At 65.4% G+C, this 57,335-nt stretch carries 48 protein-coding genes and 1 riboswitch (2 of these 49 running past the window's edge); of the genes, 24 read left to right on the top strand and 24 right to left on the bottom strand.

Annotated elements, in window-relative coordinates; genetic code table 11:
- Both ACWKV7_RS06445 and ACWKV7_RS06440 read left to right on the top strand, forming a co-directional pair.
- Positions 1-160 carry the 3' portion of a hypothetical protein gene (locus tag ACWKV7_RS06445; protein ID WP_483856829.1) on the top strand. It extends 932 nt beyond the left edge of the window, so 160 of the gene's 1,092 nt are visible here — the last part of the coding sequence; its start codon lies beyond the left edge, outside the window; the stop codon is at positions 158-160.
- An 8-nt stretch (positions 161-168) separates the two neighbouring features.
- Positions 169-1,062 (top strand): glycosyltransferase family 2 protein, encoded by an 894-nt coding sequence (locus ACWKV7_RS06440; RefSeq protein WP_483856828.1) that lies wholly within the window; start codon positions 169-171, stop codon positions 1,060-1,062.
- On the opposite strand, the gene ACWKV7_RS06435 is transcribed toward ACWKV7_RS06440, so the two are convergent.
- The gene (locus ACWKV7_RS06435; RefSeq protein WP_483856827.1) at positions 1,030-2,262 is read right to left on the bottom strand and encodes an O-antigen ligase family protein; all 1,233 of its coding nucleotides are present in this window, start codon (positions 2,260-2,262) and stop codon (positions 1,030-1,032) included. The genes ACWKV7_RS06440 and ACWKV7_RS06435 overlap by 33 nt on opposite strands.
- An 11-nt stretch (positions 2,263-2,273) precedes the next feature.
- Positions 2,274-2,909, bottom strand: coding sequence for a BUD32 family EKC/KEOPS complex subunit (locus tag ACWKV7_RS06430; protein WP_483856826.1), 636 nt, complete (start codon positions 2,907-2,909; stop codon positions 2,274-2,276).
- A 123-nt stretch (positions 2,910-3,032) separates the two neighbouring features.
- On the opposite strand from ACWKV7_RS06430, the gene msbA reads away from it, so the two are divergent.
- The 6 genes from msbA (at position 3,033) to ACWKV7_RS06400 (ending at position 11,259) form a co-directional block, all read left to right on the top strand.
- Positions 3,033-4,850, top strand: a complete 1,818-nt coding sequence (gene msbA / locus ACWKV7_RS06425) for a lipid A export permease/ATP-binding protein MsbA (protein ID WP_483856825.1) — start codon at positions 3,033-3,035, stop codon at positions 4,848-4,850.
- Positions 4,850-5,746, top strand: coding sequence for a GNAT family N-acetyltransferase (locus tag ACWKV7_RS06420; protein ID WP_483856824.1), 897 nt, complete (start codon positions 4,850-4,852; stop codon positions 5,744-5,746). The genes msbA and ACWKV7_RS06420 overlap by 1 nt, the downstream gene beginning before the upstream one ends.
- 5 nt (positions 5,747-5,751) lie before the next feature.
- On the top strand, positions 5,752-7,146 hold the full coding sequence (locus ACWKV7_RS06415; RefSeq protein ID WP_483856823.1) for a PIG-L deacetylase family protein: 1,395 nt from the start codon (positions 5,752-5,754) through the stop codon (positions 7,144-7,146).
- Positions 7,147-7,223: 77 nt separating this feature from the next.
- Entirely contained in the window at positions 7,224-8,645 is a 1,422-nt protein-coding gene (gene hldE / locus ACWKV7_RS06410; protein ID WP_483856822.1) for a bifunctional D-glycero-beta-D-manno-heptose-7-phosphate kinase/D-glycero-beta-D-manno-heptose 1-phosphate adenylyltransferase HldE, read from the top strand.
- Positions 8,646-8,756: 111 nt separating this feature from the next.
- Complete coding sequence (locus tag ACWKV7_RS06405) at positions 8,757-10,040, top strand: acyl-CoA dehydrogenase family protein (protein WP_483856821.1); 1,284 nt, start codon at positions 8,757-8,759, stop codon at positions 10,038-10,040.
- A gap of 10 nt (positions 10,041-10,050) precedes the next feature.
- The gene (locus ACWKV7_RS06400; protein WP_483856820.1) at positions 10,051-11,259 is read left to right on the top strand and encodes an acyl-CoA dehydrogenase family protein; all 1,209 of its coding nucleotides are present in this window, start codon (positions 10,051-10,053) and stop codon (positions 11,257-11,259) included.
- A gap of 46 nt (positions 11,260-11,305) precedes the next feature.
- Here the strand turns inward: ACWKV7_RS06400 and ACWKV7_RS06395 are convergent, their stop codons facing one another.
- From ACWKV7_RS06395 to ACWKV7_RS06380, 4 genes are read right to left on the bottom strand one after another with little or no spacing between them, the layout of a single operon-like run.
- Entirely contained in the window at positions 11,306-12,190 is an 885-nt protein-coding gene (locus ACWKV7_RS06395) for a metal ABC transporter ATPase (protein ID WP_483856819.1), read from the bottom strand.
- A 15-nt stretch (positions 12,191-12,205) separates the two neighbouring features.
- Positions 12,206-13,021, bottom strand: a complete 816-nt coding sequence (locus tag ACWKV7_RS06390; protein ID WP_483856818.1) for an aldo/keto reductase — start codon at positions 13,019-13,021, stop codon at positions 12,206-12,208.
- Positions 13,018-14,190: an NAD(P)/FAD-dependent oxidoreductase gene (locus ACWKV7_RS06385; RefSeq protein ID WP_483856817.1), complete on the bottom strand. Its 1,173-nt coding sequence runs from the start codon at positions 14,188-14,190 to the stop codon at positions 13,018-13,020. Before ACWKV7_RS06385 ends, ACWKV7_RS06390 begins: the two co-directional genes overlap by 4 nt.
- Before the next feature lie 55 nt (positions 14,191-14,245).
- On the bottom strand, positions 14,246-14,578 hold the full coding sequence (locus ACWKV7_RS06380) for a DMT family transporter (RefSeq protein WP_483856816.1): 333 nt from the start codon (positions 14,576-14,578) through the stop codon (positions 14,246-14,248).
- Between the two features lie 93 nt (positions 14,579-14,671).
- Here ACWKV7_RS06380 and ACWKV7_RS06375 point away from each other — a divergent pair, with 93 nt between their 5' ends.
- Positions 14,672-15,556 (top strand): LysR family transcriptional regulator, encoded by an 885-nt coding sequence (locus ACWKV7_RS06375; RefSeq protein WP_483856815.1) that lies wholly within the window; start codon positions 14,672-14,674, stop codon positions 15,554-15,556.
- Positions 15,557-15,613: 57 nt separating this feature from the next.
- The gene (waaA, locus tag ACWKV7_RS06370; protein WP_483856814.1) at positions 15,614-16,882 is read left to right on the top strand and encodes a lipid IV(A) 3-deoxy-D-manno-octulosonic acid transferase; all 1,269 of its coding nucleotides are present in this window, start codon (positions 15,614-15,616) and stop codon (positions 16,880-16,882) included.
- 58 nt (positions 16,883-16,940) lie between these two features.
- Here waaA and ACWKV7_RS06365 read toward each other — a convergent pair whose 3' ends face one another.
- Entirely contained in the window at positions 16,941-18,413 is a 1,473-nt protein-coding gene (locus ACWKV7_RS06365) for a TolC family outer membrane protein (protein ID WP_483856813.1), read from the bottom strand.
- A 228-nt stretch (positions 18,414-18,641) separates the two neighbouring features.
- A riboswitch (TPP riboswitch) is annotated at positions 18,642-18,746 on the top strand.
- A gap of 92 nt (positions 18,747-18,838) precedes the next feature.
- Between ACWKV7_RS06365 and thiC the strand changes: the two genes are divergently transcribed.
- Positions 18,839-20,725, top strand: a complete 1,887-nt coding sequence (gene thiC, locus ACWKV7_RS06360) for a phosphomethylpyrimidine synthase ThiC (RefSeq protein ID WP_483856812.1) — start codon at positions 18,839-18,841, stop codon at positions 20,723-20,725.
- A 67-nt stretch (positions 20,726-20,792) separates the two neighbouring features.
- Here thiC and ACWKV7_RS06355 read toward each other — a convergent pair whose 3' ends face one another.
- The 7 genes from ACWKV7_RS06355 to ACWKV7_RS06325 form a co-directional block, all read right to left on the bottom strand.
- A complete protein-coding gene (locus ACWKV7_RS06355) occupies positions 20,793-21,995 on the bottom strand; it encodes a DUF1302 family protein (protein ID WP_483856811.1) in 1,203 nt (400 codons plus the stop codon).
- On the bottom strand, positions 21,995-22,777 hold the full coding sequence (locus ACWKV7_RS06350; RefSeq protein ID WP_483856810.1) for an outer membrane lipoprotein-sorting protein: 783 nt from the start codon (positions 22,775-22,777) through the stop codon (positions 21,995-21,997). Before ACWKV7_RS06350 ends, ACWKV7_RS06355 begins: the two co-directional genes overlap by 1 nt.
- A 10-nt stretch (positions 22,778-22,787) precedes the next feature.
- Positions 22,788-23,678: a hypothetical protein gene (locus ACWKV7_RS06345; RefSeq protein ID WP_483856809.1), complete on the bottom strand. Its 891-nt coding sequence runs from the start codon at positions 23,676-23,678 to the stop codon at positions 22,788-22,790.
- Positions 23,671-26,205 (bottom strand): efflux RND transporter permease subunit, encoded by a 2,535-nt coding sequence (locus ACWKV7_RS06340; protein WP_483856808.1) that lies wholly within the window; start codon positions 26,203-26,205, stop codon positions 23,671-23,673. Before ACWKV7_RS06340 ends, ACWKV7_RS06345 begins: the two co-directional genes overlap by 8 nt.
- A complete protein-coding gene (locus ACWKV7_RS06335) occupies positions 26,202-27,425 on the bottom strand; it encodes an acyl-CoA dehydrogenase family protein (protein WP_483856807.1) in 1,224 nt (407 codons plus the stop codon). The genes ACWKV7_RS06340 and ACWKV7_RS06335 overlap by 4 nt, the downstream gene beginning before the upstream one ends.
- Positions 27,426-27,427: 2 nt before the next feature.
- Positions 27,428-29,170: a HesA/MoeB/ThiF family protein gene (locus tag ACWKV7_RS06330; protein ID WP_483856806.1), complete on the bottom strand. Its 1,743-nt coding sequence runs from the start codon at positions 29,168-29,170 to the stop codon at positions 27,428-27,430.
- A 221-nt stretch (positions 29,171-29,391) separates the two neighbouring features.
- Complete coding sequence (locus ACWKV7_RS06325) at positions 29,392-30,270, bottom strand: PAS domain S-box protein (protein ID WP_483856805.1); 879 nt, start codon at positions 30,268-30,270, stop codon at positions 29,392-29,394.
- A 481-nt stretch (positions 30,271-30,751) separates the two neighbouring features.
- Between ACWKV7_RS06325 and ACWKV7_RS06320 the strand changes: the two genes are divergently transcribed.
- The 9 genes from ACWKV7_RS06320 (at position 30,752) to ACWKV7_RS06280 (ending at position 39,999) form a co-directional block, all read left to right on the top strand.
- Entirely contained in the window at positions 30,752-31,351 is a 600-nt protein-coding gene (locus tag ACWKV7_RS06320) for an NUDIX domain-containing protein (protein ID WP_483856804.1), read from the top strand.
- A complete protein-coding gene (locus ACWKV7_RS06315) occupies positions 31,348-31,794 on the top strand; it encodes a DUF1249 domain-containing protein (protein ID WP_487249199.1) in 447 nt (148 codons plus the stop codon). Before ACWKV7_RS06320 ends, ACWKV7_RS06315 begins: the two co-directional genes overlap by 4 nt.
- A 171-nt stretch (positions 31,795-31,965) precedes the next feature.
- Positions 31,966-32,781 carry a 3',5'-cyclic-AMP phosphodiesterase gene (gene cpdA, locus ACWKV7_RS06310; protein ID WP_483856802.1) on the top strand — a complete coding sequence of 272 codons (816 nt, stop codon included), beginning with the start codon at positions 31,966-31,968 and terminating at the stop codon, positions 32,779-32,781.
- A gap of 74 nt (positions 32,782-32,855) precedes the next feature.
- The gene (locus tag ACWKV7_RS06305; protein WP_483856801.1) at positions 32,856-33,467 is read left to right on the top strand and encodes a YqiA/YcfP family alpha/beta fold hydrolase; all 612 of its coding nucleotides are present in this window, start codon (positions 32,856-32,858) and stop codon (positions 33,465-33,467) included.
- Between the two features lie 19 nt (positions 33,468-33,486).
- Positions 33,487-35,376, top strand: coding sequence for a DNA topoisomerase IV subunit B (parE, locus tag ACWKV7_RS06300; protein WP_483856800.1), 1,890 nt, complete (start codon positions 33,487-33,489; stop codon positions 35,374-35,376).
- Complete coding sequence (locus ACWKV7_RS06295) at positions 35,373-36,353, top strand: esterase-like activity of phytase family protein (protein ID WP_483856949.1); 981 nt, start codon at positions 35,373-35,375, stop codon at positions 36,351-36,353. Before parE ends, ACWKV7_RS06295 begins: the two co-directional genes overlap by 4 nt.
- Positions 36,350-36,874 (top strand): retropepsin-like aspartic protease family protein, encoded by a 525-nt coding sequence (locus ACWKV7_RS06290; RefSeq protein WP_483856799.1) that lies wholly within the window; start codon positions 36,350-36,352, stop codon positions 36,872-36,874. Before ACWKV7_RS06295 ends, ACWKV7_RS06290 begins: the two co-directional genes overlap by 4 nt.
- Positions 36,875-36,878: 4 nt before the next feature.
- Positions 36,879-39,137 (top strand): DNA topoisomerase IV subunit A, encoded by a 2,259-nt coding sequence (gene parC / locus ACWKV7_RS06285; protein WP_483856798.1) that lies wholly within the window; start codon positions 36,879-36,881, stop codon positions 39,135-39,137.
- A gap of 154 nt (positions 39,138-39,291) precedes the next feature.
- Positions 39,292-39,999 carry a PqiC family protein gene (locus tag ACWKV7_RS06280; protein ID WP_483856797.1) on the top strand — a complete coding sequence of 236 codons (708 nt, stop codon included), beginning with the start codon at positions 39,292-39,294 and terminating at the stop codon, positions 39,997-39,999.
- Positions 40,000-40,015: 16 nt separating this feature from the next.
- Here ACWKV7_RS06280 and ACWKV7_RS06275 read toward each other — a convergent pair whose 3' ends face one another.
- Together ACWKV7_RS06275 and ACWKV7_RS06270 are read right to left on the bottom strand one after the other, a co-directional pair.
- Positions 40,016-40,570, bottom strand: coding sequence for a metal-dependent hydrolase (locus ACWKV7_RS06275; protein WP_483856796.1), 555 nt, complete (start codon positions 40,568-40,570; stop codon positions 40,016-40,018).
- A 22-nt stretch (positions 40,571-40,592) separates the two neighbouring features.
- Positions 40,593-42,113 carry a histidine kinase gene (locus ACWKV7_RS06270; protein WP_483856795.1) on the bottom strand — a complete coding sequence of 507 codons (1,521 nt, stop codon included), beginning with the start codon at positions 42,111-42,113 and terminating at the stop codon, positions 40,593-40,595.
- Between the two features lie 162 nt (positions 42,114-42,275).
- Here ACWKV7_RS06270 and serB point away from each other — a divergent pair, with 162 nt between their 5' ends.
- Positions 42,276-43,490 carry a phosphoserine phosphatase SerB gene (gene serB, locus ACWKV7_RS06265; protein ID WP_483856794.1) on the top strand — a complete coding sequence of 405 codons (1,215 nt, stop codon included), beginning with the start codon at positions 42,276-42,278 and terminating at the stop codon, positions 43,488-43,490.
- 25 nt (positions 43,491-43,515) lie between these two features.
- Here serB and ACWKV7_RS06260 read toward each other — a convergent pair whose 3' ends face one another.
- The 7 genes from ACWKV7_RS06260 to ACWKV7_RS06230 form a co-directional block, all read right to left on the bottom strand.
- A complete protein-coding gene (locus ACWKV7_RS06260) occupies positions 43,516-45,186 on the bottom strand; it encodes a tetratricopeptide repeat protein (RefSeq protein WP_483856793.1) in 1,671 nt (556 codons plus the stop codon).
- Positions 45,187-45,228: 42 nt separating this feature from the next.
- Positions 45,229-47,295, bottom strand: a complete 2,067-nt coding sequence (locus tag ACWKV7_RS06255; RefSeq protein ID WP_483856792.1) for a GGDEF/EAL domain-containing response regulator — start codon at positions 47,293-47,295, stop codon at positions 45,229-45,231.
- A gap of 126 nt (positions 47,296-47,421) precedes the next feature.
- Positions 47,422-49,212 (bottom strand): molecular chaperone, encoded by a 1,791-nt coding sequence (locus ACWKV7_RS06250; RefSeq protein WP_483856791.1) that lies wholly within the window; start codon positions 49,210-49,212, stop codon positions 47,422-47,424.
- Positions 49,213-49,347: 135 nt separating this feature from the next.
- Complete coding sequence (locus tag ACWKV7_RS06245) at positions 49,348-50,370, bottom strand: HPP family protein (RefSeq protein ID WP_483856790.1); 1,023 nt, start codon at positions 50,368-50,370, stop codon at positions 49,348-49,350.
- A 56-nt stretch (positions 50,371-50,426) separates the two neighbouring features.
- Positions 50,427-51,287, bottom strand: coding sequence for an archaetidylserine decarboxylase (asd, locus tag ACWKV7_RS06240; protein WP_487249198.1), 861 nt, complete (start codon positions 51,285-51,287; stop codon positions 50,427-50,429).
- 15 nt (positions 51,288-51,302) lie between these two features.
- Positions 51,303-52,118 carry a thiosulfate sulfurtransferase gene (gene rhdA / locus ACWKV7_RS06235; protein ID WP_483856788.1) on the bottom strand — a complete coding sequence of 272 codons (816 nt, stop codon included), beginning with the start codon at positions 52,116-52,118 and terminating at the stop codon, positions 51,303-51,305.
- An 80-nt stretch (positions 52,119-52,198) separates the two neighbouring features.
- On the bottom strand, positions 52,199-53,716 hold the full coding sequence (locus tag ACWKV7_RS06230) for an HDOD domain-containing protein (RefSeq protein WP_483856787.1): 1,518 nt from the start codon (positions 53,714-53,716) through the stop codon (positions 52,199-52,201).
- Positions 53,717-53,834: 118 nt separating this feature from the next.
- On the opposite strand from ACWKV7_RS06230, the gene motA reads away from it, so the two are divergent.
- Both motA and motB read left to right on the top strand, forming a co-directional pair.
- Positions 53,835-54,686 (top strand): flagellar motor stator protein MotA, encoded by an 852-nt coding sequence (motA, locus tag ACWKV7_RS06225; RefSeq protein WP_483856786.1) that lies wholly within the window; start codon positions 53,835-53,837, stop codon positions 54,684-54,686.
- Positions 54,687-54,695: 9 nt separating this feature from the next.
- The gene (gene motB, locus ACWKV7_RS06220; RefSeq protein ID WP_483856785.1) at positions 54,696-55,736 is read left to right on the top strand and encodes a flagellar motor protein MotB; all 1,041 of its coding nucleotides are present in this window, start codon (positions 54,696-54,698) and stop codon (positions 55,734-55,736) included.
- Between the two features lie 7 nt (positions 55,737-55,743).
- Here the strand turns inward: motB and rsgA are convergent, their stop codons facing one another.
- Complete coding sequence (rsgA, locus tag ACWKV7_RS06215) at positions 55,744-56,775, bottom strand: small ribosomal subunit biogenesis GTPase RsgA (protein WP_483856784.1); 1,032 nt, start codon at positions 56,773-56,775, stop codon at positions 55,744-55,746.
- A 106-nt stretch (positions 56,776-56,881) separates the two neighbouring features.
- Between rsgA and ACWKV7_RS06210 the strand changes: the two genes are divergently transcribed.
- Positions 56,882-57,335: the 5' portion of a class I SAM-dependent methyltransferase gene (locus ACWKV7_RS06210; protein WP_483856783.1), read on the top strand. The gene runs 338 nt beyond the window's last position; only the first 454 of its 792 coding nucleotides appear in the window; it begins with the start codon at positions 56,882-56,884; the stop codon falls past the right edge of the window.

Below are 57,335 nucleotides of genomic sequence, written 5' to 3'. Positions count from 1 at the left end.
TTGGTGGGAGAAGGCGGTACACAATGCTAGGAGCCGGCAGCCTGAAATGGATGCTTCGAAGGTTAATGAATGGTTGGCGAGTAGCCAGGTGGTATCAGTGTTGGGTCGTGGACGCAGAGATGAAGTCGTTCAACATCTGCGAGCTCAGGGGCTGTTGTGAGAGGTCAGATGAAGCCTATAGATGAACTTGGAAGCGCTTCACCTTTGGTTAGCGTAATAATCGCATCCTATAACCATGCGCCCTATATTGAGCAGAGCATCCGTAGCGTTCTCGCTCAAACCTATGATGCTATCGAGTTGTTGGTTGTAGATGACGGTTCAACAGATGGTAGCGTAGAAGTTATCAGCGAGCTTGCCGCTCAATATGGCTTTGACTTTCTTGCGCAAGCCAATCAGGGGCTGAGTCGCACGCTGAATGAGACTATTTCGAGGGCGCGCGGCAGCCTGATTGTACCCTTCGGTTCGGACGACATCATGCTTCCGGAACGTATCGAGTGCCAGGTCGCTTATATGCGGGACAAGCCCCATGTGGGGATATGTGCAGCCAATATTGAAATTATCGACTCCCACGGGCAGTTGGTGCCGGATAAGGAGCAAAAGCACCGCCATTTGCCGTTCCGTAGCTTGGATTTCGACGATCTATTTCTTGATCGAAAGCCCGGGCCTATGGCTGCGACGCTGATGTTTCGTCGGGAAGCATTGGATCGGGTTGGTGGATTCAGACCAGATATCCGTTTGGAGGATGTCTATATCGAGCTAAAGATTGCCCACGCTGGTTATCGTATCGATATTCTCGAGAGAGTTTTAGCGCTCTATCGCAAACACGAAAGCAATACCTATAAGCAGTTGCGCTTCATGACGGACAACGTGCTGAAGACCTATGATTGCTTCCGGGACCATCCGCAGTTCGAGCGGGTTAGGCGGCGCTTCCTGATTTCTATGTTTCTCAAAGCATCCAACCGGGACAAGTCCTTAGCCAGGGAGTTGCTTCGTATGATTCCCTGGCGCTATCGGCTGAACAGCAAAGTCTTACGTGGCATCAGTCGCCTGGCTTTTGCCTGAATCGGGATGAAGGTCGTGTTGGCTGTGAGACTTTTGTCTTTTCGCTTGCGCGATGGCTGCAAAGTGCAGAGCTAATGGTATCCACACTAGAAACCAGTGCTCCTTCGGGCGCGGCATGAAAGAGCTACCTTCGGTCATTCCGGCGATGAAACCATAGACGACCAGCGTGCCTGTCAGCAGGATCGCTGGTGATTGGCGCAGACGCCATGCGGTGAAGAGGCTGTAGCCGTATAAGGTCAGCCAAAGCACTAAACCTATTATTCCTGTCTGGTAAGCCACTCCGAGGCTGAGATTGTGCGGGTCCGCAAGCATTTGATCAGCGCTTTCTAGATAAATCCTCATATGGGCTCCATAGCCATGGCCCAGCCAGGGTTGCTCGCTGATTTGCCTTATAGAGTCCAGCCAGAGTTCGGGGCGGTACGACAGGCCTCGGTTCAGCAGGCTCTGCGGGAAGAGTGCCAGCAACACAGCTCCGGCAATCACCATGCCGGCAAGGATCAGCAGGGCGCGCTTGTTCGATCCCGCCAGCACAATCCACAAAGCACAGGCTGCCAGTGCCATCAGTGGTGTGCGTGAACCGGTGAGAATGATCAGGATCCCTACAATGGCAAGCGCAAGTAACGATATGGTCACATGTGGCTTGCCTCTTAGTAGCGCCGCTATCCAGTAGGCAGCGAAGAAGCCATAGACGTGGCTGGTTAATAGGGGATTATAAAGAGCGCCGTATCCTTCGAAGCGTTGCTCAAGGTGGTTGGAGTTGTTGATCAACCACCAGCCTATGCTAATCGCTGCGCTTATTGCCGCGATCAGGGCAGCGATCAATGTGGCGTTTTCCAGTTTATTTGGAGCCCGCTCGGCCATGAGCGAGCCGGCGATAAGAAGCATCAGCACATAGAGTGGTTGCTTGATCTGGGAGAGATCGCTTTCCTTGGGAGCCCAGGTGAGGCTGAAGCAAACGTAGATCGCCAGCATCATGAACAGGGCAAAACCGGGACTGAGACAAGACGCCAGAGTGCGGCGAGGAGCCATCAGCACAACGAGCAGCGTGGGGATCGCCACCATCAGGTAATACAGTTTGTGGTAGAGAGAGCGATCCCCTATCCAGAACATGCCTGTCAATAAGGCTACCCAGCCAATGGGCAGGGCTTGGGTGATCAACCAAGTAGTTACAGCTTCTACTCTGTTCGAAAATGAGAACATGAAAACTCTATTCAAAAGTTGGCAATCGTCTTGTGATCAATCACAAGCGAGGCGGTTTGGTTGTAGGCGTCTAGGAAGCGCGCTTCCGCTCCGTTCCGGAATAGCCAGGTTCGATCCTCTTCGTAGCGAAGAAGATGCTTGAAATTCCTCAGGCGGCGGAATTTAGAGAGCGGTCGACCCAGGCAGCGCATGTCCGAGAGGTCGATCAGCCCCAGCCGATCCGGCTCGCAGAGGACGATGTTGCCAAGGTGCAGGGAGCGGAAGTACACGCCCTGTTCATGCAGCTCCGCTATGAAACGCCCAAGCGACTCGGCCAAATCGATGGCTGGGATCTCGGGGCTCAGTTGCCTTAAGGTTTTTCCGGGGAGCGGTAAATAGCGCAGCGCATCGCAGTGTTGTTCGCGCAGTTCGTAGAGTGCGGATGGTACAGGGCATGCAATATTCAGCTTCGCTAAGGTTGCTGCATTGTCTATGAAGCGCTGAGCGTAGGGGTACAGTGTAGAAGAGCTGAAGAACTCCTTACGCCTGAACAGCTTGAGGAAGGAGTTGTCTGGCAGCTTAAGGACTTTCGGCCCTCGGCGATCCCGCTCAATAACTTCTGCGCCGTCACTTAGACTCTTCAGTGACGGCAGCTTGATTCTCTGCATGTTCCGCTCGGAAAAATTCATCGGCGCGCATTATAGCGGGCTTGTTGCTGGCAGGCAGCGACTTTCCGGCATGCTGGGCAGCGCTGTGGTAGCATACGCGGCCTTTTTCCAGGGATTTCCGGTATGAACTCACCCTCGCAAGGCTCAGGCCAGCCCTCCAGTCTAGCGATCTATCTGCGCTTGCTTCGCTATGTAAGGCCCTATGTCGGCCTATTCTGCCTGAGTGTCATCGGCTTTCTGATTTTCTCTTCCACCCAGCCGATGCTCGGCTACATTCTCAAATATTTTGTCGATGGCCTGGCCAACCCGGAAGCCAGCCTGTTCCCGCAAGTGCCCTATCTGCGGAATCTGCAATTGCTGCAAGCAGTGCCCCTGCTGATAGTGCTCATTGCTCTATGGCAGGGGATCGGTTCCTTCTTGGGCAATTACTTCCTGGCGAAGGTTTCTCTGGGGCTGGTGCATGACCTGCGGGTTGCCCTGTTCAACAATCTGCTGGTCTTGCCGAACCGGTATTTCGACAGCAATAGCTCCGGCCACCTCATCTCACGCATTACCTACAATGTGACCATGGTTACCGGTGCCGCCACGGACGCCATCAAGGTGGTGGTGCGGGAAGGTATGACAGTAATCTTTCTGTTCGGCACGCTGCTATGGATGAACTGGAAGCTGACGCTAGTGATGGTAGCTATCCTGCCCGTCATCGGGCTGATGGTGGTCAGCACTAGTCGGAAATTCCGCAAACAGAGCAAGAAAATCCAGGTGGCGATGGGCGATGTCACCCATATCGCTTCCGAAACCATCCAGGGTTACCGGGTGGTCCGCAGTTTCGGTGGTGAGGCCTACGAGCAGGAACGTTTTCTGCGCTCCAGCGAGGACAATACCGCCAAGCAACTGCGCATGACCCGTACCGGGGCGGTCTATACGCCGATGCTGCAACTGGTGATCTACTCCGCCATGTCGGTACTGATGTTTCTGGTGCTGTTCATGCGTGGGGATTCGAGTGCTGGCGACCTGGTCGCCTACATTACGCTGGCTGGCCTCTTGCCGAAGCCCATTCGCCAGTTGTCCGAAGTCAGTTCGACTATCCAGCGCGGTGTCGCCGGGGCCGAGAGCATCTTCGAACAACTGGACAGCGAGCCCGAGATGGACACCGGCACCGTCGAGCGCGAGCGGGTGAGCGGGCGGTTGGAGGTGCGCAATCTCAGTTTCCGCTATCCGGGCACTGACAAGATGGTGCTGGACGATATCTGCTTCACCGCCGAGCCTGGCCAGATGGTGGCGTTGGTAGGGCGTTCTGGCAGCGGAAAGTCGACGCTGGCCAATCTGATCCCGCGCTTCTATCACCATGAGCACGGGCAGATATTGCTGGACGACGTGGAGGTCGAGAGCTTTACGCTGCGCAATCTGCGCAAGCACATCGCCCTGGTGACCCAGCACGTCACGCTGTTCAACGATACCGTGGCCAACAACATTGCCTATGGCGATCTCGCCGGTGCGCCGCAAGAAGATATTCTGCGCGCCGCCGAGGCGGCCTATGCGGACGAGTTCATCAGGACCATGCCGCAGGGCTACGACACGCTGGTGGGCGAGAACGGCGTGCTGCTTTCCGGTGGCCAGCGCCAGCGCCTGGCGATTGCCCGCGCCCTGCTGAAGAACGCGCCGCTGCTGATTCTCGACGAGGCCACCTCGGCGCTGGACACCGAGTCCGAGCGGCATATCCAGGCAGCCCTGGATGAAGTGATGAAGGGCCGCACCACCCTGGTGATCGCCCACCGCCTGACCACCATCGAAAAGGCCGATCTGATCCTGGTGATGGATCAGGGGCGCATCGTCGAGCGTGGCACCCATAGCGAGCTGCTGGCGCAGAATGGCTACTACGCGCGTCTGCACGCCAAACAGTTCGAGGAAGGCGACGAGCTGCCGGTGGGGCAAGACGCCTGATGCTGAACTATCTGCGCGCCTGGCGCGAACGCGGCTGGACGCCCATTGACGCTGGCGATTACGCCGCCGCCTGGCAGCGCTTCGGCGGCAGCGTGGCGACCCATCCGCAGGTGGTCGCGCGGCTGGCCGACCTGGCCGGTATCCCGGTGCGCTATCTCGGCTGGCTGGAGGGCGGCGAGCTGAAGGCGGCGATGCCGACCTGGGGTCGCCACCTGGCACTGTCCAAGGATGTGCTCAAGCGCCACGGCAAGCGCGGCCTGTTCGACCTCGGCAACGCCGAAACCATCCTGCCGGTGGCGGCCGATGCCCGCGTGCCGGTGCGCCAGCGCATGCGCTATGTCTCCGAGCTGAATGCCGAGCGCATCGCCACCCTGCGCGAACAGCCGGAGGGATTGGCACTGGCTCGCCAGCCGGAAGACTATTCGAAGAAGTTTCGCTACAACCAGCGTCGCGAGCTGCGCCTGCTGGAAGAGGCGGGCGGGCTGCTCAAGCCGGTGCTGGCGTTCAGCGCCGCCGAGCAGGCGGCCATGTATGCCGATCTGTTCCAGCGCCGCTGGGGCTTCGAGGCCACCGGCAAGGCGCATCTGGCGACGGTGTTCGAGCTGCTGCGCGAGTTCATGACCGGATCGGTGGTGTTCCTCGACGAGACGCCGGTGGCGATCCAGATCCTCTACCGGGTCGAGGCGCCGCAATGGGTCTCTCTGGAATACATCAACGGCGGCGTCGATCCGCAGAACCGCGAGTTCAGCCCCGGTAGCGTGCTCAGCTTCGTCAATACCCAGCAAGCCTGGGAAGAGGCGCGGGCCATCGGCAAGCCGCTGCGTTATTCCTTCGGTCGTGCCGATCGCGAATACAAGGACCGCTGGTGCCACCGGGTGCCGGTCTATCAGGTGTAGGCCGAATGAGCGCGCGCAAGCAGCAATTATTGAAGCGGCATCGGCGGCACAAGCGTATCGCGCTGTTGGTGGCATTGCTGGGCTTGGCCCTGCTGGGCATTCTCGTCGCCTGGTGGTGGGTGCCGTTGCTTCTGCTGCTGGGCTGGATCGCCCACGAGGCGTGGTTCGCCGATCATCTGTTCTATTCGCCGCGGGATGACTACCGCTACGTCTTTCCCGAAGACACGACCGAACGCCCGGCTGCGCTGGTCGATGGCTATCTACAGGTCGAAGGCGATGTTCCGATGTCGGACACCCTGGTCCTGCAGGTGGCACTGCGAGCCACCTGGCTCGGCCGCTGGTTCGACCCCCATGTGCTGATCGGCGACGACCGCCAGGATTTCGAACGGGCTGCCAATGGCCGGCGCTACCTCAACCTGACCGGGCAGGGCGATGCACTGGCCGCCGGCCGGCTGAGTATTCGCGGCCGCCGCTGCCGATTGGCGACGCAAGCCCGCCTGTTCGCCTTTGCCAACCCGGACTACGCCGGGCAGCGCCTGATGGTGCTGGCGCCCCATGCCGACGATGCCGAGCTGGCGGCGTTCGGGCTGTATAGCCGGGCGGGTGAGGCGAGCATCGTCACCGTCACCCAGGGCGAGATCGAGGCCGAGCGCTTCCAGCGCCTCGGTCTGGATCGCGCCGCCGCCGCCCGCCTGAAGGGCCGCCTGCGTGGCTGGGACAGCCTGGCCGTACCGCTGTGGGGTGGCGTGTCGGGGGATCGCTGTGTACAGCTCGGTTACTACTGCCTGCAATTGCCGGCGATGGCCGCCGCGCCGGAGCAGGGGTTCGGCTCGCGGGAGTCCGGGGAAAGCGATGTCCGTCCGCTGCGCCGACACAATCCGCTGCGCCTGCCGGCCGACGCCGATGGCGTGCCAAGCTGGCACAATCTGGTAGCCGACCTCACGGCCCTGCTGGAGCACTTCCGCCCCGAGGTGCTGGTCACCCCGCACCCTGAGCTGGACCCCCACGCCGACCACGTGGCCGCCACGCAGGCGCTGCTCGAGGCCATCGCCGCCAGCGCCTGGAAGCCGCGCACGCTGCTGCTCTATGCCAACCACCTGCACGACAACGACCGCTGGCCGATGGGCCCGGCGGACACCGGCATCGCGCTGCCGCCGGCCATCGAGGCGCTGCCGGCTGACGGTCTGTGGAGCCTGTCGCTGAATGCCGAGAACCGCCTGGACAAGGCGATGGCGCTGGCCATGCAGCATGACTTGCAGGGTCCGCTGCCGACAAAGAAACGCCTGCGCCGCTGGATTCAGCACCTCCTCGCCGGCCGCCGCTGGCCCGCAACCGGTGAGGACGAATTCTTCCGCAAGGCGGTGCGTCGCCATGAGCTGTTCTGGGTGCGCCACTTGTAGGCCACGCGCGCCGCGGCCCTGAGCCGTGCTGCCCCCATGTTATGATCGCCGGCGTTTTCGCCGCCCCTGGAGTCCCGATGAAACTGTCCATGCCCCGTTACGACCAAGCCCCCGTCCTGGTGGTAGGCGATGTCATGCTCGACCGCTACTGGCATGGCGGTACCTCGCGGATTTCCCCGGAGGCGCCGGTGCCGGTGGTCAAGGTCGAGCAGATCGAGGATCGTCCCGGCGGCGCCGCCAACGTCGCGCTGAACATCGCCGCGCTGGGCGCGCCGGCCACCCTGGTCGGCGTGACCGGTGAGGACGAGGCCGCCGACAGCCTCAGCGACAGCCTGGAAACCGTCGGCGTCAGGACTCGTTTCCAGCGCATCGACAACCAGCCGACCATCGTCAAGCTGCGGGTCATGAGCCGCCACCAGCAACTGTTGCGCATGGATTTCGAAGAGCCCTTCAATACCGACGCCGCCGCCATCGCCGCTGCGGTTGACGAGCTGCTCGACGGGGTCAAGGTGCTGGTGCTGTCGGACTACGGCAAGGGTGCGCTGAAGAACCACCAGGCGTTGATCCAGGCGGCCCGCCAGCGCGGTGTGGCGGTGCTGGCCGACCCCAAGGGCAAGGACTTCGCGATCTATCGCGGCGCCAGCCTGATCACGCCCAACCTGCACGAATTCGAAACCATCGTTGGCGGCTGTGCCGACGAGCATGAGCTGGTGAGCAAGGGCGCCGAGCTGATGCGCGAGCTGGAGCTGGGCGCGTTGCTGGTGACCCGCGGCGAGCACGGCATGACGCTGCTGCGCCCCGACCATGCGCCTTTGCATCTGCCGGCCCGCGCCCGCGAGGTGTACGACGTCACCGGCGCCGGCGACACGGTGATCTCCACCCTGGCCGCCAGCCTGGCGGCCGGTGCCGAGCTGCCGCAGGCGGTGGCGCTGGCCAACCTGGCGGCCGGCATCGTGGTCGGCAAGCTCGGCACCGCGGCCATCAGCGCCCCCGAATTGCGTCGCGCGGTGCAGCGCGAGCAGGGCTCCGAGCGCGGCGTGCTGAGCGCCGAGCAACTGCTCACCACCATCGAGGACGCCCGCGCCCACGGCGAGAAGATCGTCTTCACCAATGGCTGCTTCGATATCCTGCATGCCGGCCATGTCACCTACCTGGAGCAGGCTCGCGCCCAGGGCGACCGACTGATCGTCGCGGTCAACGACGATGCCTCCGTCAGCCGCCTGAAGGGGCCGGGCCGGCCGATCAATTCGGTGGACCGGCGCATGGCCGTGCTCGCCGGCCTCGGTGCGGTGGACTGGGTGGTGAGCTTCCACGAGGACACCCCCGAGCGACTGCTGGCCGAGGTGAAGCCGGACGTGCTGGTCAAGGGCGGCGACTATGGCGTCGAACAGGTGGTCGGCGCCGATATCGTCAAGGCCTACGGCGGTGCGGTGAAGGTGCTCGGCCTGGTGGAGAACAGCTCCACCACTGCCATCGTCGAGAAGATCCGCAACAAGTAGCGCTCGCCGCCAGTGGCTCGCCTGCCATAGGCGCGCGGCTGTGCGGTCATAGGCGCTGCCGCCATTCGCGCGCATCATCCGGTCATCCCTTCTCTGCCAAGCGAGATGCCGATGACCAGCCTCCTGCAGGGCCAAGCCCTGGCCATGCTCAACCGCATGGCCCAGGCCGATTGGCCCGACCGCCTGAAACTGCGCAAGCCCTTCGAGCGCCTCATCTACAGCGGCAGCCGGGCCGGCTTTCGCCTGGTCGCCGAGCGCGCTGCGAAGCAGAATCGCGAGCCACGGACGGGTTCGACAAACGCTTTGTTCGACCTGTCGCTGAGCGACGAGCAGCAGATGCTGGTGGAGATGCTGCAAGGCTTCGCCGGCGACGTCCTGCGCCCGGCCGCCCACGAGGCCGATGCCCAGGCGCGGATACCCGCCGAGGTGCTGGCCCAGGCCGAGGCGCTGTGCCTGGCCCACTACGGGGTCGGGGAAGCGCAGGGGGGCATGGCTGGCGAGCGCACCACAGTGAGCAATGCACTGATCGCCGAGGCCCTGGCCCACGGCGACCTGTCCCTGGCGGCGGGCCTGCTGGTGCCGTTGTCGGCTGCCAACTGCCTGCGCCGCTGGGGTTCGCCTGAACAGCAGGCGCGCTGGCTGCCGGCTTTCGTCGATACCGAGCCGGCCCCCCTGACTGCGATTGCCGTGGCCGAGCCGACGCTGTTGGCCGATCCGCAGCAGCCGGCCACCCGTGCCCGGCGCAAGGGTCGCCACTACCTGCTGAGCGGCGAGAAGTGTCTGGTGCTGCGCGGGCTGGACGCGCGCAGCCTGATCGTCGCCGGGCAGACCGCCGAGGGCCCGGCGCTGTTCCTGGTGGACGCCGACAGCAAGGGGGTGGAGCGCCGCGCCGAGCCGGCCATGGGCCTGCGCGCCGCCGCCACCGCGCGGATTCGCCTGCATAACGTCAAGGTGCCGCTGGATCAGCGCCTGGCCGCCGAGCAGTTCGACTACCGCAGTTTCCTCGATCACGCCGGCCTCGCCTGGTGCGCCCTGGCGGTCGGTTGCTGCCAGGCGGCACTCGACTATGTGATTCCCTACTGCAACGAGCGCCAGGCGTTCGGCGAGCCGATCAGCCATCGCCAGGGCGTGGCGTTCATGGTGGCGGACCTGGCCATCGAACTGGACGCCATGCGCCTGCTGGTCTGGCGTGCCTGTGCGCGGGCCGAACAGGGCCTGCCATTCGCCCGCGAAGCCTACCTGGCCCGGCTGCTCTGCGCCGAAAAGGCGATGAAGATCGGCAGCGACGCCGTGCAACTGCTCGGTGGCCACGGCTTCACCCAGGAACATCCGGTAGAGCGCTGGTACCGCGACCTGCGGGCCATTGCCGTCATGGCCGGCGGCCTGCAGCTTTGAGGAAATCATGATGAATCTGGAAACCCCAAAGAAATTCCGCGGCCTGGTGGACCAGGCCCATCAGGTGGCCGAGCACTACTTCCGGCCGCTGTCGCGCAAGTACGACAAGGCCGAGCATGCCTATCCCAAGGAGCTCGACCTGCTGGCGGCGCTGCTCGACGGCATGAACGCCGGCTCGCCGGAAGCGGTGGGCGCCGGCTCGGCGAGCAAGCGCAAGGCGATCCAGGTGCAGGAGGGCATCAAGAACGGCGGTAACCTGGCGGCCTGCCTCGGCGTAATGGAACTGTGCTGGGGCGACGTCGGTCTGCTGCTCGGCATGCCGCGCCAGGGCCTGGGCAATGCCGCCATCGCCGCGGTGGCCAACGAGGAACAGCTCCAGCGCTTCGCCGGCACCTGGGCCGCGATGGCCATCACCGAGCCGGGCTGCGGCTCGGACTCGGCGGCCATCCGCACCACGGCCGTGCGCGACGGCGACCACTACATCCTCAATGGCGAGAAAATCTTCGTCACCTCCGGCGCACGGGCCGATGCGGTGGTGGTCTGGGCGACCCTGGATAAGAGCCTCGGGCGGGCGGCGATCAAGTCCTTCGTGGTCGAGCGCGGCACGCCGGGCATGGCGGTCACCCGCCTGGAGAAGAAGCTCGGCATCAAGGCCTCGGACACCGCCTCGATCAGTTTCAGCGACTGCCGGGTGCCCGCCGCCAACCTGCTGGGCAACCCCGAGATCGACGTGCAGAAGGGCTTTGCCGGGGTGATGGAAACCTTCGACAACACCCGCCCGCTGGTGGCTGGCATGGCGGTCGGCGTGGCCAAGGCGGCGCTGGATCGCACCCGCGAGCTGCTGGAAAAGGCCGGTTGCCGCTTCGATTACCGCAAGCCGTTGCTCAGCGTCAGCCATGCCGAGGCCAGGCTCTACCGGCTGGAAGCCGAGTGTGAAGCCGCCCGTCTGCTGACCTTGAAGGCGGCCTGGATGGCCGACAACAAGCTGCCCAATTCCAAGGAGGCCTCGATCGCCAAGGCCAAGGCCGGGCGGGTGGCCAGCGAGGTGACGCTCGCATGTGTCGAACTGACTGGCGCCCTCGGCTACAGCGAGGACGAGTTGCTGGAGAAGTGGGCGCGGGACTCGAAGATCCTCGACATCTTCGAAGGCACCCAGCAGATCCAGTTGCTGATCATCGCCCGGCGCCTGCTGGGCAAGAGTTCCAGCGAGTTGAAGTAAGTCAGAAGTGCCCGATTCGGCCCCGCCTGGCGGGGTCTCTTTTTGCCTAGCCGCTGGCGAGGTTGTGGCGCGCCAGCCAGTCCTGCCAACTGATGCGCTCGGCGCGCACGACCCAGCCTTCCTGTTCGGCGAAGCTTTCCGCCAGGTACAGGTCCTCGGTGGTGGCCGGATGTAGCTCGCCCTGCAGCAGGGTGAACAGCTCGGCGGTGGGTTGGCCCTGGTCGAGGGGGATCACGTAGAGGTCGGGGCGGTCGCGATTGAGCTGGGCCACCAGTTCGCTGCCTTCCAGGCACTCGTCGACATGCCAGAGGCTCAGTTGCCTGGCTTCCTTCGGCAGCTCCAGGCGCAGGTCATAGACCAGCTGCAGCGAGGCGGTGGGCAGGTGCACGTAGGCCCGTGGGCGCTCCAGCAGGCGCAGATTGCCGCACTGCACCGGCCGCGCGGCGCCGGACAGCGGGCTTAGCTGGAACGGGGTTTTCTCGTAATAGCGCAGCGTGCCCTGGTAGGGGGTCGGCAGCCAGGTGTCGGCAAAGCGCCCGACCAGCCAGCCATCCGGGGTCTCCAGCAGGCATTCCTCGGCGACTTCCTGGATGGCAGTGAGCAGCGGCAGGTTCAGTTCGTGGGCCGGCACGTAGCCGGAAATCAGCTTGAGCACCACGTCGCCGCGATCCTGGCGGCGCTGGCGCACCAGCACCCAATACTCCCGATCCTGCCATTCCAGGGTCAGGCGCACCGAGACGCCGAGGTTGGCCAGCTCCAGGGCGAAGCGCTGGCTGTCGGCGACCGTCACCGGTCGGCGCCGCTCGAGCATCTGGGCGAAGTTCAGCGGCATACCCAGGCTCTGATAGCTGAGCCCGTCCGGGTTGGCCTCGACGAAGATCGGCAGGGTCTTGAACGTGCTCGGATCCTTGCGGGCCAGGGTGCTCGGCATGTCGATTCCTTTTCGTCAGCGGGCTTGGCGGTGGATCACCGCGGCGGCGGTGGCGACATTATGGGACAGGTGCACGGGGTTGATCGTTCCGACGATGGCGCCGGTCACGCCGGGGTGGTCGAACAGCAATTCGAAGCTGGCGCGCACCGGGTCGACGCCCGGTGCCAGGCAGGCATGGCCGCTGGCCAGCGCCTTCTTCACCAGGATGCCTTTGCCGTGGGCGGCAGCGTAGTCCAGCACGGGCTTCTCGCCTTGCTCGTTGAGGTTGTAGGTGACCATCGCGCAGTCACCCTCCTGCAAGGCCAGCAGGCCACCTTCGACGGTCTTGCCGGACAGCCCGTAGGCGCGGATCTTGCCCTCGCGCTTGAGGTCGGCGAGCGTCTGGTAGACGCCGGCCTCGCGCAGGATGGCGACGTCGTTGCCGTCCGAATGCACCAGCAGCAGGTCGATGCAGTCGGTCTCCAGGCGCGTGAGGCTGCGTTCCACCGAGCGGCGGGCATGCTCGGCGGAAAAGTCGAAATGCGATTGGCCGTTGGCGAACTCCTCGCCGACCTTGCTGACGATCACCCACTGGTCGCGCTGGCCGCGCAGCAGCGGGCCGAGGCGCTCCTCGCTGATGCCGTAGGCCGGTGCGGTGTCGAGCAGGTTGATGCCCAGCTCGCGGGCCAGCGCCAGCAGTTGGCGGGCCTCGTGATCATCGGGTATGCGAAAGCCGTTGGGGTACTTCACGCCTTGGTCGCGGCCGAACTTGACGGTGCCCAGGCCCAGCGGCGAAACCACCAGGCCGGTGCTGCCCAGGGGGCGCTCCAGACCGTGCAGGGTCTTGCTCATAGCAGTTCCTCCCAGACCGGGCGTGCCTGCGATGGGCGGGGCAGGGGGGGCAGGGCGGTGTGTTCGCCGGGTTGGATCTGGTCACGTTCGAGGCTCGCCAGCACGCGGTCGGCGAAGTCCGGCGCCAGCGCCAGTTTGGTCGGCCAGCCGACCAGCAGGCGGTGTTGCTCGGCAAGGAAGGCGTTGTCCGGGCGCACCAGGCCGGATTGCGCCGGCTCGGCGCGTTCCACCCGCAGGGTTGCCCAGTGTGCGTCGGACAGGTCGACCCACGGCAGCAGGTCGCCCAGCTCCTTGCGCGCGGCGGCGATCTGCGCGGTCTCGTCGCGAGCCACGCCGTCGGCTTCGGCCAGGTCGCCGCCGAGGTACCAAACCCATTGGCCATCGGCTGCCGGGTGGCTGGTGACGGTGACGCGCGGCTTCGGCCCGCCGCCGAGGCAGTGGGCATACAGCGGCTTCAGGGTGGAGGCCTTGACCAGCACCATGTGCAGCGGCCGGCGTTGCATGGCCGGCTCGGACAGGCCGAGGGCGCTGAGCAATTCGGCATTGCCGGCGCCGGCGCAGAGCACCACGCGCTGTGCGCGAATCTCCCGGCCATCGATAATCAGCCCGGCCAGCTCGCCGTTGTCGCGCAGCGGGGCGATCTCGTCGGCGGCCAGCAGGCTGTCGCCCGCCAGCTGCTCCAGGCGCTGCAGCAGGCTCGGCACGTCCAGCACCAGTTCGGAGAGACGGTAGACCTTGCCCTTGAACTTCGGGTGCTGCAGGGCGGGTGGCAGGGCATCGCCCTTGACCTGATCGACCCGCGAGCGCACCGCCTTGCTGGCGAAGAAGCTGGTCAGGTTGCCGGCGAGGGTGCCGGGCGACCACAGGTAGTGGGCATCGGAGAGCACGCGCACGCCGGACAGGTCGAGATCGCCGCCGCCGCTCAGTGCCTCGCGCCAGCGCCGAGGCATGTCGGCGATGGCCTCGGAGGCGCCGGTCAGCGCCCCGTGCAGCGCATACTTGGCGCCGCCGTGGATGATGCCCTGGGATTTCAGGCTCTGCCCGCCGCCGAGGCAGGCCTTTTCCACCAGCAGGGTGGCGAAGCCTTGGCGGCGCAGGCGGGCATTCAACCAGAGGCCGGCGACGCCGCCGCCGACGATCAGCACATCTGTGGAAAGCGCGTGGGACATGGGACTGCCTTGGTAGGAAGAACTGCCGGGCAGTATAACCGCTCGGGGTGTGCCGTCAGTGACCGGTGCTGGCAGAGAACAGCTGGATCACCATCACGCCGCCGACGATCAGCGCCATGCCCAGCATCGCCGGCAGGTCCAGCCGCTGCTGATAAAGCACCAGCGCGGCGATGCTCACCAGCACGATGCCGAGACCGGCCCAGATGGCGTAGGCGATGCCGATGGGGATGCTCTTGACCACCAGCGTCAGCATCCAGAACGACAACCCGTAGCCGGCCACCACCAGCAGCAGCGGCAGCGGCCTGTTGAGCCCGTCTACGGCTTTCAGCGACGTGGTGGCGACCACTTCGGCGGCAATGGCGATGCCCAGGTAGAGATAGCCGGTCATGTCGATGTCCTCTGCGAGCGTTTTGACTGCAGGCGATTCTAGAGACTTTAATGATGGCTGAAAGTTAAAAGCTATCTGCTTTGGAGATAGGTTGTGCAATGGAATCTGGACCAGCTGGGTGCCTTCGTCGCTGTGTGCGAGCACGGTTCCTTTTCCTCGGCGGCGCGCGCGCTGCGCCGGGCCCAATCGGCGGTGAGCCAGGCGGTGGCGCTGCTGGAGGACGATCTCGGCGTACGGCTGTTCGAGCGCAGCGGCGGGCGCGTGCCGCAGCTCACTGCGGCGGGTACGGCCCTGCTGGAGGAGGCGCGGGCGGTCCTGCAGCAGTGCGAGCGCTTGCAGGGGCGCGCCAATGGCTTGCTGCGAGGCGAGGAAGCGCGTCTGCGCCTGGCGCTGGACGAAGCCATGCCCTATCCGCCCGTGCTGGCCAGCCTGGAGGCGCTGGCCATCGAGTTCCCGCTGCTGGAGGTACAACTGGCCAGCGGTGCCCAGGGCGACGTGGCGCGCAAGCTGCTGGAACGACGGGCCGACCTCGGCCTGCTGTTCCATCACGAGGGCATGCCGGAGGCGCTGGAACGCCAGCGCCTGGGCACCATCGACATGGTCACCGTGTGCGGTGCCAGCCACCCGTTGGCCCGCCTGCCCTATGCCGATCGCCGCGAGCTGGCGAAGCATCGGCAACTGCTGATGGCGCCGCAGGACAGCCGCTATCCCGGCGGCGAGCAGATCAGCCCGCAGATCTGGCGCGCCGACAGCTTCTACGCGATGGCTGAATTGCTGATGCGCAACCTCGGCTGGGCATGGCTGCCGCGCCATGTGGCGCAGTACCCGGCCTACCAGGGGCACCTGCTGGAACTGCATAGCGACTGGACGCCGCCGGCGCTGGTGGTCGAGCTGGTCTGTCGCCGCGACGAGTCGCTCGGCCCCGCGGCCAACGGGCTGGCCGACAGTCTGGCCCGGCACCTGGCGGGCGGGGGTTAGGCGGGCGCGGCCGGAGCTGCTTCCCGCTTGCCGCTTCCGGCGCTAAGCTGCGCGCCCATGAATCGCCACCTCTATAGCCTGCTATTCCATGTTCTCCTGCCGCTGATCGCCCTGCGCCTGGCCTGGCGCGCCTGGCGGGCGCCGGCCTACGCGCGGCGCATTTGCGAGCGCTTCGCCTTCGGTCTGCCGCACCTGCAACCCGGCGGCATCTGGGTGCACGCTGTGTCGGTGGGCGAGAGCATCGCCGCCGCGCCGATGATCCGCGCCCTGCAGCAGCGCTATCCGCAGTTGCCGGTCACCGTCACCTGCATGACTCCGACCGGCTCCGAGCGCATTCGCGCGCTGTTCGGCGACAGCGTGCAGCATTGCTACCTGCCTTATGACCTGCCGTGGGCGGCGGCACGCTTCCTGTCCCGCCTGCGTCCGCGGCTGGCGGTGATCATGGAGACCGAACTCTGGCCCAATCATGTGCACGAATGCGCCCGCCGCGGCATTCCCGTGGTGTTGGCCAATGCTCGCCTTTCCGCACGCTCGGCCCGAGGCTATGCGCGTTTCGCCAGGCTCACCGCGCCGCTGTTTGGCGAGCTGAGCTGGCTGGCGGTGCAGACCGAGGCCGAGGCCGAGCGCTTCCGCGTTCTGGGCGCCCACCCCGAGCGCGTCACGGTCACCGGTTCGATCAAGTTCGACTTGAGCATCGATCCGGCGCTGCCCGCCCGCGCGGCCGAGCTGCGTCGACAGTGGCAGGCCGAGGCGCGTCCGGTCTGGATCGCTGCCAGCACTCATGCCGGTGAAGACGAGATCGTGCTCGCCGCTCATCGCAGCCTGCTAGAGCAACGGCCGAATGCCTTGCTGATTTTGGTGCCGCGACACCCGGAGCGCTTCGGCGCGGTATTCGAGCTGTGTCGCAGGCAGGGCTTCGTTTGTGCCCGCCGCTCCGCCGACGAGCCGATCACGGCGCAGACCCAGGTGTTGCTCGGCGATACCATGGGCGAGCTGCTGTTTCTCTATGCCCTGGCCGACAGCGCCTTCGTCGGCGGCAGCCTGGTACCCAACGGCGGGCACAACCTGCTGGAGCCGGCGGCACTGGGCAAGCCGGTGCTGAGCGGGCCACACCTGTTCAACTTCCTGGAGATCGCTGCGCAGTTGCGCGAGGCGGGTGCCTTGCAGGAAGTGGCGAATGCGCAGGAGCTGGCGGCGGCTGTCGAACGACTTTGGACCGACAGCGATGCCGCCCATGGCATGCGCGACGCTGGCCTGGGTGTGCTGCGGGACAACCAGGGCGCCTTGGCGCGATTGCTGGACGGCTTGCAGCGACAGCTGCACTAGCTCTTCCAGCAAAAGAAAAGCCCGGCACAAGGCCGGGCTTTTTCATTGCTCGCTGGGTTCAGAAGCGGGTGCGCTCGCTCTGCGGGGCGGGCTGCACGTCCAGCCCCACCGGGCGCTTGGCATCCGGCGTGGCGAGGTCGGACGGCAGGAAGTCCTGGTCCGGGTTGTAGTCCTGCTTGAGGAAGCGCGCCAGGTCTTCCAGGTCGGCCGGGCTCAGGGTGCCGGCGGCCTGCTTCAGGCGCAGGTTGTTGAGGATGTAGTCGTAGCGGGCGTTGTTGTAGTCGCGCACCGAGCTGTACAGCAGGCGCTGGGCATCGAGCACGTCGACGATGTTGCGGGTGCCGACCTGGTAACCGATCTCGGTGGCTTCCAGCGCACTCTGGCTGGAAATGATCGACTGCCGACGCGCCTGTACCTGCTCGACATCGGTGTTCACCGCGCGGTGCAGGTTGCGGGTGTTCTGCACGACCTGGCGCCGCAGGCTTTCGCGCTGCTGTTCGGCCTGGTTCAGGCGCTGATACGACTCGCGCACCTGCGAGCTGGTGGCGCCGCCGCTGTACAGCGGGATGCTCAGTTGCAGGCCGATGGTGCTTTGCTCGACATCGCTGCCGTAGCGCGGGCTCAGCGGCGAGCCGCTGTTGGTGAAGCCGAGGCTGTCGTTGTCGCCCTTCTGGTAGCTGGCCACCGCATCGAGGGTTGGCGCATGGCCGGACTTGCGCTGGCGCAGGGTTTCCTCGGCTGCTTCCACCGCGTAGTCACTGGCCTGCAGATTGAGGTTCTGCTTGGCTGCGGTATCCACCCAGGCGGTGGCGTCGTTCGGCGTCGGCACCAGCACCGGCAGGGTGTGGCGAATGCCTTCGAGCGAGTTGTGTTCGCGGTGAGTCAGGGTGATCAGTGCCTGGAAGGCGTCGTCGACCTGGCGCTGGGCCACGATGCGTGCGGCGCGTGCGGCGTCGTAGCCGGCCTGGGCCTGCAACACGTCGGTCTTGTCCGAAAGGCCGACGTCGAAGCGCTCGTTGGCCTGGTCCAGCTGGCGCTTGAAGGCGGCTTCCTCGGCCTTGGTGGCGGCCAGGTTGTCCTGGGCACGCAACACGGCGAAATAGGTTTCGGCGCTCTGCAGGATCAGGTTCTGCTGGATCGCCGAGAATTCCAGGGCGGCCTGCTCGCTGATGGCTTCTGCGGCTTGCAGCTGGAACCAGCGGTCGGCGCGGAACAGCGGCTGGCTGAGGTTCGCCTGATAGACGGTACCGCTGCGCGAGAGGCTGCTCGATGGCTGGTCCAGCTCGGTGCGGGTGTGGTTCATCGCGGCGCCGGCGGAGAGGTTCGGCAGCAGGCCGGCACGGGCCTGGGGCACCACTTCCTGGCGGGCGAGGAAATCGGCGCGAGCGGCGGCCAGATCGGCGTTGTTGTTCAGGGCTTCCTGGTAAACGGTGACCAGATCGGTCTTGGCTGACAGCGGGGCTTCCTCTGCCCAGGCCGTTGCGCTGGAAGCGGCGGCCACGGCGATTGCCAGTGAGAGTCTGCGCAGCATGGAGCAATCCTAGCGTGAGGGGGGATGGGCAAGGCTAAGGCGCGCGCTACGGGGGGTCAAGGTGCGCTTGCGGCCGATGGTGGCCAGTTTGCAACAAGCTATGTTGCCGTGTCGCAACAATGGCTGGGTGAGGCCTCTGTTGCGGTAGGTGCGTCATTTTCCGACGAGATGGTCAGGGTTTTTTGACCCGGCGGTTGGTTTTCTGGGTGGCGGTTGATTAGACTGGCGGGGTTCTTGTCGGGGTGCCCACCAGAGGGCTGAGATTGGCAGACGCCGGATCCCGTTGAACCTGATCAGGTTAAAGCCTGCGTAGGGAACAAGATGTCCTCGCCCCGCGCGAGTCCCTCTCCACGCCGTCCGGCGTGCCGTGCGCTTCAGGTCAGCTCCGACAATCCATGCCCTGCATGATCCTTTGGAGTGCCTTGATGAGTGCCGCAGAACAAAACAAGAAACTGAGCGAAAGCGCTCAGGTCGACCAGCAGTCCGTACAACCCTTCCCGCGTTCGCAGAAGGTCTATGTGCAGGGTTCGCGCCCCGACATCCGCGTGCCGATGCGCGAGATCAGCCTGGACGTCACCCCCACCGCGTTCGGCGGCGAGATCAATGCGCCGGTGCTGGTCTACGACACGTCCGGCCCCTACACCGACCCGAATGTGCAGATCGACGTGCGCAAGGGCCTGGCCGACGTGCGCTCGAAGTGGATCGAGGATCGCGGCGACACCGAGTTGCTCGCCGGGCTCTCCTCGCAGTTCGGCCAGGCGCGGCTGAGCGATCCGGAATTGACCGCGATGCGTTTCGCCCACGTGCGCAACCCGCGCAAGGCCAAGCCGGGCAAGAATGTCAGCCAGATGCACTACGCCCGCCAGGGCATCATCACTCCGGAGATGGAGTTCGTCGCCATTCGCGAGAACATGAAGCTCCAGGAGGCCCGCGCCGCCGGCCTGCTCAAGGAGCAGCACGCCGGGCAGAGTTTCGGGGCATCGATTCCCAAGGAAATCACCGCCGAGTTCGTCCGCGAGGAAATCGCCCGCGGCCGCGCGATCATTCCGGCCAACATCAACCACACCGAGCTGGAGCCGATGATCATCGGCCGCAACTTCCTGGTGAAGATCAACGGCAACATTGGTAACTCGGCGCTGGGTTCCTCCATCGAGGAAGAAGTGGCCAAGCTGACCTGGGGCATTCGCTGGGGCTCGGACACGGTCATGGACCTGTCCACCGGCAAGCACATCCACGAGACCCGCGAGTGGATCATCCGCAACTCGCCAGTGCCGATCGGCACCGTGCCGATCTACCAGGCGCTGGAAAAGGTCAACGGCATCGCCGAGGACCTGACCTGGGAACTGTTCCGCGACACCCTGATAGAGCAGGCCGAGCAGGGCGTGGACTACTTCACCATCCACGCCGGCGTGCTGCTGCGCTATGTGCCGCTGACTGCCAAGCGGGTCACCGGCATCGTCTCCCGTGGCGGCTCGATCATGGCCAAGTGGTGCCTGGCCCACCACAAGGAGAATTTCCTCTACACCCACTTCGAGGAAATCTGCGAAATCATGAAGGCCTACGACGTCAGCTTCTCGCTGGGCGATGGCCTGCGCCCGGGTTCGATTGCCGACGCCAACGACGCCGCGCAGTTCGGCGAGCTGGAGACCCTTGGCGAACTGACCAAGATCGCCTGGAAACATGACGTGCAGACCATGATCGAGGGCCCCGGCCACGTGCCGATGCAGCTGATCAAGGAGAACATGGACAAGCAGCTGGAATGCTGCGACGAGGCGCCGTTCTACACCCTCGGCCCGCTGACCACCGACATCGCCCCCGGCTACGACCACATCACCAGCGGCATCGGCGCTGCCATGATCGGCTGGTTCGGCTGCGCCATGCTCTGCTACGTCACGCCCAAGGAGCACCTGGGCCTGCCGAACAAGGATGACGTGAAGACCGGCATCATCACCTACAAGATCGCCGCGCATGCCGCGGACTTGGCAAAAGGTCATCCGGGCGCGCAGATTCGCGACAACGCCCTGTCCAAGGCGCGCTTCGAGTTCCGCTGGGAGGACCAGTTCAACCTCGGCCTCGACCCGGACACCGCGCGTGCCTTCCACGACGAAACCCTGCCCAAGGACTCGGCCAAGGTGGCGCACTTCTGCTCCATGTGCGGGCCGAAGTTCTGCTCGATGAAGATCACCCAGGAAGTACGCGAGTACGCCGCCGAGCACGGTCTGACCGACGAACAGAAAGCCATCGAGGCTGGTTTCGCCGAACAGGCCGAGCGCTTCAAGGACGAAGGCGCGGTGATCTACAAGCAGGTCTGATCGCCTGCCCGAAACACAAGAGCCCGGTTCGTCCGGGCTCTTGTGTTTTTATCGGCCGCCCGCCTGGCTAGAAATCGAAATTCCGGCGCACTTGCAGATAGACCCGGTCGCGTTCGTCGAACTGTCCGAACTGGGTGTTCTGCCCGCCGACGAAACCGATCATGCCCGCCTCGACATACCACTGGTTCCATGGCCGGTAGCCGAGGTGGGCCTTGTACATGTGGCTGCTTTGCCCCTGCCGGCTGTACAGCCAGAGCAGGCCACCGTTCAGGCGCTGCTTCGACCAGTCCTTGACCACCGCTGCCGAGGCCTCCCAGCCGGTGGGGTGGTCGAGGCTGTCAGGCGCGCCGTGCCGGTGGCTGACGGTTGCCTGTAAGTTGAGCGTCCACTCGTTCTTGATCAGGTCGAAGCCGAGCAGGGCGGCGGTCTTGGGCACGTCTTCGGCGCCTTCGGGCGTTTGCAGCGGTTCATGGAACAGATGCACCAGGTCGCCGCGCACCACCCAGTCGCCCATGGGACTGGCGAAGGAGGTGCCTACCAGGCTGCGCCGTCGCTGTTGCTCCTGCCACTGGCCGTCCTCTTCCACGGCCAGCGGATCGGGGCTCAGGCCGTCGAACAGGTAGAAGTCCAGGTCGGTCCCCCCCGCCATGGTCTTTCCGCGCCAACCGATGTCCGGGCGGCGATGTTCGTCGTCCTTCGGCAGCCCGGTCGGCAGGCCGGCCATGGCGAAATCGCTGCCGGCCGGCGCGTAGCGTGTGGTCTTGGGCTTCGGCGCGATGACCAACTGGTGCTCCAGGCTGTCGCCGTAGTATTCGACGACCGCCATCGGGCGGGTCTGCCGCCCCAGGGAGTAATCCTCCAGATAGGGCAGCAGGAACTCGCGCAGATCCAGCGGGTTGATCACGTCCACCAGGCGGAAGTAGTCGCCACGACCCCAGGCCACCTGTTGCTGGCCGAGGCGCCATTGCCAGCGGTCGCCGGCCCAGGTCACGTACAGTTCGCGCAGCTCCTCGTCGCTCGCCAGTTTGTCGTCCTGGCGCCCGTCGGCGCTGTCGTACTGGCTGCGGTAGCGGCCCAGCAGCACACTGTCCAGGCTCCATTGCCCCTGGCTGACCCGGCTTTCCAGCAGGGCCTCCCAGCGGTGTCCGGAGCTGCTGGCACCGGTGACGTCATGGTGGTAGCTGTCTTCCAGGTAGCCGCGATTGCTGAAGGAGGCCGCCGCCAGTGGCAGGCTGGCGGCAGTCAGGCAGGCAAGAAGCAGACAACGCATCAACGAATCCCATTGCGCAGGGCGCGCTCGGTGAAGTAGTTGTCCGACAGGCTGAGGTTGTAGTCGGGCTCGCTACGCACCAGGCGCGTCTGCCCGCCTTCCACCAGATTGCTCATCAGCGACTCGGTCACGGTCCAGTAGCCGTCGACCTGCTTGACCTGCTGCACCTCGAAGGTCTTGATGTGGCGCCCGCCGCGGTAGAACTCGTCACGCAGGATCAGGTTGCGCTCCTTGTCGACGTAGACCACCCGCCGGCTGTAGCCGGTGCGCGGATTCTCCAGGCCATCCGCGGTGTTGCCCTCCAGCACGTAGACCGGGCGGCCATTCAGCTCGTCGTCGCGCAGGTGCTTGTACTGGTAGTCGCTGACGCGCATGCGCTCGATATCGGCGAAGGAGAAGTCGGTACCGAGGAACGGGCCTTCCTTGGAGTTGGTGGCGATCCGCCGGGTCTTGCGCAGGGCCGGCAGGTACAGCCACTGGTCGTCCTCGCGGCTGGCCGCCTCGGCATAGCTGTACATCAGGATGCCGGTGCCGGCGGTATCGCTGGGCGCGGTGAAGTACAGGGTGGACTTGCGCTCCTTGCCGTATTCCTTCTCGAACATCAGCAGCTTGCGCTCGCGGACGAAACCGTCGGCCATGGTCTGTACCAGGGTGACTTCCGAGCGGCGGTCGGCGCCTTCATCGCGGTCGCGCACGGCGCGCATGATGTCCTCGGGGTTGAGGGTGTCGGCCAGCACCGGCCCGGCCAGCAGCAGGGTCAGGGCGCACAGAATGGTTCGCATGGGTAACTCCTTAACGACAATCCACGATGAGATAGCTGTGCGGGCTGGCGGACCAGCTCGCGGCGGTGGTGGTGCGGTAGCCGACAAGCGCGGGTGCCGGCGGCTGCTCCTGTGGCCCCAGTGCGACCAGGTTGAGGCGCTGGAAATCCGGCCGGGCCAGGTCCTGCAGGTCGCGGCTGCGCAGGCTCTCGGCGATCATGTAGAGCTGGGCGACTTCGTCGGCACTGGCCGGCAGACCCTGCTCGCCATTGAGCACGGCCTTCAGGTAGGCAAGAACATCGGCGGCCGAATAGGCCAGGGTCATGTCCTTGCGCAGCGACCGGCCGAACTGGTCGAGGTCGCGCAGCGTGGTCGCCGCCGGCGGTATGTCCTGCTCGGCACGCATTTCCCATTCGGTCAGGCGCAGGCCGTTCAGCGCGCCCTTGGCTTGGGTATCCACCCGACACTGCCCGCCGAACGCGCTGGCCAATTGCTCGGCATAGCGCGACAGCAGGACCTCCTGCTGCCGTGCGGAGTAGGGGTGGGCCAGGCGCAGCCAGAAGTGCGTGCCATCGTGCTGGCCGGTCACCAGCCGCGGGCCGAGCAGCGGATGCTGCTCGACCAGGGTTTCCAGCGTCTTCAGGCCCGTGGGGGTCAGCTCGCGGGTCTCGATCAGCCGGCGAAAGCGCACGTCGTCGCCCTGTACGGCGATGGCGTTGGTGCTGGCCAGGCTGTCGAGGGCCTTGAGCGGCGTCTCGCCCTTATCGTCGCGCAGGGTCCACAACGATTGGGTGGCACCGACCAGCTTTTCCAGGTGGCTGCTCTGGTAGACCGAGCCGCCGGGATAGAGGGTCAGCGCCAGCCAGTCGTCGGCCATGGCCGGTGTGGCCAGGCATAGCAGGCAGAGCAGGTATCTACGCATTGGCCGGCTCCGCGGGCTTCTCGCCCAGGTGCACCTGCGAGCGGTCGCCGGAGACGAAGGTCGGCAGTACCAGCAAGGCGAACAGGGCGCTGAGCAGCATGGTCAGGGAGATGAAGTAGCCGAGGTTGACCAGCGCCTGGTAGCCGGACAGGCTCAGCACCAGGAAGCCGAGGCCCAGGGCCAGGGTGTTGATCAGGATCGGCTTGCCGCAGCGGCGCAGCGCATCCTGTATCACCTCGCGGTTATCCCGCCCACGGCTGGAGCGAATGGCCGCGATGGTATGGATCGCGTAGTCGATACCGATGCCAAAGGAAATCGCCGCGATGATCGAGGTGCCGATGTCCAGGTCGGTGCCGCTGACCGCCATGATGGCGAAGATGCCGGTGAGGGTGAACACCAGCGGCAACAGCGCCAGCAGGCCCAGGGGCAGCGAACGGAAGGTCAGCATGACCATCAGGGCGATCAGCAGGGTCGCGGCCAGCAGGCTGTAGATCTGCCCCCAGACCACCTCGTCGGTGGTGGAAACCAGAATCTCGCCGTAACCGGAAACCCGTACCGTCATACCGGCGGGCAGCACGCTCTGGGCGTAGGCCTGGATGTCGCGCATCACCTGTCCGACTTCCGAGGAGCGGTCGCTGTGCAGCACCGCCAGTACCCGGCCGTTCTGGAAACGACGGTCGACCACGTCGAACAGGTCGCGTCCGTTGGCGTTCTCGTAGAGCAGGAAGTACTGCGCGAGCATGTCGCCGCTGAGGGTTTCCGGCAGCTGGAAGGCCGCCGCGTCGGGCCGGTCGCTGAGCACCTGGTGCAGGCGCTTGAGGAAGTCCACCGGCGAGTAGGTGAAGCCGACCAGGCTCTGTTCGCGCAGGCGCTGCTGGATCTTCTCCACCGCACGGATCACCTGCGGGTCCTTGAAGGCATCCACCCGCTGGCCCTCGATCATCACGCTGATCGGCGTGGTGCCGCCGAACTTGGCGTTGATCGCGGCGTCGTCGACGCGAATGCGGCTGTCGTCCTGGAAGTAGCCGATCACCTGGTTGTCCACCTGCAGGTCACGCTCGATCAGCCAGCCGCAGAACAGCATCAGCACCAGGGTGGCGGCAACGAACGGCTTGCCGTAGCGAGCCAGGCTGCCCATGCGGGCGGTCAGGCGGTCGAGCAACGTGCTTTTCAGCAAGCCGAAGCGCGGCGGCTTGGTCTTCCACAGGATCACGATGGCCGGCAGGAACAGCATGGTGATCAGCCAGGCGATGAACACGCCGAGGCCGACGAAGATGCCGAACTCGCGGATGAAGGTGACTTCGGTCCAGGCCAGCGAGAGGAAGCCGACGATGGTGGTCAGGCTGGTGACCAGCATCGGCCGGAACAGCTGGCGCAGGCTGGCCATGGCCGCCTCGTAGCGGGCCTGGCGATCCGGATTCGGCGGCAGGTGGCGGTAGAAGTCGGAGAGGAAGTGGATCGCATCGCATACGGCGATGGAGATGATGAACACCGGCAGCATCGAAGTGATGATGTTCTGCTTGACGCCGAACGCGGCCATCAGGCCGAGGGTCCAGAACAGGCTGAGCACCGCGATCAGCATCGGCGCGACCACGCCCTGGATGCGTCCGAAGCTGAGGAACAGCACGGCCAGGATCACCAGCAGCACGCCCGGCAGCAGGGTCTGGTTGTCCTGCTCCATATTGGCCGCGGTCTGCGAGGCGATCATCGGCGGGCCGCTGAGGTAGATGCGGTCGTCGCCGCCCACTTCCTGGGTGATCGCGCTGATCGCCTGGTAGGCCATGAGCATGGCCGGCGAGTCGTCCTCGGCAATGTTGAACTCGATCTGAATGGTGGTGGCACTGCCGTCCGGCGAGATCAGCCCGTTGAGGTACATCGGGTTGGCCAGCGTCTCGGCGCGCAGGGCCTGGCGTCCCGCCTCGTCCTTGGGCAGGGTGCGCATCAGCGGGCCGACTTCCAGGCCGTCCTCGATCGGCGTCATGTTCTCCAGGGTCACCAGGCTGCGTACCTTGCGCACCGGCTCCAGGCGCAGCGCCAGGTTGTCCAGCCAGGCTGCCTGGGCGTCGCCGAGCAGACCGTTGGCCGCCAGCTTGGCGCGCAGCGGCTTGAACAGCGGGGCGTCGTCCTGTTGCAGGCCATCCTTGAGGATCGCCTCGACGTCGGCGGCCACCGCCTGCTCCTCGAGCAGGCCGCGCAGGCGCACCTCGTCGCTCGGCTGCACCAGCACCATGCGTTCCAGCGCGCGGCTCAGCCTGGCCACCCGCTCCAGACTGTCGGCGTTGAAGATGTTGCCCTGCGGATTCTCGATGGCGACGAAGGCCTGCTCCCCGGTATTGGAGAACAGGCGCTTGTTGTCGTGATCGGCCACCCGACTGGGGTGATGGCGATCGATCATGTAGGGCGTGCTATTGATCTGCAGGCCGCCGGCGCTGACCAGCGCCAACAGCGTCAGCCCGAGCAGAAGCCCGAGCATCAGCCAGGGACGCTGCAGCATCCGCGACAGCAGATGCAGGTTGGGACTGCTCATGCCGCTGCTCCTTCGCGCGCGGTGCTGCGATAGGCATCCAGGCGCAGTTCGGTCTTTTCCTTGCTGCTCTGCTGGGATTCGGCGAGCAGGTTGGTCCAGATCACGTGTTTGTGGATTTCGATGGTGCCGCCGGCGAAGAACAGACCGATGGAATCGCGCAGCAGGCGCTCGAAGTAGTGGTCGCGACGGTAGCCATAGTTGCCGTGGATCTTCATGGCGGTCAGGCAGGCGTCATGCAGCGACTCGGAGGCGAGGATCTTGATGATCGAGGCGAGCTTGGAGCAGTCCTGGCCGCGCTCCAGCGCCGTCAGGCCGCGCAGCAGCACGCTGCGCAGCAGCTCCACCTGGGTGTAGATGTCGACGATCTGCCCCTGCACGTACTGGTTCTCGCCGATCGGCTTGCCGAAGGCGCGACGCTCGCGGCTATAGCTGATGCACTCGTCGATCAGCGGCTGGATGCAGCCGGTGACCAGCAGGCCGGTGAAGATACGCTCCACCAGGAAGCCGAAGTACAGCACCTCCAGGCCACGGCCCTCGCCGCCGATCACGCTGTCGATGTCCAGTTCCGCCTGATCGAAGTCGATGCTGCCGATCGGCGTGCCGCGGTTGCCGAGCAGTTCGAAGGCCGCCGAGCGCTTGATGCCCGGCTTGTCGGTCTCGGTCATGAAGCAGGTAATCGCCTGCGGGCCGGCTTCTTCCAGACGCGCGAAGGTCATGCACAGGTCGGCGACCGGGGCGTTGGTGATGTTCCACTTCTGGCCCTGCAGCCGGTAGCCGTTGGCCGACTGGCGGGCGCTCAGTTTGAGGGAGCGCACGTCGGATCCGCAGGTGGCTTCGGTGATCGCGAAGCAGCCGATCTTCTCGCCACTGATCAGGTCGGGCAGCCAGCGCTGGCGCTGGGCCTGGTCGCCGTAGCTGAGCAGGGCGGCCTGGACCAGGGCAACCTGGGCCACGAAGGAAACCAGCACGCCCATGTCCTGGCAGCCTTCGGCGAAGCCTTCCAGCGCGGCGGCGAACTCCCAGACGCCATGGCCCTGGCCGCCGTAGACGACGGGCATATGCACGCCGAACAGGCCGCTCTGGCCGAGCATGCGCCACAGCTCACGGTCGAAGCCAAGGGTCTGGTCGCGGTGGGCGGCGCTGGGACGGACCAGCTCCTGGCCGATTGTCTTGTAGTGGGCGCGAATGGTGAGTTGCTGTTCGTTCCATGTGGTGTTCATGCTCAAGCTCCTATGTGCAAGGTGTGCTGTTCTTTCGCTTTGCGCAGTTGGCTGAGGAAGTCCTCGCCATCCAGTTCGATCAGTCGTTCCATGCGGTCGGCCCAGTCGTTGTCCATGTTTTCCAGCAGCAGCCAGAACGGCGGCACCTCGCGGCCCTTGTAGCGGTCGGCGTACAGGTGCTCGGCGGGTATGCAGGCCGGCCGGGCTGGTAGCACGGTCGGCTGGAAGCCGAAGAAGCCGAGATTGCGCAAGGTGACATTGCGTTCGCCGTCGCCGACTGCGCCGCTGATGTTGGCCTGCGGGTCGGTCAGCAGCTTGCGATAGGCTGATAGCAGCAACAGGCCGGCCTTGGCCGCCAGCACCGGATCGTCAACCATGGCCTTGGTTACCCGGCCGATTTCGCGAATCTGCTCGACGGGAATCTGCTGCAGCTCGGCGACGTCGGCATACAGGTCGCGGCCGAACGCCACTTCGACACCGAAGGCCGGACGCGCGGAGTCGCCGAAGAGCTGGGCGCGTGCGATCGGAGCCTTGAGCGTGGAGTAGGCGAGCAGGGAGAAGTCCCGTTGGTCGACCAGCACGATGTGCACGTCGTCCGGGGACAGGCGCTCTTCCGGCTCGGCATGCAGCTGGTGCAGGGCGGCGGTGAGCGGGTTGATGAAACCGACCCGCGCGTAGTGGACGAAGGCGAAGCGCAGCAGCTTGCGCGTGATGGCGGCGTCGAGCTGGTGGTTGGGAATGGCGAAGCTGAAGATACCGGCGCGTTCGTCGATGATCTGTTCGCCGTAGCTGCGCAGTTCGGGTAACTGGGGCACCTGGTAGTGGGCGATCGAGCGCTGGAGGAAGTCCAGGTCGGCTTCGCCGGCCGGTTGCTTGCGCCATTCGATGACCGACTGGCGACCCTCCGCCAGTTGGCGGGCGCGTTCTTCGGATAGGTCGGGCGTGCGTACCAGATCCCAGACGTCCACGTAGAGCTCGTTGCGCACCTCGCGGCCGTTGACGATGTCCAGCACCAGGGCGGTGGCCAGGGTACCGAACAGGTGCGCGGCAATGCACAGCTGGGAGGTGTAGTCCTTGCCTGCCTTGTGCCGGTCCAGCTCTGCGTACATCTCTACCGGAATGCATTCGTCCGGAATCAGGAAAGTGCAGGCCTGCAGCGGGTCGAGCGTAGCGATTTGCGCGGCGCTCAGTTGATTGCCCAGCACCGGCAGGTCGCCGTTGCGATAGTCGAACACCGGAATGTACTGCGCGGCGGCCATGTCGTAGCCGCACACCACCGGCTTGCGCAGGCGCTGGCAGACACGATGCAGGAGGAATTTCATTTCCAGGCCGGCGCGGCCGGTGACGTCCACCGCATCGACGACCACGTCCGCAGCCGCTACCAGGGCCTCGACATTGTCGGGGGTGATGCCCATCGGATGGGTGTGCAATTCGAGATGCGGATTGATCTGGCGGATGCGCTCGGCGAACACCTCCACCTTGGGCCGCCCGACGTCGGTCAATACCATGTTCTGGCGATTGGCGTTGTTCAGGTCGTAGCTGCCGTTGTCCGTGAGGATCAGCCGCTCGGCACCGCTGCGCACCAGCGGCTCGATCACGCTGCCGCCGGTCGAGCCACAGCCCGCCACCAGAATGACTGATTCGCGCAGGCGCTGTTGTTCTGCTTCACTGATAAAGCCCGCATTACGCAGGGTCAGTTCCCGGTAGTACTCGGTACTATCCAGATGTGCTTCGACTCCCATCATTGTCTCGTCCTTTTTTGGTCACACCGCGAGGGGGAGTCGCATGCTATTCAGCGCTTTAATGGCACAACAAGCAGCAAAAAAGGGCGGTTGTCATTAACGCTTTTTGAATATAACTATTTGATTTAAAACGATAAATTTTTAATCGACAGAAGCGCGAAACCCGCGCATTCAGTGAAGAATGCACGGGTGTCATTTGTGGACTGTGAGGTGGGTGCCGAGGGTCAGCTCACCAGCTTGTGCAGGTTGGGCGGCACTTGCGCCAGCTCCCAGAGGAAGCTGTCCAGCTTGAAGGTGGAGGTACGGATCTGATCCTCGATCTGCTGCAGCTCGCGGCAGACCTCCTGGAAGCGCTGCTCGCGGCGTACCGCCGCCATGGCTTCGTTGATGCGTTCCGGCTGCGCACCGATGTATTCGCGGACCCGCTTGCCGCCTTTCTGCGGACGGATCAGATACAGGTAGCGCTGCTGATGCCAGTAGGGCGACGCGGCGATGCGCGGAGAGGCTTCCAGGGCCTGGTATTCGGCCAGCAGGTTCATGCGCAGGGATTTCAGGCTGTCCAGCTGTTCGGTGATGCGTTCGACCTTGCGACCGAGGGTTTCCTGATCCTGCATCTTGTCGGCATGGACCTGGCGATGGGTCAGGTCGGTAACGGTCATCATGGTGCCGCGATGCTGGCCGTCGCTGCTGGGAATGCGTGTTGCCGTCATCTGCACCCAGTAGACGCGCTGGTCCTTGGACAGGATGCGCATGGGGTAGCGGTTCGGCCCCATACCGGGCTGCTGCTGCGCCAGCACGGCGTCGAGCAGGTCGGCCGACAGCAGTCGCGACAAGGGCTGGCCGAACAGCTCTTCCTGCCGATAGCCGGTCAACTGCTGCATGAAGGGGTTCATGTAGGTGATGCGACCCGCCGGGTCCAGCACCAGCATGCCGTCCTGCGCCAACTCGACGAGGTTCTGGTAGCAGCGCGTGGCGGCCCCGTTGTAGCAGCTGGCGACCACGGGGGTGGGTCGTTCGCCGGCCGCCGCTTCGGTAAAGGAAACCGGCACATCCATGTCTGGATGATATTGATGCAGTAGACTGATGAGCTCCGCTGCCCGCATAAATCCTCCCTGTATTCGCCTCGATCAATACCCTGCCGAGTATAACGCTGCTTGTTGTTACATTTGCGCGTCGTTCCGATCGCCGGTAATGCCTGCCAGTTCCCGGCAGATACTTATGCTTTTTCTGAAGTGTGACATGGTTCTCTTATTTCTGGGCGCCGACGGCACCGGCAAGCGGTGTGGGGCGTGGAGCCTTGCCAAGAGGCGGCTCCGGCGCGCACATTCACACAATGCGGGGCGGTAATTGCCGTCGTGTGCGGCGGGATGCTGGCGCCGGGCCGGGCCCTGTCGCACTATGCTGAGGAACAATGTCTTGCTTCGCTTGCTCTGAGGGAAGGGACCTTCCCGGCGCTGCAACACCTGATCACCGGGCACCGGAGGTGGCCGGTAAAAGATTGACCGGGACGGGCTGCGGCCCGTTCGCTTTATCGGAACGCGTCAATGCCGAGTGGTCACGACGTTCCAGTGGGGGACTCCAGATATGCCGCGTGACGATGTTGAAATAATCGAGCGCCAGACCTGCTTCCAGGGCTTCTACCGGCTCGAACGCCTGCGCTTGCGGCACCGGCTGTTCGCCGGCGGCATGGGGCCGGAGCTCAATCGCGAACTGTTCGTGCGCCACGATGCGGTGTGCGTGCTGCCCTATGATCCGCGTCACGATACGGTGGTACTGATCGAACAGTTTCGCGTCGGTGCGTTGGAAAAGAGCGATAACCCCTGGTTGCTGGAACTGGTCGCCGGGCTGATCGATAAGGCCGAGGAACCGGAAGAGGTGGCCCGTCGCGAGGCGATCGAGGAAGCCAACCTGGCCCTGGGGGCGCTCTGGCCGATCACCCGCTATTTTCCGTCACCCGGCGGCAGCGACGAATACGTGCACCTCTATCTCGGCCGCTGCGACAGCGAAGGTGCCGGCGGTGTGCATGGCCTGGCGGAAGAGGGCGAGGATATCCGTGTCCACGTCATGCCGTTGGAAGACGCCTTGCAGGCGGTGCGCGACGGGCGCATCGGTAATGCCGCGAGCATCATTGCCCTGCAGTGGCTGGCGCTGAACCGTGCCGAGGTTCGGGGGTTGTGGACGTGAACCTGCTGCGCGAGCGCTACCGGGTCGACCTGGTGGAACTGCAGGCCGTCTGCGAAGCCAACTATGCGCGGTTGATGCGGTTGCTGCCGGATATGCGCAGCGGTCAGGCCTCGCGCCGTGTGGCCTTGAGCCAGGGCGAGCACCTGCTCGGCGTGCTGGTGCTCGACGTGCTGGAGAGCTGTCCCTATACCACCACCCTGCGTGTGTGCCAGGAACACAGCCTGCCGTGGCTGCCGGTGCCGCAGCTGGAGGTGCGCGTCTATCACGACGCGCGCATGGCGGAAGTGGTCGGTGCCGAGAATGCGCGGCGCCTGCGCAGCATCTATCCTTATCCCAACGCAGCCATGCACCAGCCAGACGAAAAGACCCAGTTGAACCTGTTCCTCGGCGAATGGCTCGGTCACTGCCTGGCCTGCGGCCACGAACTGGCGTCGGTGCTCTAGCTGGTTGCAGCAAAAGACCTGAATTCGGACGAAAAGCTCGTCAAAAGAAAAACACGGATACAGGCTGACGGGCCTGAGGCCGCCGTTCTGTGACCTGTGCCCGCTTCGCGGGTTTGCCGGGGTCGGGCGGAGCCACCATAATTCAGTTCGATTCCGCCCAAGGAGACGGTCTTGCCGAGTGCTTCCACATCCATTGCCGATTCTTCGGTGCTGCTGGTGCAGCTATCCGACAGCCATCTGTTTGCCGAGGCGAACGGAAAGCTGCTGGGCATGGACACCGAGGACAGCCTGCAACAGGTGATCGAACGGGTGCTCGGCGAGCAACCGCGGATCGACCTGGTGCTGGCCAGCGGCGACCTGTCCCAGGACGGCTCGACCGAGTCCTACCAGCGCTTCCAGCGCATGACCGCGCGCATTCCGGCGCCGGCCCGTTGGTTTCCTGGCAATCACGACGAGTTGCCGGCGATGCATGCGGTGTGCGCCGGCAGCGACCTGCTCGAGCCCATCGTCGACCTCGGCAGCTGGCGCATCCTGTTGCTCGACTCCTCGATACCCGGTGCGGTGCCCGGGCATTTCTCGCAAGCCCAGCTGGCCTTGCTCGAACGCTCGCTGAGCGAGGCGCCGGAGCGGCATCACCTGATTTGCTTCCATCACCATCCGGTGCCGGTCGGCAGCCGCTGGATCGACCCCATCGGCGTGCGCAACCCTGAGGCGCTGTTCGCCGTGCTCGATCGCTTCACCCAGGTGCGCGCGCTGCTCTGGGGGCACATCCACCAGGAATACGACCAGATGCGCAACGGCGTGCGCCTGCTTGCCTCGCCGTCCACTTGCGTGCAATTCGCGCCGGGCAGCGAGGAATTCCAGGTGGACAAGGAAGCCCCCGGCTACCGTTGGCTGCGCCTGCACGACGACGGCACGCTGGAGACCGGCGTGTCGCGGGTGACCGGCATCGCCTTCGAAGTGGACTACAGCGTCAAGGGTTATTGACCCGAGGCTGGAGGCCGGAAGCTGAAAGCTGGTAGGGTTCCGCTTCCACTCCAGGCGTGCAATCTCCCGTTCCCATGTCCGATCCCAGCCTTTTATACATCCACGGTTTCAACAGTTCCCCGGCCTCGCTGAAGGTGACTCAGCTGCGCCGCGCCTTGGAGCGCCTGGGGCTCGCCGACCGGCTGCGTGCGCCGGCGCTGCATCATCATCCCCGCCAGGCCATCGCCCAGTTGCAGGATGCCATCACCGAGCTGGGCCGCCCGGTGCTGGTCGGCAGCTCCCTGGGCGGCTACTATGCGACCCACTTGGCCGAGCGCCATGGCCTCAAGGCCCTGCTGGTCAACCCGGCGGTGCGTCCGCACCTGCTGTTCGATGGCAACCTCGGTCCGCAGCAGAACCTGCACAGCGGCGAGGTCTGGGAGCTGACCGAGGATCACGTGGCAGCACTCGCCGAACTGGAGGTGCCGGCGCCCAGCGATCCCGCGCGCTATCAGGTGTGGTTGCAGACCGCCGACGAAACCCTCGATTACCGCGCCGCCGAGCGTTACTACCGGGCCTGTGCGCTACGCATCCAGGCCGGCGGCGATCATGGTTTCCAGGGCTTTGCCAGTCGCCTGCCGGCGCTGCTGGCCTTTGCCGGCGTGCCGGCGGAGGTCTGGCGCGATTTCGATTTTTCCGACCTTTGATTTGACGACAAGAGAGCCCATGGCCACCTACAACGCCGACGCCATCGAAGTCCTTTCCGGCCTCGACCCGGTGCGCAAGCGACCGGGCATGTACACCGATACCAGCCGTCCGAACCACCTGGCCCAGGAAGTGATCGACAACAGTGTCGACGAAGCGCTGGCCGGACACGCCAAGTCCGTGCAGGTGATCCTGCATGAGGACAACTCGCTGGAGGTGATCGACGATGGCCGCGGTATGCCGGTGGACATCCACCCGGAAGAGGGCGTGCCGGGGGTCGAGCTGATCCTCACCAAGCTGCACGCCGGCGGCAAGTTCAGCAACAAGAACTACCAGTTCTCCGGCGGCCTGCATGGCGTCGGCATTTCGGTGGTCAACGCGCTGTCGACCCGCGTCGACGTGCGGGTCAAGCGCGAGGGCAACGAATATCGCATGACCTTCGCCGACGGTTTCAAGGCCAGCGACCTGGAAATCATCGGTAGCGTGGGCAAGCGCAATACCGGCACCAGCGTGCATTTTTGGCCGGACGCCAAGTACTTCGACTCCCACAAGTTCTCGGTCAGCCGCCTCAAACACGTGCTCAAGGCCAAGGCGGTGCTCTGTCCGGGGCTGGCGGTCAGCTTTGAGGACAAGGCCAGCGGCGAGCGCGTCGAGTGGTTCTACGAGGACGGCCTGCGTTCCTATCTGGTGGATGCCGTCAGCGAGTATGCCAAGCTGCCCGAAGAGCCCTTCGTCGGCAACCTGGCCGGCAGCAAGGAGGCGGTGGACTGGGCCCTGCTGTGGCTGCCCGAGGGCGGCGAGACGCTGCAGGAAAGCTACGTCAACCTGATCCCCACGGCCCAGGGCGGCACCCACGTCAACGGCCTGCGCCAGGGCCTGCTGGATGCCATGCGCGAGTTCTGCGAATTCCGCAATCTGCTGCCCCGCGGCGTCAAGCTGGCCCCGGAAGACGTCTGGGAACGCATTGCCTTCGTGCTGTCGATGAAGATGCAGGAGCCGCAGTTCTCCGGCCAGACCAAGGAACGGCTGTCATCCCGCGAGGCTGCCGCCTTCGTTTCCGGGGTGGTCAAGGACGCCTTCAGCCTGTGGCTCAATGCCCATCCGGAACTGGGCCTGCAACTGGCCGAACTGGCAATCAGCAACGCCGGCCGTCGGTTGAAGGCCGGCAAGAAGGTCGAGCGCAAGAAGATCACCCAGGGGCCTGCGCTGCCCGGCAAGCTCGCCGATTGCGCTGGCCAGGACCCGATGCGCTCCGAACTGTTCCTGGTGGAGGGCGACTCCGCCGGCGGTTCGGCCAAGCAGGCGCGGGACAAGGAGTTCCAGGCGATCATGCCGCTGCGCGGCAAGATCCTGAACACCTGGGAAGTCGATGGCGGCGAGGTGCTCGCCAGCCAGGAAGTCCATGACATCGCCGTGGCCATCGGCGTCGATCCGGGCGCCGCGGACCTGACGCAGCTGCGTTACGGCAAGATCTGCATCCTCGCCGATGCCGACTCCGACGGTCTGCACATCGCCACGCTGCTCTGCGCGCTGTTCGTCCGTCACTTCCGTCCGCTGGTGGAGGCCGGCCACGTCTACGTGGCGATGCCGCCGCTGTATCGCATCGACCTCGGCAAGGAAATCTACTACGCCCTCGACGAGGCCGAACGCGACGGCATCCTCGAACGCCTGCTGGCCGAGAAGAAGCGCGGCAAGCCGCAGGTGACCCGCTTCAAGGGCCTGGGCGAAATGAATCCGCTGCAGCTGCGCGAAACCACCATGGACCCGAATACCCGGCGGCTGGTGCAGTTGACTCTCGACGACTTCACCCTCACCCAAGAAGTGATGGACATGCTGCTGGCCAAGAAGCGCGCCGCCGATCGCAAGAACTGGCTGGAAACCAAGGGCAACTTGGCCGAGGTCATGCTCTGATGCGGTGCTGGTTGGTGGCGCTGTGCCTGGTGGCCGCGCCGGCGCTGGGCGAGACCGTCGAAGAACTGCGCCTGCTGGCCGAGCATCCCGTGGAAGGCATGCGCGGTGGCAATCTGTCCGGCTTGGCCTGGTGCGGCGACGGCTTCTGGGCGGTTTCCGACCGTGACGACGACCGCCTGTATCGCCTGCAGCCCGGCGACTCCGCCTGGCAGGCCGAGGCGGAAACCTTCCAGGCGCCGCCGCGGCCGGACAGCGGCCTGCCCTGGGGCCAGCGCATGCGCAGTTGGGCGATGGGCCTGGTGCGTGGCGGCGAGTTGGATTTCGAAGGCCTGACCTGCGATGCCATGGGCAATCGTTACCTGGTCAGCGAGGCTTACGCCTCGGTGTTGCAGCTTTCCCCGGTCGGCGAGGCCAACTGGCTGCTGCTGCCGCACGGGCTGGTGCGCCAGGCGCGGGCCAGCGGCATGCTGCTGCGCTTCAATGCGCTGTTCGAAGGGCTGGCCATCGACCCCGAGGGCGACCGCTTGTGGTTGGCGGCCGAGCGCGAGCGGCGTGGCTTGCTGGTGCTGCATCGCCAGCAGGACGCCTGGCGATGCACCGGCGGTTGCGTGCAACTGGTCGAAGGCGGCGAGCAAGCCGCTCCGGCGCAAATGGGCGGCCAGCAGGTTTCGCTGGATTTCTCCGGCCTGGCTTTCTACAACGACAAGCTGTTCACGCTGGAGCGCAATGCCTATCGCCTCTGTCGGCGCTCACTGGAAAACGCCGAAGTGGAGCGCTGCTGGTCGTTTGCCGCCGCGGCATTGACGGATGATCGTCGCTACGACACGCCCTACGGCATGGCGGAAGCCCTGTGGGTGGACGAAGAGGGCGCCTGGATCGGCGTCGATAACGGCGGCCTGACCCGCTTCGATGGCGAAGCCCGCCCGATCCTCTGGCATTTCGCCGCGCCCAAGTCCGGCTGGAGCGAGCGCCCGTGAGTGAAAAGGCCCCCGGACAAAGCGCCGGGCGTGTGATGCTGGTCCTCGCCTGGGGCGCCGCGCTGCTGCTGGCCACGCGCTTCTTCGGCCAGTGGGAGGAGGCGCGCTACAACCCCAACCAGGCCCCGACGTCGGAGCATGGCTCGGGCTATATCGAGGTCCGGCTGGCCGGCAACGGCCAGGGGCATTTCGTTTCCAGCGGGCGTATCAACGACCGGGACGTGCGCTTCCTGCTGGATACCGGTTCCACCGATGTGGCGGTACCCGGCGCGCTGGCCGACGACCTCGGCCTGGAAGGCGGCGCGGCGATCACCATGAGTACCGCCAACGGACTCAGCACCGGTTACCGCACCCGCCTCGACAGCCTGCAACTGGGCGACATCGTGCTGCACGACGTGCGCGCCCTGATCGCCCCGGGCATGGATGGCGACGAGGTGCTGCTCGGCATGAGCGCCCTGAAACAACTCGAATTCACCCAGCGCGCCGGCACCCTGGTGCTGCGCCAGAACGTTGCGGAATGACCTTATGAGCGAGTCCCTGGATTTGAGCCTGGAAGGTGTGGAGCGTCGCTCTCTCGCCGATTTCACCGAACAGGCCTACCTCAACTACTCCATGTACGTGATCATGGATCGCGCCCTGCCGCACATCGGCGACGGTCTCAAGCCCGTGCAGCGGCGCATCGTCTACGCCATGAGCGAGTTGGGCCTGGATGCCGACTCCAAGCACAAGAAGTCGGCGCGCACCGTCGGCGACGTGCTCGGCAAGTTCCACCCCCATGGCGACTCTGCCTGCTACGAGGCCATGGTGCTGATGGCCCAGCCGTTCAGCTACCGCTACACGCTGGTGGACGGCCAGGGCAACTGGGGTGCGCCGGACGATCCGAAGTCCTTCGCCGCCATGCGCTATACCGAGGCGCGCCTGTCGCGCTATTCGGAGGTACTGCTGACCGAGCTCGGCCAGGGTACTGCTGACTGGGTGCCAAACTTCGACGGCACGCTGGACGAGCCGGCAGTGTTGCCGGCGCGCCTGCCCAACCTGCTGCTCAACGGCACCACCGGCATCGCCGTGGGCATGGCCACCGACGTACCGCCGCACAATCTGCGCGAGGTCGCCAGCGCCTGCGTGCGCCTGCTGGACGAGCCGAACGCCAGCGTCGAGCAACTCTGCGAGCACATCCAGGGGCCGGATTTCCCCACCGAGGCGGAAGTCATTACCCCGCGCGCCGACCTGCTGAAGCTCTACGAGACCGGCCGCGGCTCGGTGCGTATGCGCGCCGTGTACCGCGTCGAGGATGGCGACATTGTCATCACCGCGCTGCCGCACCAGGTCTCCGGCTCCAAGGTGCTGGAGCAGATCGCCGGGCAGATGCAGGCGAAGAAACTGCCGATGGTCGCCGACCTGCGCGATGAGTCCGACCATGAGAATCCCTGTCGCATCGTCATCATTCCGCGTTCCAATCGTGTCGATCTGGACGAGCTGATGCGGCATCTGTTCGCCACCACCGAGCTGGAAAGCTCGTACCGGGTGAACATCAACATCATCGGCCTGGACGGCAAGCCGCAGGTAAAGAATCTGCGCATGCTGCTCGCCGAGTGGCTGACCTTCCGCATCGGTACCGTGCGTCGGCGCCTGCAGTTCCGCCTGGATAAGGTGGAAAAGCGCCTGCACCTGTTGGAAGGCTTGCTGACTGCCTTCCTCAATATCGATGAAGTCATCCATATCATTCGCACCGAGGATCAACCCAAGCCGGTGCTGATGGCGCGCTTCGCCCTCAGCGATGTGCAGGCCGACTACATCCTCGACACTCGCCTGCGCCAATTGGCACGCCTGGAAGAGATGAAGATCCGCGGCGAGCAGGACGAGCTGGCCAAGGAGCGCGAGCGCCTGCAAGGCCTGCTTGGCAGCGACAGCAAGCTGCGCAAGCTGGTGCGCAAGGAAATCCTCGAGGACGCCGAGAAATATGGCGACGACCGCCGCTCGCCGATCGTTGCCCGGGCCGAGGCCAAGGCGCTGTCGGAAACCGAGCTGCTGCCCACCGAGCCGGTCACCGTGGTGCTGTCCGAGAAAGGCTGGGTGCGCTGCGCCAAGGGCCACGACATCGATGCCACCGGCCTCTCGTACAAGGCCGGCGACGGCTTCAAGGCTGCCGCGCCGGGGCGCTCAAACCAGTACTCGGTGTTCATCGACTCAACCGGGCGCAGCTACTCGCTGGCCACCCATTCGCTGCCTTCGGCCCGTGGCCAGGGCGAGCCGCTCACTGGCCGCCTGACCCCGCCGCCGGGGGCGAGCTTCGAGTGCGTGATGCTGCCGGACGACGAGGCGCTGTACGTCATCGCCTCCGATGCCGGCTACGGTTTCGTGGTCAAGGGCGAGGACCTGCAGGCCAAGAACAAGGCCGGCAAGGCCCTGCTCTCGCTGCCTGCCGGTGCCAAGGTAGTGCCGCCCAAGCCGCTGGGCAATCGCGAAGAGGATTGGTTGGCGGCGGTCACCACCGAGGGTCGCCTGCTGCTGTTCAAGGTTGCCGACCTGCCGCAACTGGCCAAAGGCAAGGGCAACAAGATCATCGGCATTCCCGGCGAGCGGGTGGTCAGTCGCGAGGAATACCTGATCGACCTCGCCGTGCTGCCGACCGGCGCCTCGCTGGTCCTGCAGGCGGGCAAGCGCACCCTGTCGCTCAAGGCCGACGACCTGGAACACTACAAGGGGGAGCGCGGCCGGCGTGGCAACAAGCTGCCGCGGGGCTTCCAGCGTGTCGACGGCATGCTGGTGGAGCTGCCGGGCTAAGTGCGTCACGGCCTGCTGGCGTTTTGCCTTGTCTGGAGTCGGGCCCCGGATTGACGGATGATAAGTCGCTGGCCGGCGTCTGCATTGCATGCAGTAGCCGGCGCCGGCGTTCGTATTGATGGGCCGTCCCGGGGGCGGCCACAGGGTGAGATTGATGAGTCGCTTTGCACGCCTATCCCTATTCCCGCTGTTGGCCTGCCTGCTGGTCAGCGGCTGCGCTTGGCACAAGCCGTCGCCGGCGCTCTATCAGCTGGACAGCGGCAATCCCGGCGTGCCCGAGCATGGCGGCGGTCCGGCCGTGCTGCTCGGGCCGGTCAACCTGGCCGACTACCTGCGCCGCGACAACCTGCTGCAGCGCCAGGCCGATGGCAGCCTTACCGCTGGCGACAGCGTGCGCTGGGCCGGCAGCCTGAGTGCCGATATCGATCAATTGTTGCTCCGCCAACTGGCCTGGCGGCTGGACAGCCAGCGCCTGGCCATGGCTCCGGCCGATGCCGGCTTCAACGCCGACGTACAGGTGCTGGTATCGATCATCCGCCTGGACTCCGGCCCACGTCATCCGGCGGTGCTTGAGGCGCAATGGCGTCTGCTGGACAAGAATGGCCAGTTGCGCGACAGCCGTCTGGTGCGGCTGGAGGAAGCCCATCTCGGCGCGCCCGCCGACCAGGTGCGAGCTCAGAGCGTAGTGCTGCAGCGCCTGGCCGAGCAGTTGGCCGAGGCGATCCAGCCGCTGGCCAAGGCGACGCCGGAGCAACCGCCCAAGCGTGCTGCCGCGGCTCCCGCGCGCGTGGCACCGCCAGCGCCGCCCAAGATCCCGATTGCCGCGCCGACTCGCACCGAAGGCGAGATCTACCGCTTCTAACCTGCTGCTGCAGCCTTCATCGCGGTGCGCTGGCTGGGCGCCTGTCGTCGATCAGCCAGCGGCGCAGCAGGCCGCCGCCCAGCGCCAGCACTGCGCAGGGCAGCCAGACCCAGCGCATTTCCGAGAACAGCACCTCCATTCCGCGCTGGCTGAAGAAGCCATTGATGAACGGCGAAACCTGGATCGGGCGCCAGGGCAGGAAATGGCGCTGCTCGCTCCAGGGCCACAACCAGGCCACGCCGAGCCCGCCGTTGGTCGCCGCATCCAGCAGGCTGTGGGAGGCGGTCGCCGCGGATATCCACAGGCCTGCCTTCAGCGGGCCGCAGTCGAGAAACCGGCAGCAGAACGCGGCGAATACCCCGCACATCCCGGCGAACAGCAGCGAATGGCTGAACCCGCGATGGCCGAAGGCGTCGGCATAGGCAATGCCCAGCTTGAATGCCAGCACGTCGACGTCCGGCAGGCAGGCGAAGAGCAGGCCGGCCAGCAGCAGGCGGGGCGGGATGACTCGCGCGCCGAGGGCCACGCCGAGGGCGAGCACCGGCAAGGGGTGGGTGATCAGGGTAGTCATGTGGCCGGTCCTTGGCAGGGGGTTATTGAGCGCGGCTTTCCTGCATGCGCGCCAGTTGGCGTTCGAGCAGGGCAGGGTAGGGTTCGAGCAGTCGTTCCACGCAACACGCCCCTTCCGGGCTGGCGATGACCCGGATGCGCGCCCGCTGGCGGATGCGCTCGTTGTCGCCGACGCCGCGCTCCACCAGCAACAGATTGCGGCTGTGCTGGGAGAGCGCCAGGGCGTCCTGCGCCGTGTCGCTGAGCAGCAGCTCGCCCTGGCTGAGGGCGCGCAGTGCCGGCCCGTGGGTCAGGCCCAGTTGCAGCTGCAGGGCCAGCCCGCTGTCGGCCACTTCGATCTGCAGGGCATGGCCGAGGGCGCGCAGCAGCTCGCCGCAGCAGAGCGCGTGGGCGAGGTAGTCGGCGCCGCTGTCCTGGCTATGGAACAGCATCAGGCTGCTGCCGTCGTTGAGCGTGTGCAATTCGCCCTGGTAGAGCCGGGCCGCCTGCTCGAGGCAGTCGCGGTAGCGTTGCAGCAGGTCCATCAGGCGTGCCCGCGGCAGCCGGCGCAGTTGCTCCTGGGCGCCGAGCTGCACGGCCAGCACGGCGCTGTGCTGCGGCTCGCTGGCAATAACTGGTGGCGGCGCCTGTTCCATGGCTGGTACGCGCAAGTCGGCGAAGGGGTCATGTTCCCGCTCGTCGTCTTCGAGAGCTTCGGCGACATCCAGGTCGCGCGGTTCGGCGTCGAGTTCGTCGCCGAAGTCGGGCTCGCGCAGCTCGTCGAACTCTGAGGCGACCGGCGGCTCGCCCTCGTAGGTTTCGTCGAGGTCGTCGTCGAACGGCTCGGGTGCTATCGGTTCTGGCCTTTCCGGCACCAGGCGCGCTTGCAGCTGGCGCGCCAGGTCGCCGATTTCGTCCAGGCGCGCGGCGCCTGGCGCGGGGTCGTCGGGGTCGCGCAACCACAGGCGCAGTTGCAGCAGCGGGCTGGAGATGTGCCGTCCGAGGCGCAGGCTGAGGGACAGGGTCAGCGCCAGCAGAATCAGGCTCAGCAGCGCCATGCTCTGCAGGCTGATGGTCATCGGTTGCTGGAACTGCTCCATGTCCAGGCTGATGCGCAGGTGCCCGGCGATCACTTCCTGGAAGGCGACGGGGGTCGAGTAGAGCCCTTCGGTATCGCCCAGCAGGCTCTGCTTGGGGCGCGAACCGGCCTCGGCGAGGATGCGATTGTCGCCGCCGACGCTGTAGATGGCGGCGTGGGCCACCAACGGATTCTTCACCAGATTGCCGAGCAGTACGTTAAGGCTGAGGATGTCGTTGGACACCAGTAGCTCGGTGGCCGAGGCGGCCGTCTGGGTGATCAGGCTCTGGCCGATGGCATCGGCCTGTTGCTGCATCGCCTGTTTGAACTGCATGCCCATCACCCAGGCGTAGATCACCAGGGCCAGGGCGACCAGCAGCAGGCTATGGCTGGCAATGCGCAGCGCCAGGGGTACTCGTCTCTGGCGTAGCGCCTGGAACAGCAGCAGGAACAGGTTGTCGGGCTTGACGGGCGCAGGCCGGTTCACAGGCGCGGCTCTTCTCGGAGAAAGTTGCCGCGCAGTATACGGAAAGCGCCGTAGCCGCTGAAGGCTTGCGACGAAAAGACCCGAACCGGCGCACGGTCGTTGCCTGCCGCGTCTCGCACAAACGGGTAGAATGGCCGACTTGTCTGCTGAGGGGGCTGGGTCTTGCGCGAAATTGTCCTGATCAACATCACCGGGGAGGACCGTCCGGGTCTTACCGCTGCTATCACCGGCGTGCTGGCGCGCGGCGGGGTGAATATCCTCGACATCGGCCAGGCGGTGATCCATGACACGTTGTCGTTCGGCATCCTGGTGGAAATTCCCCACAGTCGCGAGGCGTCCGCCGTGCTCAAGGACGTGCTGTTCACCGGTTACGAGCTGGACCAGCAGGTGCGCTTCACCCCGGTATCCGAGGCTGACTACCAGCAATGGGTGTCCGGGCAGGGCAAGCCGCGCCACATCGTTACCCTGCTGACGCGCAAGGTCAGTGCCGAGCAGTTGCATCGGGTCAGTTCGATCACCGCCAAGTACGGCCTCAATATCGACCATATCGACCGCCTGTCCGGGCGCATGCCGCTGGACATGCCGGCGGACCAGGGCAAGGGCTGCATCGAGTTCTCCGTGCGCGGCGAGCCGGACGACCCGACGGCGCTGCGCGCCGAGTTCCTCAGCGTGGCCCAGGAGCTGAACCTGGACATCGCCTTCCAGCGCGACTCGGTATTCCGCCGCAACCGCCGCCTCGCGGTGTTCGATATGGACTCCACGCTGATCGAGGCGGAAGTGATCGACGAACTGGCCAAGGCTGCCGGCGTCGGCGAGCAGGTTTCGGAGATCACCGAGCGGGCCATGCGCGGCGAGCTGGATTTTCGCGCCAGCTTCAAGGAACGCCTGGCACTGCTCAAAGGCCTTTCCGAAGATGTGCTCGAAGACATCGGCGCGTCTCTGCGGCTGACCGAGGGTGCCGAGACGCTGTTCGCCGAACTCAAGCGGCTGGGCTACAAGACGGCGATTCTCTCCGGCGGCTTCAGCTACTTCGCCAAGCAGTTGCAGGCGAAGCTGGGCATCGACTACGTGTTCGCCAACGAACTCGAGATCGTCAACGGCAAGCTCACCGGCGTGGCCATCGAGCCCATCGTCGATGCCCAGCGCAAGGCCGACCTGCTGCGCGAACTGGCCGAGCGCGAGGGCCTGCGCCTGGAACAGACCATCGCCGTCGGCGACGGCGCCAACGACCTGCCGATGCTTGGCCTGGCCGGTCTCGGCGTGGCCTTCCGCGCCAAGCCGCTGGTCAAGCAGTCGGCCAAGCAGGCGATTTCCACCCTCGGGCTGGACGGCATTCTCTACCTGCTCGGCTTCCGCGATCGGGAAAGCGGGGAGTAGCGCCGGCGCCGCGTCGGGCGCCTGGTCAAACGATGCAGCGGGCGGTCAGCTGTCCCAGCAGGAGCTGGCGTATCGAGGCGTCGGGGTTGCCGTCGTCTTCGGCCGCTGCCTTCAGATACAGCGCTTCGCAGGTCGTGCCGCCAATGCACGGCAGGGCGAAGTGCGGTAGCACGTTCAGCGCATCGGCCAGCCGCCCACGGCTCAGGTAGTGCTGGATGACCTGGGTCAGCAGGTCGTCCTTCCATCCCCGCTCTATCCCCTCCAGCAGCGCCAGGGTCTGTTCCGGGCGGTTGCTGTGCAGGTACGTCTGGGCGATGTCGAGGAGCTGGAAATCGCTGTCGATTTCGTCCTCGGCAGTCGTGCCTGTATGGAACAGCGCCATGGCCTTGTCCAGCCACTGCCCGGCCTGCTCCGGCCGGCCCAGCGCCTGCTGATGCCGCGCCTGAAGCAGGTACTCGGAGAGCCGCTCTTCAGGGCAGAGCCCCTCAGCCAATAGCTGGCTTTGTATCAACCAGGTTTCCAGTTGCGGGCTATCTGGGCTGGTCGCGCCGATCCGTGCATTGAGCAGTTGGAGTTGGAAGCAGGTGCGCTCTTCGCCCTCGGCAAAGGTTTCGAGCAGTTGTTCGGCTCGCTGCCACAGGCGCTGAGCCCATTGCGGCTGGCTTGCGGCCAGCCCCTTGCCCAGTCCGACCAGCAGATCGGCGAGCAGCTTGGGCCTGTCGCCCAGCGCCTCCAGCATCCGTTCAATCACGGCTGCTCCTGATGTGTTACCGGCCGAATGCTTGAGCAGGCTCAGTAGCATCTGGTGATCCGGGGTGTCGGGATCCAGCCAGGCAAGCCGCTGGGCCGCCGTCAGGTTGCCGTTGCGCATCAGGGTTTCGAAAGCCTCGAAATGGAGCAGGCCAAGCGTGCCTGAATCTCGCGGGATGTCAGCGAGAAGGCCGAAGGCCAGTTCATCCTGGGAATGCTCGAAGAGCAGGTTAATCAGTTCTCCGCGGTTCGTGGCATCCAGGCGCCCCGCTTGTTCGACGATGCGTTGATACAGGCCGAGGGCCGCGTACTGCTGCGCCAGTTGGCCATGCTCCAGCAGATGTTCTTCCTGCGGTTCGTCCTGCAAGGCACGATGAGCCCGTTCGAGGCTGCGTTCGGCGCTTTCCGGACGCTGGCACAGGCGCTGCACCCTGGCCAGGCGGATCAGGTCCGGCGCCTCCATACCCTCGCTTTTGGCAAGGTCTTCGAGCAGTTCGGTCGCCTCTTTCTGCTGGCCCTGCGTCCAACACAGGGCCGCTCTGAGCAGAGGGGATTGCGGCATTGGCATCGCCGTTTCGTTCAGAACTACTGCGGCACGCTCGAAAGCCTCCTGGTCCAGGCATGCTTGGAGCATGTCCTCGAGCGCTCGCTGTTTCGACTCGCTGCTTAACGTGGCGAACATCTCGAGGGCGCGTTGTTGGCGGCTCTGCTGGAACAGCTGGCGGATGGCGGCTTCGACAATGACGTCCCGCACCTCGCCTGGGGGTAGCTGCTGGGCGAGTCCATAGGCCAATTCCGGGGCGCCGGTCATGGCGAGCCCGATGGCCTGGTTGACATAGCCTGTCAGGTTTAGGGCGAGGTCAGTAGTTTCTGGTGTGCGGCTGAGCAGGTGGAAAGCAGCCAGCAGTGCAGCCGCCAGAACCAGGGAGACTATCAGGATTTCCATGTGCGTCCTTGCGTGGGTAGCGATATACCGTGGAGCGGCGGGCTATTCCTCGCCCGCCGAGAAGTCGTAGTCCATCGATTGGCTCGGGCCCTGTACGTAGTAGCCCTGGATGTAGTTGACCCCGGCCTGCCAGAGGGTCGCCAGCGAGCTGGCGCTCTCGACGAAGGGCACGATGGTCAGTTTGGCCTGGGCGTGCAGGCTGGCGAGCAGGGTCTTCAGCGCTTCCTGGTTCTCCGCGTTGGATAGGTCCTGGGAGTACGAGCCGTCGATCTTCACGAAGTCGATGTGCAGGTGCTTGAGCGTGTTGAACGGGTTGATCGAGCAGCCGAACTGGGCGATGCCCGCCTTGCAGTGCAGTTCCGCCAGGCCCTGGGTCAGGGCCTTGGCCTGCTTCAGGTAGGCAATGGCATCCGGCTCGCTGAACTGGAACACCAGCGAGTCGGAGGGCAGGCGGGCCGCCTTCAGTGCCACGCTCAGCCAGGGCAGCAGGGTCTGGTCCTGCAGGCTGGCGCTCGACAGGTGTATGAACAGGCGAGTGCTGTGCCCCTTGGAGCGGTGCTCGGCCAGCAGCTTGACCGAATTGAGAATCACCCAGCGGTCGATCTTCTCAGCCAGTCCGGCTTCCTTGGCGGCGCCGAGGAATTCGGTTGGCGGTACCTCCGCGCCCTGCGGGTTGAGCAGGCGCAGCAGCACTTCGTAGTGTTCGTGGTTGTCCCCGCGCAGGCTGATGATCGGCTGGAACAGCAGGCGGAAGCTGTTGTTCTCCAGGGCCTGCTGCACCATGGCGACGAGGCTGCCCCGGCTGGCGGCGGCGGCGAGTTCCTCGGCCGGGTTGTAGATCTTCAGCGCGTTGCCGTCGATTTCGTCGGCGCAGCGGTGGGCGCGGTCGATGACTTCCTGGGCTTTCGGCGTCTTTTCGTTGAGCCCGGCGGCGCCGATCGACAGGGTGGTCTGCACGGTGCGGCCACTGATGTCGAACAGGTGGCCTTCGACCTTCTTGAGCAGCTCCTCGAGGCTTGGCTTGCACTGTTCCGTGGTCTGGCCGGGCTGCAGCACGGTGAATACGTCGTCGCCGAAGCGCGCCAACTGGGCCGAATCGGGGAAGTGGGCGCGCAGCAGATTGGCCAAGTCGGTGAGCAGCAGGTCGATGCCGGCCAGGCCGATATCGGCCTGCAGGCTGGCGTAGCGGTCGACGCGCAGATAAATCAGGCTGGCCGTCTGGCCGGCATTGACCGCGCGTTCCACGGCGGCGTCCATCAATTCGAGGAAGTGGTTGCGGTTGAACAGCCCGGTAACCAGATCTTGGCTGCTGATTTCTCGCAGTTTTTCTTCCAGCTCGGCGTTGTCGGTCTCGCCGCGTATCACCACCTGGATGCAGGGCTCGCCGTCGTAGGTGGCCGGCGAGAAGCTGATGCGCGCCGGGAAGTTGCGGCCATCGGCCTTGACCCCGGAGCAGGCCAGTTCCGAGCTGCCTTCGTGGTTGCCGTAGCTCTTCAGGAAGTCCTTGAAGTTGCCCTGGTCGCAGCTGGCGATCAGGTCGATCATCGGCATGCCTTCCAGTTCGTCGGCGTCTTCGTAGCCGAACAGCTCCAGGTAGGCGCGGTTGGCATAGATGTGCATGCCTTCGTGTACGTAGCCGATGGCGTCCACCGAGCTTTCCAGCAGCAGCTGGCAGCGCTTCTCGGCCTCGCGCAGCGCCACCTCGGCGGCGCGGCGGGCGCGACGCTCATCGAGGTTGGCCAGCTCACGGTTGGCGACCAGCACCAGGCGTTCGTCCTCGCCTTGCGGCAGGGCATCCTGGGCGCCAAGGGCGAGGGCTTCGGTGATGCTGTCGGAGTCGTTGCCTTCGATCAGCTGGATGAAGGGAATGTCCTTGGACTGGCGGCGGATGGCGCTCAGCGCTTCGCCAGGGTCGAGGTTACTGCTCTGGGGTGCGGCGATCAGCAGGTCCCAGCTTTGCTGAAGGGTGTCGGCTAGGTCATCGCTGGAGGTGAGGCGATGCACCCGGGTGGCCCGGCCGGCGTTGCGGAACAGGCTTACAAGCCGCTCGGCCTCGTTTTGCGAGTCTTCGAGAATCAATAACCGGATGGTTTTCTTTTCGATGGCCATGGTCAGGCTCTGCTGCCGAATCTAGGGAGCGCCCTGTGACGAACCGGGGCCCGTCTGGCTGCTGCTGGTAGCTTAGCCTGAGCCGAACGGAGGCGAATAGGCGACGAATGGAGGTGAGCCGGCAATCTACAGCGACTTCCAGAGTGAGTCAAAGTCTTCCTCCGCGCTTCCGCCCTTGCTGCCCGGGGTTGTGACGGATTTCCCTTGATCGCCCTCGGGGCGCTCAAGAATGCGGTATTCGAACTGGCTGAAACTGCCCGTGCTGCTCTGTCGGTGACTCAGAATGGCACGGTGCTCGTCGCCGTTGATGTTGATCTGCACGCGGTTGCCTTCCTGGAATGGCAGGCGCGGGGTAAGCAGTGTCGCCGGTCGCGAGATCGCGGCGATCGCCGGCAGCAGCAGTGCGCGCAGGTACTGGCTGTTCTGCTCGCCCTTGCGCACCAGTTGCAGGCCGCAGGGCTGGGCATGCGGCGCGATGAGTTCGATGCCCATCTGGGTGCCGCCGCCGCGCACCTGGCGAATCCAGCGCACCACGGCAACGCTCCAGTTCTGCTCGGGGTTGTCGCGGATGCCGAGCAGCTCGCCGGCCTGCAATTGACTGGGCACTTCCCGTGGCCAGGTCAGGCAGTAGCCGCCGGGGCTGTGGTTGACGATAGGCAGGTCGAAGGTGGGGTAGTTGTCCTCGGGGGCCGCCGTGCGCTGTTGGTCGGCCTTGCTTACGTACTGGATCTCTTCCAGCGGCATGCCCGGCACCCAATGCGCCTCGCGCTGCGCATCGAAGGCGGTTGCCCAGACGTCCTGCTTGTCGGCGGTCTTGAAGGTTGCCGTTTGCGGTCGCTGCTTCAGCACGGCGGCGAAGGTCTTGCCGCCGGCGAGGAAGAAGTGCAGTGCACTCATGCCCAGGCACAGGCTGAGATGGCCGTTGCCGGCGGTGCGCTGGAAGGTGCGCTCGGAGATGTCGCCCCAGGCCGCCGCGAGGTGCTGCAGCAGGTCCAGGCTGAATCCCTCGGGCACCTGCAGGCGCGCCTGGGCGCGCTCGGCGCTCGGCAGTCGTAGGTAGTCCTCGATCGAGTCGACCAGCGGCTGCGGGTTCATGCCGAGCAGGCTCTGCTGCGGGGTGTCCTGTTGCAGCGAGCGATAGCGGGGCGGGCCGTCAACCTGCTGGGCGATCACGAACAGGCTGGAGGGCAGGTCGGCTGCCTGCAGCTTGACCAGCAGGCTCCAGGCTTCCAGAGCCTCGGCCAACTGCGCGATGCCTTGCTGGCGCATCTGGTTGCAGCGCGCGCAACCCAGTAGCACCGCGACCAGGTAGCTTTGTTCGACGCTCAGGCCCTGCCCGTGATTGGCCAGCGCATCGCGCACCGCCTGTTGGTGCAGGCCGGCTTCGCGCGCGATGCGGTAGAGCTGATGCAGTTCCAGCCAGAGAGCCTCGGGTACCGGGCAGTAGAGTTGGCTGGCGCGCACCAGCGGGCCGCAGAGGCTATGGATGGCGCGTTGCAAGGCGGCAGTCAGTAGTTGGCTGCGCTCGCGGGACGGGCTCTGGGCTTCTTGTACGACGATCAGCTTGTAGCCGACCGCCAGGTGATTCTGCAACGCCTGGCAGAGGTTGGCGACCTTGCGCGGGCGTTCGTCCAGCACGATGGCCTGGTTGAGAAAGTGGCGCTCGAGGTTCTTGCATACGTAGTGGATGTCCGGGCGCAACAGCTCCAGCAGTTGCAGCCGGTTCTCCGTCGGGGTGACCAGTTGGTTGAGCTCTTGCAGGGCTTGGTAGAGCTGGCGCGCGGTTTCGCCCAGGTTGGCCTTCGGCAGGCCGGCGATCCAGCGCTTCAATTCGCGGGGGGTGGCGTCACAGAAGGATAGCCGCTGCTGAGTCGGAGTCGGCACACGCAGCAGCAGATGAGGGCTCTGTTTATCCATGTAACTCGGTTACTCCAACGTCTCGGGTAAGGCGAGTCGTTTCGATTCATTTTCCCCGAACTCTAGCAGCATCCGCGAACACCCGCAGCCACTCGTATGGCGGCGGGGCGGGAGTGAGGCTGGAGAGGGAAGGCGCTATCGTTGGTTTCGACTGGCTGGCGCATCGTCCGTTCCGGCGCCGTCCCGGCGTTCGCCGGCATTGGCCAGTCGCGCGGACTCCAGCGGCGAGATGCGCATCCAGCCGTTGTCGATGGGGGTGACCGCATGGGCGGCCCAGGTGGCCATGTCCTGGCGCCGGCACACCCCGGTGTTGCCCTGGCCGGCCCCGGCCACCACCTTGTAGATGACCAGGTCGCGCAACCCGCGCTGCGGCGTATCGTCGATGACCTGGCGCACCGCCCATTCGACGCCGCTGCGGGCATTGCTGTAGCAGGCGCCCAGGTGGATATCCTCGGCCTTGAGCCGTTGTGCGCTGGCGTGCTGCTGCGCCAGGTGCATGATTTCCAGCAGGTCGTCGAACTGAATGTCGATGTAGGAATCCACCTGCCGCAGGGCATGGTAGAAGTCCTCCGGCGCCAACCCGGGCGGCGTGCCGACCGCCTCCGGTTGGCGGGCCAGCGCTGCCGGGTAGCGCCGCCAGGGAAACAGGCTGTTGAAGGCCACGGCGACCAGCAACATGATGCCGACGTTGAGCAGCACCGGGACCAGTACGAAGGTGAAGCCGAGTGCTTCGATGGCCGGCCCGCCGACCACGGCGGTGAGCGCGGTGGCGCCGCCCGGTGGGTGCAGGCAGCGGCAGTAGTGCATGACGAGGATCGCCATGGCTACGGTCAGCATCGGGGTGAAGGGGCTGGACGGCAGCAGCTTCACGCAGGCGACGCCGACCAGTGCGGACAGGCATTGTCCGCCGAGGGTGGCCCAGGGTTGCGACAGGGCGCCGTGGGGCACCGCGAATAGCAGGACCGCGCTGGCCCCCATCGAGGCCACTACCCAGTACGCCGCTTCCAGCGGCAGCACGCTGTGGGTGGCGGCGTAGATCAGGCCGATGGCGCAAAAGGCGCCCAGTGCGGACAACCATTTTTCCAGGTGGCTGGTGGCGTTGGCGCGCCAGCCGACGAGGTCGAGCAGGCGCGACCAGACGGCAGCAAGGGCAGGCATGGCATTCACAAGGCAGCGGCGGGGCGCTCATGTCGCCCCGCTCGTTAGAGGTGCTTCTAGTTCTTTGCCTGGCCGAGGCTCTGGCCCATGCGGACGGGGCTCAGCGCGGCCAGCTCTTCGGCCCAGCGCACCTGCTCGGGTCCGAACAGCAGGATGACCGTGGAGCCTAGTTTGAAGCGGCCCATCTCGGCGCCTTTCTCCAAATGAATGGGCGCCCGCGCGGCTTCGTCATAGCGCACGCTCTTGAGAGTGCGCTTGGGTGGCGTCACCAGGCCGGCCCAGACCGTCTCGATGCTGGCGACGATCATCGCGCCGACCAGCACCATGGCCATCGGCCCGCGCTCGGTATCGAACAGGCAGACCACGCGCTCGTTGCGGGCGAACAGTTCCGGCACGTTCTCGGCGGTGACGGTATTGACCGAGAAGATCCGCCCCGGCACGTAGACCATCTCGCGCAGCGTGCCGGCCAGCGGCATGTGCACGCGATGGTAGTCCTTCGGCGACAGGTAGATGGTGGCAAAGTCGCCACCCATGAACGGCGCCGCGCGTTCGGCGTCACCGCCGAGCAGTTCCAGCACGCTGTAGTTGTGGCCCTTGGCCTGGAATATGCGGCCGTGTTCGATGGCGCCCAGCTGGCTGATGGCGCCGTCGCACGGGTTGAGGATGGCGTTAGGCGTGGCATCCAGGGGGCGAGCGCCTTCTTTCAAGGCGCGGGTGAAGAAGGCGTTGAAGTGCTCGTAGGCGGTCGGCTCTTCCACCAGCGCCTCGCGCATGTCGACCTGGAAATGGCCGATGAACCACTTGATGAAGGCGTTCTTGAACCAGCTCACCTGGCATTCCGCCACGCAGCCGGCCAGTCGCGAGAGCAGGTGGTGGGGGACGATGTACTGGCTCAGGATGAACAGGCGATCTTTGATTGGCATGGGGGTTCCTTAGACCTCGACCGGGGTATCCGGGTGATTGCCCCACTCGGCCCAGGAGCCGGCATAGCCTTTGACCCTCGGATAGCCGAGGGCCTTAGCCAGCAGGTAGGTCAGGCCGGAGCGGTGATGGGTCTGGCAATGGGTGATGATTTCTTTGTCCGGCGTGATGCCGAGTCCGTTCAACACCTCGGCGATATCCTCGCGGATACGCATGGCGCGGGCCGGGTCCATGGCGGCGGTCCATTCGAAGTTGACAGCGCCAGGTACATGGCCACCCTTGGCGGCGAAGACTTTCTCGCCACGGTACTCGGCAGGCGAGCGCGCATCCCAGACGGCCAGGTCGGCGGCGCCGAGGCGGCGTTGCAGGTACTCGCGGGTGGCGGTAGGCGCGGCATGCAGGGTCAGCGGCAACGGGCCGCCGGCGGGCGGCGGAACCTCGCGGGACAACTCGCGCCCTTCTGCCAGCCAGGCATGCAGGCCGCCGTTCAGGTAGTGGTAGCGCCCATGGCCGATCACGTCCAGCAGCCAGATGAAGCGCCCGGCCCAGCCGCCGCCTTCGTCGTCGTAGACCACATAGACCGCGTCGTCGCGGTGGCCCAGTTCGCCGAACAGCACCTCCAGCTGCGCCTGCGGTGGCAGCAGGCCAGGGGCCGGGGGCTGGCCCAGTTGCGTGCGTTTGGGGTCGACGAAGCGGGCGCCGGGAATGTGGCCGTCGGCGTAGCGCGCGGCACTGGTAAGGTCGACCAGGATCAGCTCGGGGGCGGCCAGGCGGCTCGCCAGATCGGCGGGTTCGATCACCAGCGGCAGGGCGGAGAAGGCAGACATGGAGGCCTCCTTAGGTTGGGAAAAGGGCGGATTTTAGCCTGAATGCGAGGCCGGCGCGCTGCTTTCGCCGCTGCGTGCGGTCAACGCTTCCTGGCAAAGGTGTTCAACGCCCGCTCGATGCACTGCACGGTTTTGCCGAAGGCTTGCAGGTTGCTGTCGGCAATGGGCGCGCCCTGCTGGTCGGCGAGCAGCAGCATGACCACCCGGCCGTTGTTGGCCAGTGAGCGCAGCAGCAGGTGCTCGCTGGGGAACAGCGCCTTCAGTGCGCCGGGCATCAGGGCGGAGAACTGCGCGAAATTGGCTGGCGTCAGGCGTAGCTGTGCCGGTTGGGTAAGTAGCCGGCGCAGCACCTGGCTCTGGTTGGGATCAAGGCTGAGAGCGACTGCGTCCTTTGGCAGCCCGACCGCCTGCTGCGCCTGCAAGCGGCTGTGGTCGCGATTGGCGAGCAGCAGCAAGACCCGCTGCATGCCGCAGGCATGCAGGGCGTCGCGGGCGCAACTGGTCAATTGCAGCACGTTGGCGAACGGGCTGGGCTCGCGCAACAGCTCGGCGCAGCGTTGGCGCCATTCGCTGAGGGCTTCGGGCTTCGCAGTCTGGGGCGCAGGCGGCTTGGCCAGGCGGCGCGCCGACCATGGCCAGAGCAGCGCCTCGGCGGGATGCCAGAGCCCGTCGCCGGCATGGCGGCGCGCACTTTGCGCGGCGTGCTGGTGGACCAGGTGCTGCACCTCGGGCAGTGGTAATTGCATGTACAAACCGGCCAGGCGCTGCCAGCGCAGGCAATGCTGGCCACCCCAGGCGTCATGGGCGGAAAGCGCCAGGCCGTTGGCCAGCAGGATGGTATTGGCCGGCCGGGTCAGCCAGCGGCGCAGCGGCGGGTCGGCATCGAGCATCTGCTGCTGGTGCAGTGGATGCTCGTTGTCATGGGCAATATGCAGCGCCTTCACCAGCAGGCGACGGTCCTCCACCAGCAGGCGATAGCCCTGCACGATCCAGTCCGGCAAACGCCAGCGTTCGGCCAGCGCCAGACAGATGCGCAGCAACGGTACGCCGAGCAGCTCGCGCTCGACGCTGGAGGCCGGCTGGCCCTGGCCCAGCACGCGCTGTTCCCAGGCCGCGAACAGCTGCGGATAAGCGGTCACGAGGGGCCATAGCGGGGCGAGGAACAGCAGGCTGCCCCAGTGGATTTCCTGCCACAGACGCGCCAGCCGCGCGGCGAACAGGCCATTGGCCTGTTGCGAGGCATGCAGGCTGATCAGTTGCAATTGCCGCAACGCCAGCGGCAGTTGCTCGGTGGGCACTACCGGAAGTTGCCGGAGCAGCTCCCCGGTGCGCTTCAGGCCAAGACGGGTCATGGCCATCTCCAGGCTTTCCGCCGGCTCGCCGAGGCTGCCGGTGTGGCGGTTCGCCTCGCGCAATACGTACAGCGCCAGGGTTGGACTATCCTGCATCAGCTCGGCGATATCCCGCAGCGATCGACGGTTGTCGTTGACCGCGCGCAACAATGGCTCATGGCTGCTGGCCGGCACCGGCAGGCGGACGCTCTCGAGTTCCTTGATCCAGGCTTCGAGGCTGCGGGGTAGCGGGGTTGCAGTCGGCATGGCGGCGGGTCGCGCTGGTTTTTAGGCGGAAGGGGCTATAGTCTGGCGCATAAGTTCCGATAATTAGAAGGGCCGTTTTCAACAGCCCCTTCCTTGGCTCTACAAGCAGTTCCTATCTATGGTCAAAATCATCGGCATCATCGTCGTCTTCGCCAGCGTATTGGGCGGATTCGTGCTTTCCGGCGGCAAGATCGCCGCACTGATCCACCCCTTCGAGGTGATGATCATCGGCGGTGCGGCACTAGGGGCATTCCTCCAGGCGAACCCCGGCAGCACCACCAAGGTGGTGTTCAAGAAGTCGCTGGGCATGTTCAGTTCGCGCTTCACCCATACCTTCTATCTGGAAGTGCTGCGGCTGCTCTACGAGATTCTCAACAAGAGCCGCCGCGAGGGCATGATGGCCATCGAGGCGGACATCGAAGACCCCCAGGCCAGCCCGATCTTCAGCAAATATCCCGGCCTGCTGAAGGACGAGCGCATGACCGCGTACATCTGCGACTACCTGCGCATCATGTCGTCTGGCAACATGGCGCCCCATGAGCTGGAAGGCCTGTTCGACATGGAACTGGCCGGCCTCAAGGAAGACCTGGAACACCCCTCCCACGCAGTATCCAAGGTTGCCGACGGCATGCCGGCGATGGGTATCGTCGCCGCGGTGCTGGGTATCGTGATCACCATGTCGGTACTGGCGGAGGCGGACAACGCGGAAATCGGCGAGAAGGTCGGTACCGCGCTGGTCGGTACCTTCCTCGGTATTCTCGCCTCCTACGGCTTTTTCGCGCCCTTGGCCGGCGCCCTGGAACACGATGCCAAGGAAGAGCTGAACGTCTTCGAAGCGATCAAGGCCACCCTGGTCGCTTCCGCCTCGGGCATGCCGCCGACCTTGGCGGTGGAGTTCGGGCGCAAGGTGCTGCTGCCGGCCCACCGGCCGACCTTCGCCGAGCTCGAGCAGGCGATGCGCGGCAGTTGAGCCTGAATCATGGATAACAACCAGCCCATTATCGTCAAGCGGGTCAAGAAGACCGCCGGCGGCCACCATGGCGGCGCCTGGAAGATCGCCTTCGCCGACTTCGCCACGGCGATGATGGCGTTCTTCCTGGTGATGTGGCTGATGACCTCGGCCACGCCGGAGCAGAAGAAGGCGATCTCCGGCTACTTCCAGGACCCCATCGGCTTCACCGAGAGCGCCAGCCCCTACGTCATCGACCTGGGCGGTACGCCCACGCCGGCCCCCGACCGCACCCTCAATCCGGAAACCCGCGACACGCTGGCCGAGCAGAAGGACCAGGAGCCGGTGGACAGCGAACAGGTCGAGAGCCTGGCCGAGCAGATCGAGCGGGAACGCCTGGAGCTGCTGCTCCAGGAGCTGCAGAACAAGGTGGAGGAAAACCCCATGCTGCAGCGCTTCAAGGACCAGATCCTGTTCGAGATCACCCAGGATGGCCTGCGCATCCAGATCATGGATGCCGAGAACCGGCCGATGTTCGCCCTCGGCAGTGCCCAGCTGCAGCCGTATTTCGAGGACATCCTGCTGGCGATGGCCGACACCATTCGCGCGGTGCCGAACAAGATCAGCGTCAGCGGCCACACCGATGCCAAGCCCTTTGTCGGGCGCGGCGACTTCGGCAACTGGGAGCTGTCGTCCAACCGTGCCAACGCGGCGCGGCGCACCCTGGTCGCCGGCGGCTACCCGGAGGAGCAGGTGGCGCGAGTGGTAGGCTACGCATCTTCGGCGCTGTTCGACCGGGAGGATCCGCTCAACCCGGTCAACCGCCGCATCGACATCATCGTGTTGACCAAGAAGGCCCAGCGCGCCATCGAGAACGAGCAGGACGGCGATGGTGCGGAGCAGGGTGACGCAGCACCCGCCGCGGAGGGGCCGGCTTCAGCGCCTGGCCAGGCCGCGCCGCCGGCCCGTGCGGCCTTGCCGGCCGACGAGCCGTTGCAGCCGGGCGAGTTGCGCGAGCGCCTGAATATCTTCGAGGACGGCGCCCTGCGCTTCGACGAGCCTGCCGAGTAGCGGGGCCTCAATAGTCCTTGTCGGGCAGGCTGGCGAGGATGTGCCGGTAACTGGCCATGCGTTGCGGTCTGATGCGGCCGTCTTCCAATGCTTTCAAAAGGGCGCAGCCGGGCTCGCGGTCGTGCTTGCAGTCGCGGAAGCGGCAGGTGCCGAGCAGGTCGCGCAACTCGATGAAGCCGGCTTCCACATCATCCCGGCTGACATGCCCGAGGCCGAATTCGCGAATGCCGGGGGAGTCGATCAGCTCGCCGCCGCCCGGGAAATGGAACAGCCGGGCGGTGGTGGTGGTGTGGGTACCCTTGCCGGTCAGTTCCGAGAGCGCGCCGACGCGGGTGTCCACCCCCGGCAGCAGGCTGTTGACCAGCGACGACTTGCCCACCCCGGACTGCCCGACGAACACGCTGATGTGGCCATCCAGGCGCAGCTTCAGGTCGTCCATGCCGGCGCCGCCGTGGGCGGACACCTCCAGCAGCGGGTAACCGAGTTCGCGATAGACCGCCAGCAGGCTGTCCAGCGCTGCGGCGTTCTGCTCGTCGATCAGGTCGGCCTTGTTCAACAGCAATAGCGGCGCGATGCCGGCGTGCTCGGCGGCCACCAGGTAGCGGTCGATCAGGTTGGCGTGGGGTTCGGGCAAGGGGGCGAACACGATCACCAGCAGATCGACGTTGGCCGCCACCGGCTTGAGCTGGCCGCGGGTATCCGGGCGGCATAGCTCGGAGTGGCGTGGCAACTGCGCGACTATCACGCCGCCGCCCTGGTTGTTGGCCCGCCAGACCACGCGGTCGCCGGTCACCAGCGAGGGCAGGTTGGCCCGCCGGTGGCAGCGGAAGACCTGGCCGGTCGCGTCGCCCTCGAGGGCTTCGACCTCCACCTGCACGCCGAAGTGGGCGATCACCAGGCCGGTCTGTTCCGGGCCGAGGTCGCCGCCTTCCAGCTCGTCCAGGGCGCGGGATTCGCGCTTGGCGGCACGCGCGGCGCGCTCGTCCTGGATTTTTTCGATACGCCAGCTTTGCCGGCGGGTCAGGTGGCGTTTGGCCATGGGTCTTCCGGGGGTGAGGAAACGGCGGCGAGTTTAGCATGGGCGCTGCGGCAGCCCTTGCTTGGTTACACTGCAGTCATTCCCTAGCCACAGAGGCTCCGCCAGGATGCTTGCCCGATTGTCCCGTTACCCGCTGTTGGCGGCGCTGCTGGCGCAGTTTGGCGCGCTGCTGCTGGTCATGGGTGGGCTGCATCTGCTGGCAGGTGTGAGCGCATGGCGTGCGCCGCTGTTGCTCGCCGGGCTGCTGCAAGGACTGCTGGCGGCCGCCCTGGGTTGGCGCCTGGGCCTGTCGCGCTGGTGGCTGCCCATCAACCTGGCGTTCGTGCCCGGCCTGATCGTGGTGGCTGGCTATCGGCTGCCCGGCTGGTTCTATCTGCTCGGCTTCGTGCTGCTGCTGTTGATCAATTGGAACAGTATCCGCGAGCGGGTTCCGCTGTACCTGACCGGCAGGCCCGCCCGCCAGCGCCTGGCCGAGTTGCTGCGCGAGCAGCCGCCGGGCTTCGCCTTCATCGACCTGGGCTGTGGCCTGGGTGGCACGCTCGCCGAGCTGGCCCGGCGCT

It is taken from the genome of Zestomonas ipomoeae (genome assembly GCF_057128665.1).
This window is presented reverse-complemented; position numbering and strand designations above follow the sequence as displayed.

Bases quoted from the DNA above. Each gene is read 5' to 3' on its own strand.
- ACWKV7_RS06420 (WP_483856824.1), top strand. From the start codon at position 4,850: ATGCTGAACTATCTGCGCGCCTGGCGCGAACGCGGCTGGACGCCCATT.
- ACWKV7_RS06260 (WP_483856793.1), bottom strand. From the start codon at position 45,186: ATGGAAATCCTGATAGTCTCCCTGGTTCTGGCGGCTGCACTGCTGGCT.
- motB (WP_483856785.1), top strand. From the start codon at position 54,696: ATGGATAACAACCAGCCCATTATCGTCAAGCGGGTCAAGAAGACCGCC.
- ACWKV7_RS06380 (WP_483856816.1), bottom strand. From the start codon at position 14,578: ATGACCGGCTATCTCTACCTGGGCATCGCCATTGCCGCCGAAGTGGTC.
- ACWKV7_RS06415 (WP_483856823.1), top strand. From the start codon at position 5,752: ATGAGCGCGCGCAAGCAGCAATTATTGAAGCGGCATCGGCGGCACAAG.
- ACWKV7_RS06405 (WP_483856821.1), top strand. From the start codon at position 8,757: ATGACCAGCCTCCTGCAGGGCCAAGCCCTGGCCATGCTCAACCGCATG.
- parC (WP_483856798.1), top strand. From the start codon at position 36,879: ATGAGCGAGTCCCTGGATTTGAGCCTGGAAGGTGTGGAGCGTCGCTCT.
- ACWKV7_RS06345 (WP_483856809.1), bottom strand. From the start codon at position 23,678: ATGCGTAGATACCTGCTCTGCCTGCTATGCCTGGCCACACCGGCCATG.
- rhdA (WP_483856788.1), bottom strand. From the start codon at position 52,118: ATGTCTGCCTTCTCCGCCCTGCCGCTGGTGATCGAACCCGCCGATCTG.
- ACWKV7_RS06385 (WP_483856817.1), bottom strand. From the start codon at position 14,190: ATGTCCCACGCGCTTTCCACAGATGTGCTGATCGTCGGCGGCGGCGTC.
- ACWKV7_RS06255 (WP_483856792.1), bottom strand. From the start codon at position 47,295: ATGGCCATCGAAAAGAAAACCATCCGGTTATTGATTCTCGAAGACTCG.
- rsgA (WP_483856784.1), bottom strand. From the start codon at position 56,775: ATGGCCAAACGCCACCTGACCCGCCGGCAAAGCTGGCGTATCGAAAAA.
- msbA (WP_483856825.1), top strand. From the start codon at position 3,033: ATGAACTCACCCTCGCAAGGCTCAGGCCAGCCCTCCAGTCTAGCGATC.
- ACWKV7_RS06340 (WP_483856808.1), bottom strand. From the start codon at position 26,205: ATGAGCAGTCCCAACCTGCATCTGCTGTCGCGGATGCTGCAGCGTCCC.
- ACWKV7_RS06325 (WP_483856805.1), bottom strand. From the start codon at position 30,270: ATGCGGGCAGCGGAGCTCATCAGTCTACTGCATCAATATCATCCAGAC.
- ACWKV7_RS06365 (WP_483856813.1), bottom strand. From the start codon at position 18,413: ATGCTGCGCAGACTCTCACTGGCAATCGCCGTGGCCGCCGCTTCCAGC.
- waaA (WP_483856814.1), top strand. From the start codon at position 15,614: ATGAATCGCCACCTCTATAGCCTGCTATTCCATGTTCTCCTGCCGCTG.
- hldE (WP_483856822.1), top strand. From the start codon at position 7,224: ATGAAACTGTCCATGCCCCGTTACGACCAAGCCCCCGTCCTGGTGGTA.
- ACWKV7_RS06230 (WP_483856787.1), bottom strand. From the start codon at position 53,716: ATGCCGACTGCAACCCCGCTACCCCGCAGCCTCGAAGCCTGGATCAAG.
- ACWKV7_RS06280 (WP_483856797.1), top strand. From the start codon at position 39,292: ATGAGTCGCTTTGCACGCCTATCCCTATTCCCGCTGTTGGCCTGCCTG.
- ACWKV7_RS06355 (WP_483856811.1), bottom strand. From the start codon at position 21,995: ATGCGTTGTCTGCTTCTTGCCTGCCTGACTGCCGCCAGCCTGCCACTG.
- thiC (WP_483856812.1), top strand. From the start codon at position 18,839: ATGAGTGCCGCAGAACAAAACAAGAAACTGAGCGAAAGCGCTCAGGTC.
- ACWKV7_RS06400 (WP_483856820.1), top strand. From the start codon at position 10,051: ATGAATCTGGAAACCCCAAAGAAATTCCGCGGCCTGGTGGACCAGGCC.
- parE (WP_483856800.1), top strand. From the start codon at position 33,487: ATGGCCACCTACAACGCCGACGCCATCGAAGTCCTTTCCGGCCTCGAC.
- ACWKV7_RS06440 (WP_483856828.1), top strand. From the start codon at position 169: ATGAAGCCTATAGATGAACTTGGAAGCGCTTCACCTTTGGTTAGCGTA.
- ACWKV7_RS06430 (WP_483856826.1), bottom strand. From the start codon at position 2,909: ATGCAGAGAATCAAGCTGCCGTCACTGAAGAGTCTAAGTGACGGCGCA.
- ACWKV7_RS06305 (WP_483856801.1), top strand. From the start codon at position 32,856: ATGTCCGATCCCAGCCTTTTATACATCCACGGTTTCAACAGTTCCCCG.
- ACWKV7_RS06335 (WP_483856807.1), bottom strand. From the start codon at position 27,425: ATGAACACCACATGGAACGAACAGCAACTCACCATTCGCGCCCACTAC.
- ACWKV7_RS06275 (WP_483856796.1), bottom strand. From the start codon at position 40,570: ATGACTACCCTGATCACCCACCCCTTGCCGGTGCTCGCCCTCGGCGTG.
- ACWKV7_RS06350 (WP_483856810.1), bottom strand. From the start codon at position 22,777: ATGCGAACCATTCTGTGCGCCCTGACCCTGCTGCTGGCCGGGCCGGTG.
- ACWKV7_RS06390 (WP_483856818.1), bottom strand. From the start codon at position 13,021: ATGAGCAAGACCCTGCACGGTCTGGAGCGCCCCCTGGGCAGCACCGGC.
- ACWKV7_RS06245 (WP_483856790.1), bottom strand. From the start codon at position 50,370: ATGCCTGCCCTTGCTGCCGTCTGGTCGCGCCTGCTCGACCTCGTCGGC.
- ACWKV7_RS06330 (WP_483856806.1), bottom strand. From the start codon at position 29,170: ATGATGGGAGTCGAAGCACATCTGGATAGTACCGAGTACTACCGGGAA.
- motA (WP_483856786.1), top strand. From the start codon at position 53,835: ATGGTCAAAATCATCGGCATCATCGTCGTCTTCGCCAGCGTATTGGGC.
- ACWKV7_RS06395 (WP_483856819.1), bottom strand. From the start codon at position 12,190: ATGCCGAGCACCCTGGCCCGCAAGGATCCGAGCACGTTCAAGACCCTG.
- ACWKV7_RS06250 (WP_483856791.1), bottom strand. From the start codon at position 49,212: ATGGATAAACAGAGCCCTCATCTGCTGCTGCGTGTGCCGACTCCGACT.
- ACWKV7_RS06320 (WP_483856804.1), top strand. From the start codon at position 30,752: ATGCCGCGTGACGATGTTGAAATAATCGAGCGCCAGACCTGCTTCCAG.
- ACWKV7_RS06435 (WP_483856827.1), bottom strand. From the start codon at position 2,262: ATGTTCTCATTTTCGAACAGAGTAGAAGCTGTAACTACTTGGTTGATC.